Origin of the sequence: Campylobacter sp. BCW_6460 (assembly GCF_001762705.1) — a bacterium.
Lineage (GTDB): Bacteria > Campylobacterota > Campylobacteria > Campylobacterales > Campylobacteraceae > Campylobacter_D > Campylobacter_D jejuni.
This window is the reverse complement of sequence record NZ_MJXI01000039.1, coordinates 1-56,833: the sequence shown is the minus strand read 5'-3', so window position 1 is coordinate 56,833 and position 56,833 is coordinate 1. Positions and strand designations below refer to the sequence as shown.

At 28.7% G+C, this 56,833-nt stretch carries 59 protein-coding genes, 1 tRNA gene and 3 pseudogenes (1 of these 63 cut by a window edge); 25 read left to right on the top strand and 38 right to left on the bottom strand.

The annotated features are described in order from the left end of the window. The 5 genes in view from AJ881_RS08270 to mobB are tightly spaced (at most 9 nt apart) and all read right to left on the bottom strand, a layout consistent with a single transcriptional unit that may run on beyond the window. Window positions 1-523: the 5' portion of a hypothetical protein gene (locus AJ881_RS08270; RefSeq protein WP_070252939.1), read on the bottom strand. Its footprint begins 419 nt before the window's first position; 523 of the gene's 942 nt are visible here — the first part of the coding sequence; it begins with the start codon at window positions 521-523; the stop codon falls past the left edge of the window. 3 nt (window positions 524-526) lie between these two features. Continuing rightward, window positions 527-2,413 carry a methionine--tRNA ligase gene (gene metG / locus AJ881_RS08265; RefSeq protein WP_070252940.1) on the bottom strand — a complete coding sequence of 629 codons (1,887 nt, stop codon included), beginning with the start codon at window positions 2,411-2,413 and terminating at the stop codon, window positions 527-529. A gap of 9 nt (window positions 2,414-2,422) precedes the next feature. Continuing rightward, window positions 2,423-2,620, bottom strand: coding sequence for a hypothetical protein (locus tag AJ881_RS08260; RefSeq protein WP_002861479.1), 198 nt, complete (start codon window positions 2,618-2,620; stop codon window positions 2,423-2,425). Then, window positions 2,613-3,455, bottom strand: a complete 843-nt coding sequence (locus AJ881_RS08255; protein WP_052950026.1) for a class 1 fructose-bisphosphatase — start codon at window positions 3,453-3,455, stop codon at window positions 2,613-2,615. The genes AJ881_RS08260 and AJ881_RS08255 overlap by 8 nt, the downstream gene beginning before the upstream one ends. A 1-nt stretch (window position 3,456) precedes the next feature. Then, window positions 3,457-3,948, bottom strand: coding sequence for a molybdopterin-guanine dinucleotide biosynthesis protein B (gene mobB / locus AJ881_RS08250; protein WP_052950028.1), 492 nt, complete (start codon window positions 3,946-3,948; stop codon window positions 3,457-3,459). A 96-nt stretch (window positions 3,949-4,044) separates the two neighbouring features. Here mobB and AJ881_RS08245 point away from each other — a divergent pair, with 96 nt between their 5' ends. Further along, window positions 4,045-4,530, top strand: a complete 486-nt coding sequence (locus AJ881_RS08245; RefSeq protein WP_002861482.1) for a hypothetical protein — start codon at window positions 4,045-4,047, stop codon at window positions 4,528-4,530. Here AJ881_RS08245 and AJ881_RS08240 read toward each other — a convergent pair. Genes AJ881_RS08240 through gltX form a run of 3 tightly spaced genes read right to left on the bottom strand, consistent with a single transcriptional unit; the run spans window position 4,427 to window position 7,628 of the window. Continuing rightward, window positions 4,427-6,052 (bottom strand): lytic transglycosylase domain-containing protein, encoded by a 1,626-nt coding sequence (locus AJ881_RS08240; RefSeq protein ID WP_079676189.1) that lies wholly within the window; start codon window positions 6,050-6,052, stop codon window positions 4,427-4,429. The genes AJ881_RS08245 and AJ881_RS08240 overlap by 104 nt on opposite strands. After that, window positions 6,049-6,330, bottom strand: coding sequence for a YggT family protein (locus AJ881_RS08235; RefSeq protein ID WP_002852501.1), 282 nt, complete (start codon window positions 6,328-6,330; stop codon window positions 6,049-6,051). The genes AJ881_RS08240 and AJ881_RS08235 overlap by 4 nt, the downstream gene beginning before the upstream one ends. Before the next feature lie 2 nt (window positions 6,331-6,332). Further along, complete coding sequence (gene gltX, locus AJ881_RS08230; protein WP_070283225.1) at window positions 6,333-7,628, bottom strand: glutamate--tRNA ligase; 1,296 nt, start codon at window positions 7,626-7,628, stop codon at window positions 6,333-6,335. An 85-nt stretch (window positions 7,629-7,713) separates the two neighbouring features. On the opposite strand from gltX, the gene AJ881_RS08225 reads away from it, so the two are divergent. After that, complete coding sequence (locus AJ881_RS08225; RefSeq protein WP_070252942.1) at window positions 7,714-8,838, top strand: metallophosphoesterase; 1,125 nt, start codon at window positions 7,714-7,716, stop codon at window positions 8,836-8,838. Further along, window positions 8,835-9,635 carry a phosphatidylserine decarboxylase gene (locus AJ881_RS08220; RefSeq protein WP_070252943.1) on the top strand — a complete coding sequence of 267 codons (801 nt, stop codon included), beginning with the start codon at window positions 8,835-8,837 and terminating at the stop codon, window positions 9,633-9,635. The genes AJ881_RS08225 and AJ881_RS08220 overlap by 4 nt, the downstream gene beginning before the upstream one ends. On the opposite strand, the gene AJ881_RS08215 is transcribed toward AJ881_RS08220, so the two are convergent. Genes AJ881_RS08215 through AJ881_RS08185 form a run of 7 tightly spaced genes read right to left on the bottom strand, consistent with a single transcriptional unit; the run spans window position 9,632 to window position 15,764 of the window. Beyond that, a complete protein-coding gene (locus tag AJ881_RS08215; RefSeq protein WP_002852641.1) occupies window positions 9,632-9,913 on the bottom strand; it encodes a FlhB-like flagellar biosynthesis protein in 282 nt (93 codons plus the stop codon). The genes AJ881_RS08220 and AJ881_RS08215 overlap by 4 nt on opposite strands. Then, window positions 9,910-12,159 (bottom strand): flagellar hook-length control protein FliK, encoded by a 2,250-nt coding sequence (locus AJ881_RS08210; RefSeq protein WP_070242816.1) that lies wholly within the window; start codon window positions 12,157-12,159, stop codon window positions 9,910-9,912. The genes AJ881_RS08215 and AJ881_RS08210 overlap by 4 nt, the downstream gene beginning before the upstream one ends. Further along, complete coding sequence (locus tag AJ881_RS08205; protein WP_070252944.1) at window positions 12,152-13,339, bottom strand: MFS transporter; 1,188 nt, start codon at window positions 13,337-13,339, stop codon at window positions 12,152-12,154. Before AJ881_RS08205 ends, AJ881_RS08210 begins: the two co-directional genes overlap by 8 nt. Beyond that, window positions 13,317-13,820 carry a hypothetical protein gene (locus AJ881_RS08200; RefSeq protein ID WP_070252945.1) on the bottom strand — a complete coding sequence of 168 codons (504 nt, stop codon included), beginning with the start codon at window positions 13,818-13,820 and terminating at the stop codon, window positions 13,317-13,319. The genes AJ881_RS08205 and AJ881_RS08200 overlap by 23 nt, the downstream gene beginning before the upstream one ends. After that, a complete protein-coding gene (locus AJ881_RS08195; protein ID WP_070252946.1) occupies window positions 13,820-14,149 on the bottom strand; it encodes an AtpZ/AtpI family protein in 330 nt (109 codons plus the stop codon). The genes AJ881_RS08200 and AJ881_RS08195 overlap by 1 nt, the downstream gene beginning before the upstream one ends. After that, entirely contained in the window at window positions 14,146-15,420 is a 1,275-nt protein-coding gene (hemL, locus tag AJ881_RS08190; RefSeq protein WP_070252947.1) for a glutamate-1-semialdehyde 2,1-aminomutase, read from the bottom strand. The genes AJ881_RS08195 and hemL overlap by 4 nt, the downstream gene beginning before the upstream one ends. Next, window positions 15,417-15,764 (bottom strand): c-type cytochrome, encoded by a 348-nt coding sequence (locus AJ881_RS08185; protein WP_002852485.1) that lies wholly within the window; start codon window positions 15,762-15,764, stop codon window positions 15,417-15,419. Before AJ881_RS08185 ends, hemL begins: the two co-directional genes overlap by 4 nt. 79 nt (window positions 15,765-15,843) lie before the next feature. Between AJ881_RS08185 and folD the strand changes: the two genes are divergently transcribed. Beyond that, window positions 15,844-16,692 (top strand): bifunctional methylenetetrahydrofolate dehydrogenase/methenyltetrahydrofolate cyclohydrolase FolD, encoded by an 849-nt coding sequence (gene folD / locus AJ881_RS08180; RefSeq protein WP_070252948.1) that lies wholly within the window; start codon window positions 15,844-15,846, stop codon window positions 16,690-16,692. Between the two features lie 9 nt (window positions 16,693-16,701). After that, window positions 16,702-17,550, top strand: a complete 849-nt coding sequence (gene lepB, locus AJ881_RS08175; RefSeq protein ID WP_070252949.1) for a signal peptidase I — start codon at window positions 16,702-16,704, stop codon at window positions 17,548-17,550. Window positions 17,551-17,571: 21 nt separating this feature from the next. Here lepB and AJ881_RS08170 read toward each other — a convergent pair whose 3' ends face one another. The 6 genes from AJ881_RS08170 to AJ881_RS08145 all read right to left on the bottom strand — a co-directional run bounded on the left by AJ881_RS08170 (window position 17,572) and on the right by AJ881_RS08145 (window position 24,007). Further along, on the bottom strand, window positions 17,572-18,732 hold the full coding sequence (locus tag AJ881_RS08170) for a molybdopterin molybdotransferase MoeA (RefSeq protein WP_070252950.1): 1,161 nt from the start codon (window positions 18,730-18,732) through the stop codon (window positions 17,572-17,574). Then, window positions 18,729-19,985, bottom strand: a complete 1,257-nt coding sequence (murA, locus tag AJ881_RS08165) for a UDP-N-acetylglucosamine 1-carboxyvinyltransferase (RefSeq protein WP_070210081.1) — start codon at window positions 19,983-19,985, stop codon at window positions 18,729-18,731. The genes AJ881_RS08170 and murA overlap by 4 nt, the downstream gene beginning before the upstream one ends. A gap of 65 nt (window positions 19,986-20,050) precedes the next feature. Beyond that, the gene (gene fspA2, locus AJ881_RS08160) at window positions 20,051-20,479 is read right to left on the bottom strand and encodes a flagellum-secreted nonflagellar protein FspA2 (protein ID WP_070252951.1); all 429 of its coding nucleotides are present in this window, start codon (window positions 20,477-20,479) and stop codon (window positions 20,051-20,053) included. Between the two features lie 126 nt (window positions 20,480-20,605). Continuing rightward, a complete protein-coding gene (locus AJ881_RS08155) occupies window positions 20,606-21,172 on the bottom strand; it encodes an anthranilate synthase component II (protein ID WP_070252952.1) in 567 nt (188 codons plus the stop codon). Further along, window positions 21,169-22,953, bottom strand: a complete 1,785-nt coding sequence (locus tag AJ881_RS08150; RefSeq protein ID WP_070283226.1) for a bifunctional chorismate-binding protein/class IV aminotransferase — start codon at window positions 22,951-22,953, stop codon at window positions 21,169-21,171. Before AJ881_RS08150 ends, AJ881_RS08155 begins: the two co-directional genes overlap by 4 nt. Beyond that, the gene (locus AJ881_RS08145; RefSeq protein ID WP_070283232.1) at window positions 22,943-24,007 is read right to left on the bottom strand and encodes a tyrosine-type recombinase/integrase; all 1,065 of its coding nucleotides are present in this window, start codon (window positions 24,005-24,007) and stop codon (window positions 22,943-22,945) included. The genes AJ881_RS08150 and AJ881_RS08145 overlap by 11 nt, the downstream gene beginning before the upstream one ends. 559 nt (window positions 24,008-24,566) lie before the next feature. Between AJ881_RS08145 and dsbI the strand changes: the two genes are divergently transcribed. The 3 genes and pseudogenes from dsbI (at window position 24,567) to AJ881_RS08130 (ending at window position 26,809) form a co-directional block, all read left to right on the top strand. After that, complete coding sequence (dsbI, locus tag AJ881_RS08140) at window positions 24,567-25,358, top strand: protein-disulfide oxidoreductase DsbI (RefSeq protein ID WP_044779246.1); 792 nt, start codon at window positions 24,567-24,569, stop codon at window positions 25,356-25,358. Window positions 25,359-25,542: 184 nt separating this feature from the next. Then, window positions 25,543-26,082: pseudogene (locus tag AJ881_RS09295) on the top strand (aryl-sulfate sulfotransferase); the annotation flags it as partial. Window positions 26,083-26,167: 85 nt separating this feature from the next. After that, window positions 26,168-26,809 (top strand): thiol:disulfide interchange protein DsbA/DsbL, encoded by a 642-nt coding sequence (locus tag AJ881_RS08130; protein ID WP_002861504.1) that lies wholly within the window; start codon window positions 26,168-26,170, stop codon window positions 26,807-26,809. A gap of 34 nt (window positions 26,810-26,843) precedes the next feature. On the opposite strand, the gene AJ881_RS08125 is transcribed toward AJ881_RS08130, so the two are convergent. Next, a complete protein-coding gene (locus AJ881_RS08125) occupies window positions 26,844-27,830 on the bottom strand; it encodes a c-type cytochrome (RefSeq protein ID WP_044779283.1) in 987 nt (328 codons plus the stop codon). 202 nt (window positions 27,831-28,032) lie between these two features. Between AJ881_RS08125 and AJ881_RS09485 the strand changes: the two genes are divergently transcribed. Next, window positions 28,033-28,173 (top strand): hypothetical protein, encoded by a 141-nt coding sequence (locus tag AJ881_RS09485; protein WP_002861506.1) that lies wholly within the window; start codon window positions 28,033-28,035, stop codon window positions 28,171-28,173. On the opposite strand, the gene AJ881_RS08115 is transcribed toward AJ881_RS09485, so the two are convergent. Genes AJ881_RS08115 through AJ881_RS08095 form a run of 5 tightly spaced genes read right to left on the bottom strand, consistent with a single transcriptional unit; the run spans window position 28,161 to window position 32,642 of the window. Further along, window positions 28,161-28,793: a hypothetical protein gene (locus AJ881_RS08115; RefSeq protein ID WP_002861507.1), complete on the bottom strand. Its 633-nt coding sequence runs from the start codon at window positions 28,791-28,793 to the stop codon at window positions 28,161-28,163. The two genes, AJ881_RS09485 and AJ881_RS08115, sit on opposite strands and share 13 nt — an antisense overlap. Next, window positions 28,790-29,032 carry a hypothetical protein gene (locus AJ881_RS08110; protein WP_002852415.1) on the bottom strand — a complete coding sequence of 81 codons (243 nt, stop codon included), beginning with the start codon at window positions 29,030-29,032 and terminating at the stop codon, window positions 28,790-28,792. Before AJ881_RS08110 ends, AJ881_RS08115 begins: the two co-directional genes overlap by 4 nt. Continuing rightward, on the bottom strand, window positions 29,016-30,062 hold the full coding sequence (locus AJ881_RS08105) for a DHH family phosphoesterase (RefSeq protein WP_002861508.1): 1,047 nt from the start codon (window positions 30,060-30,062) through the stop codon (window positions 29,016-29,018). The genes AJ881_RS08110 and AJ881_RS08105 overlap by 17 nt, the downstream gene beginning before the upstream one ends. Window positions 30,063-30,070: 8 nt before the next feature. Then, window positions 30,071-32,245, bottom strand: coding sequence for a flagellar biosynthesis protein FlhA (flhA, locus tag AJ881_RS08100; RefSeq protein ID WP_004297905.1), 2,175 nt, complete (start codon window positions 32,243-32,245; stop codon window positions 30,071-30,073). After that, complete coding sequence (locus AJ881_RS08095) at window positions 32,232-32,642, bottom strand: Rrf2 family transcriptional regulator (RefSeq protein WP_002861509.1); 411 nt, start codon at window positions 32,640-32,642, stop codon at window positions 32,232-32,234. The genes flhA and AJ881_RS08095 overlap by 14 nt, the downstream gene beginning before the upstream one ends. A gap of 174 nt (window positions 32,643-32,816) precedes the next feature. On the opposite strand from AJ881_RS08095, the gene rpsO reads away from it, so the two are divergent. Then, window positions 32,817-33,089, top strand: coding sequence for a 30S ribosomal protein S15 (rpsO, locus tag AJ881_RS08090; protein ID WP_002852579.1), 273 nt, complete (start codon window positions 32,817-32,819; stop codon window positions 33,087-33,089). Between the two features lie 85 nt (window positions 33,090-33,174). Here rpsO and AJ881_RS08085 read toward each other — a convergent pair whose 3' ends face one another. Together AJ881_RS08085 and flgL are read right to left on the bottom strand one after the other, a co-directional pair. Beyond that, a complete protein-coding gene (locus AJ881_RS08085) occupies window positions 33,175-36,015 on the bottom strand; it encodes an FtsK/SpoIIIE family DNA translocase (RefSeq protein ID WP_044780499.1) in 2,841 nt (946 codons plus the stop codon). 107 nt (window positions 36,016-36,122) lie between these two features. Next, window positions 36,123-38,372: a flagellar hook-associated protein FlgL gene (gene flgL, locus AJ881_RS08080; protein ID WP_044779240.1), complete on the bottom strand. Its 2,250-nt coding sequence runs from the start codon at window positions 38,370-38,372 to the stop codon at window positions 36,123-36,125. A gap of 180 nt (window positions 38,373-38,552) precedes the next feature. Between flgL and AJ881_RS08075 the strand changes: the two genes are divergently transcribed. From AJ881_RS08075 to AJ881_RS08065, 5 genes and pseudogenes are all read left to right on the top strand, one after another. Continuing rightward, window positions 38,553-38,639 (top strand) — tRNA-Leu (locus tag AJ881_RS08075). A 319-nt stretch (window positions 38,640-38,958) separates the two neighbouring features. After that, a pseudogene (locus tag AJ881_RS09665) lies at window positions 38,959-39,042 on the top strand (hypothetical protein); the annotation flags it as partial. 18 nt (window positions 39,043-39,060) lie between these two features. Further along, window positions 39,061-39,345 (top strand): hypothetical protein, encoded by a 285-nt coding sequence (locus AJ881_RS09640; protein WP_243834123.1) that lies wholly within the window; start codon window positions 39,061-39,063, stop codon window positions 39,343-39,345. Beyond that, complete coding sequence (locus AJ881_RS09635; protein WP_230100056.1) at window positions 39,345-40,025, top strand: tyrosine-type recombinase/integrase; 681 nt, start codon at window positions 39,345-39,347, stop codon at window positions 40,023-40,025. The genes AJ881_RS09640 and AJ881_RS09635 overlap by 1 nt, the downstream gene beginning before the upstream one ends. A gap of 26 nt (window positions 40,026-40,051) precedes the next feature. Next, complete coding sequence (locus AJ881_RS08065) at window positions 40,052-40,405, top strand: hypothetical protein (protein WP_410002331.1); 354 nt, start codon at window positions 40,052-40,054, stop codon at window positions 40,403-40,405. A gap of 29 nt (window positions 40,406-40,434) precedes the next feature. Here the strand turns inward: AJ881_RS08065 and AJ881_RS08060 are convergent, their stop codons facing one another. After that, window positions 40,435-41,373 carry a tyrosine-type recombinase/integrase gene (locus AJ881_RS08060; protein ID WP_070283227.1) on the bottom strand — a complete coding sequence of 313 codons (939 nt, stop codon included), beginning with the start codon at window positions 41,371-41,373 and terminating at the stop codon, window positions 40,435-40,437. A 228-nt stretch (window positions 41,374-41,601) separates the two neighbouring features. Here AJ881_RS08060 and AJ881_RS08055 point away from each other — a divergent pair, with 228 nt between their 5' ends. Together AJ881_RS08055 and AJ881_RS08050 are read left to right on the top strand one after the other, a co-directional pair. Continuing rightward, on the top strand, window positions 41,602-41,832 hold the full coding sequence (locus AJ881_RS08055) for a hypothetical protein (RefSeq protein ID WP_052950071.1): 231 nt from the start codon (window positions 41,602-41,604) through the stop codon (window positions 41,830-41,832). Window positions 41,833-41,844: 12 nt separating this feature from the next. Beyond that, window positions 41,845-42,072: a WGR domain-containing protein gene (locus AJ881_RS08050; RefSeq protein ID WP_002799350.1), complete on the top strand. Its 228-nt coding sequence runs from the start codon at window positions 41,845-41,847 to the stop codon at window positions 42,070-42,072. Between the two features lie 312 nt (window positions 42,073-42,384). Here AJ881_RS08050 and AJ881_RS09480 read toward each other — a convergent pair whose 3' ends face one another. Together AJ881_RS09480 and AJ881_RS08045 are read right to left on the bottom strand one after the other, a co-directional pair. After that, window positions 42,385-42,528: a hypothetical protein gene (locus AJ881_RS09480; RefSeq protein ID WP_002782730.1), complete on the bottom strand. Its 144-nt coding sequence runs from the start codon at window positions 42,526-42,528 to the stop codon at window positions 42,385-42,387. A gap of 11 nt (window positions 42,529-42,539) precedes the next feature. Beyond that, window positions 42,540-42,860 carry a hypothetical protein gene (locus AJ881_RS08045; protein WP_070283228.1) on the bottom strand — a complete coding sequence of 107 codons (321 nt, stop codon included), beginning with the start codon at window positions 42,858-42,860 and terminating at the stop codon, window positions 42,540-42,542. A gap of 544 nt (window positions 42,861-43,404) precedes the next feature. Here AJ881_RS08045 and AJ881_RS08040 point away from each other — a divergent pair. After that, a complete protein-coding gene (locus tag AJ881_RS08040) occupies window positions 43,405-43,785 on the top strand; it encodes a hypothetical protein (protein ID WP_070283229.1) in 381 nt (126 codons plus the stop codon). A gap of 758 nt (window positions 43,786-44,543) precedes the next feature. Here the strand turns inward: AJ881_RS08040 and AJ881_RS08035 are convergent. Genes AJ881_RS08035 through AJ881_RS09475 form a run of 3 tightly spaced genes read right to left on the bottom strand, consistent with a single transcriptional unit; the run spans window position 44,544 to window position 45,338 of the window. Continuing rightward, a complete protein-coding gene (locus tag AJ881_RS08035; RefSeq protein ID WP_251819909.1) occupies window positions 44,544-44,960 on the bottom strand; it encodes a hypothetical protein in 417 nt (138 codons plus the stop codon). 34 nt (window positions 44,961-44,994) lie between these two features. Next, window positions 44,995-45,129: a helix-turn-helix domain-containing protein gene (locus AJ881_RS08030; protein ID WP_070261078.1), complete on the bottom strand. Its 135-nt coding sequence runs from the start codon at window positions 45,127-45,129 to the stop codon at window positions 44,995-44,997. A gap of 47 nt (window positions 45,130-45,176) precedes the next feature. Then, on the bottom strand, window positions 45,177-45,338 hold the full coding sequence (locus AJ881_RS09475) for a hypothetical protein (protein ID WP_002834683.1): 162 nt from the start codon (window positions 45,336-45,338) through the stop codon (window positions 45,177-45,179). A gap of 1,100 nt (window positions 45,339-46,438) precedes the next feature. Between AJ881_RS09475 and AJ881_RS09630 the strand changes: the two genes are divergently transcribed. The 6 genes and pseudogenes from AJ881_RS09630 (at window position 46,439) to AJ881_RS08010 (ending at window position 52,051) form a co-directional block, all read left to right on the top strand. Then, window positions 46,439-47,212: a hypothetical protein gene (locus tag AJ881_RS09630; RefSeq protein WP_261660254.1), complete on the top strand. Its 774-nt coding sequence runs from the start codon at window positions 46,439-46,441 to the stop codon at window positions 47,210-47,212. Then, a complete protein-coding gene (locus AJ881_RS09625; protein WP_261660253.1) occupies window positions 47,212-47,616 on the top strand; it encodes a hypothetical protein in 405 nt (134 codons plus the stop codon). Before AJ881_RS09630 ends, AJ881_RS09625 begins: the two co-directional genes overlap by 1 nt. A gap of 147 nt (window positions 47,617-47,763) precedes the next feature. Then, window positions 47,764-47,955 carry a hypothetical protein gene (locus tag AJ881_RS08020; protein ID WP_002779581.1) on the top strand — a complete coding sequence of 64 codons (192 nt, stop codon included), beginning with the start codon at window positions 47,764-47,766 and terminating at the stop codon, window positions 47,953-47,955. A gap of 877 nt (window positions 47,956-48,832) precedes the next feature. Further along, window positions 48,833-49,231: pseudogene (locus AJ881_RS09660) on the top strand (hypothetical protein). A 973-nt stretch (window positions 49,232-50,204) separates the two neighbouring features. Next, window positions 50,205-51,212, top strand: a complete 1,008-nt coding sequence (locus AJ881_RS08015; RefSeq protein ID WP_070283230.1) for a DUF3825 domain-containing protein — start codon at window positions 50,205-50,207, stop codon at window positions 51,210-51,212. A 176-nt stretch (window positions 51,213-51,388) separates the two neighbouring features. Then, window positions 51,389-52,051: a hypothetical protein gene (locus AJ881_RS08010; protein ID WP_002871457.1), complete on the top strand. Its 663-nt coding sequence runs from the start codon at window positions 51,389-51,391 to the stop codon at window positions 52,049-52,051. A 293-nt stretch (window positions 52,052-52,344) separates the two neighbouring features. On the opposite strand, the gene AJ881_RS08005 is transcribed toward AJ881_RS08010, so the two are convergent. Beyond that, entirely contained in the window at window positions 52,345-52,737 is a 393-nt protein-coding gene (locus tag AJ881_RS08005) for a type II toxin-antitoxin system death-on-curing family toxin (protein ID WP_002861538.1), read from the bottom strand. Continuing rightward, on the bottom strand, window positions 52,734-52,883 hold the full coding sequence (locus tag AJ881_RS09470) for a hypothetical protein (protein WP_002861539.1): 150 nt from the start codon (window positions 52,881-52,883) through the stop codon (window positions 52,734-52,736). The genes AJ881_RS08005 and AJ881_RS09470 overlap by 4 nt, the downstream gene beginning before the upstream one ends. Before the next feature lie 290 nt (window positions 52,884-53,173). Here AJ881_RS09470 and AJ881_RS08000 point away from each other — a divergent pair, with 290 nt between their 5' ends. Further along, window positions 53,174-53,518: a hypothetical protein gene (locus tag AJ881_RS08000; RefSeq protein ID WP_070283231.1), complete on the top strand. Its 345-nt coding sequence runs from the start codon at window positions 53,174-53,176 to the stop codon at window positions 53,516-53,518. Window positions 53,519-53,637: 119 nt separating this feature from the next. On the opposite strand, the gene AJ881_RS07995 is transcribed toward AJ881_RS08000, so the two are convergent. Next, entirely contained in the window at window positions 53,638-56,259 is a 2,622-nt protein-coding gene (locus AJ881_RS07995; protein ID WP_083259470.1) for a conjugal transfer protein TraG N-terminal domain-containing protein, read from the bottom strand. Between the last annotated feature and the right edge of the window lie 574 nt (window positions 56,260-56,833).

The following is a 56,833-nucleotide window of genomic DNA, read 5'->3' as shown; positions in this document are numbered from 1 at the left end:
AAATCAAAGTTGTAAAAAAGAAGCTAGATCGCGATAATAAAGTAAAATTAGCATCTTTTAGACTATGAGAATAGGCACAAAGTTTATTTAAGTAATTTTCTTCACAGTAGCAAAAAATTTCACCCTTTTTTGCTTTGATTAGTTTTTCAAAATCAGCAAAAATATTTCCTTTTAAAATGTTAAAATAAAAAGCCTTGCAAAGACTTAGTTCGTAAGATTTAAAAAGCAAAAATTCACATTCTTTATCTTCGCAAAAAAAGCGTAAAAATCTTACAAGAGCTTGTTCTAGATTTTCTACTTTAAAGTAAAAAATTTCTTTATCTTCAACAGTAATGTCATTTTCTGTAATTATAGCATAAGCGCCTTTTTTTATAGCTTGGGTAATTTCTTTTTTATCGTTATTAAAGAAGGCAAAGCCTGTTTTAAGTTCGTTTAAATTTATGGCAAAACCTTCCACGCTTAAAACGCTACCTTCATGAATGAGCGTTGCGTTTAAAAGTTCGCCTAAATTGCTAATTTGCATATTTTAGCCTACTAAAGAACCGTTTTGTACAAGTTGTTCAGGGGTGATTAAAACAAGTTTATCTCCGCTTTTTGCAGAAAGTATCATACCATCGCTTTCATGTCCAAAAATTTTAGCTTTTTTAAGATTACTTATAACACATACTTGTTTACCGATTAAATCACTGGCTTTATAGTATTTTGCTATGCCTGAGAGTACTTGACGGATTTCTTTATTGTCAAGTTCGAGTTGAAATTTTAAAAGTTTTTCACTCCCTTCTATATTTTGACAATCAAGTACCTTAGCAACTTTGATTTCAATTTTTGCAAAATCATCGATTTTTATTTTAGGACTTTCTTCTTTTTTAGGTTCTTCTTTAATTTCTTGTTTTAAAAGAGCTTTTTCTACTTTTGGAAATAAAGCTTCGCAAGGATTTGCTTTAAAATCTAAAAGTTCATTATCAAGTATCATTTTTGCATAATTTGTAGATGAAATTTCAAAATTTAAAGCTAAGGCCACCTTTTGACAAGACTTTGGTAGAGCGGGGCTTAATAAAAGACTTGTTTTGGCTAAAATATTTGCACAAAGTGCCACTAAAGCATTAGCTTGTTCGTGTTTGTTTTCTTTGATTAAATTCCAAGGTTCGTATTTGCTAATGGCTAAATTTGCCACACTTAAGGCTTTAAAAAGTTCTTCTAAATAACGATTACACTGTAAGTTTTCTAAAAATTCTACCGCTAAATTTAAGTGCTCTTTTGCTTGATTTAGTTCGGCATTGTAAAATTTTAAAACACCTTCTTTTGAAATATTTCCTTGAGCATATTTTGTACTCATACCTATAATGCGATTAAGTAAATTTCCAAATTCATTGCTGAGTTCAGCATTGATACGATTTATCAGCATATTTTCGCTAAAATCCCCATCATTACCAAAAGGCACTTCTCTAAGCAAGAAATATCTAAAAGCTTCGCTTCCATAAGCATCAACTATTTCTTTAGGTTTTACAACATTGCCTTTAGATTTACTCATTTTTTCACCTTCTTTAGTCCACCAGCCATGTGCACCTATAAATTTTGGCAAAGGCAAATCCACGCTCATTAAAAAAGCTGGCCAATAAATGGCATGAAAACGCAAGATATCTTTTCCTACTAAATGCACATGCGCAGGCCAAAATTTAGCATTTTCTCCCTTGCTTTGAAAATCAAGCGAACTTATATAGATAAAAAGTGCATCAAGCCATACATAAATAATATGTTTATCATCATTAATTTTTTGAGGCAGTTTAATCCCCCAATCAAAACTTGTTCTTGTAATGGAAAGATCTTTAAGGCCGCTTTGGACAAAATTTATAAGTTCGTTTTTTTTGTTTTTTGGTAGGATGGGATCTTTTTCTTCATACCATTGTAAAATTTTATCTTGATATTTTGAAAGTTTGAAAAAATAGCTTTCCTCTTTTAAAATTCTAGTTTGTTTGCCACAATCTGGACAAGAACAATCATTGATAAGCTGACTTTGAGTAAAAAAGCTTTCACAAGAAATACAATAGTGTCCTTCGTATTCATCTTTATAAATATCACCTTTTTGCCACATTTTTAAAAACATAGCTTTAACAAATTCAATATGCCTTGTATCAGTTGTTCTTGCGTAAATATCATAGGTGATTTCAAATTCATCCCATAATTTTTTAAATTCAAAACTGATTTTATCAGCATATTCTTGAGGGGTGGAATTTCTTAGTTTGGCAGCTTCTTCGATTTTTTGTCCATGCTCATCTGTTCCTGTTAGAAATCTTGTTTCATGTCCTTGCAAACGATAAAATCTTGCTAAAGTATCGGCTATGATGGTAGTATAAGCATGACCTAAATGAGGTACATCATTTACATAATAAATTGGTGTTGTAATATAACGCATTTTTTTCCTTTAAAAGTCAAATCCGCCTTCGGTTTTACCCTTAGACATACTATTATAGACTGCATCAACATAATTTTTTCTAGTTTGGCAGTTAAAAATTTCATTGCAATTATAACAAGAGTTTAGGTTTTTTGAGTTTTGACATGAAAGTAAAATTTCTTTCTTTTTATCCATATCTTGCTCAAATTCATCTCTAGTTTCATTCATTGTAAGCCTTTAAAAGTTTTGAAATTTCATATTCTGAGCCAAAAAAACAAGGAGTTGTAGCATGGATTTTATCAAATTCAAGTTCAAGTAAGGAGTGATTTTTTCCATTTGTGGTTTTTCCGCCTGCTTTTTCTATAATAAAGGCTAAAGGAAAGACTTCAAAAAAAGCACGAAGTTTGCCATTAGGCGCATCTTGTGTTGCAGGATAACTAAAAATCCCACCCCCTTTTAATAAAATTTGATTGATATCGCTTACCATGGCTCCAGAATATCTTAAGCGATATCCTTCATCAAAGAGACTTTTGATAAAATTAGCGTGTTTTTCTTCCCAAAATTTTTGCGTTCCGCCTGTAGCATTAATCTTGCCTTTTTCATTCATTTTAAGATCTTTTATAAAAATAAATTCATTATTTGCATTTAGGCGATAAAGTTTTGGTTGATCTTTGCAAATTACAAGTTCTAAGCGCGCTCCATACATACTATAAAGTGCAGCTCTTAAATTTTTGGCATTTGCTTTTTCTTCATAGATGGCAAAAATAGAACCTATGGCAAAATTAACATCCATTAAGCTAGAACCATCTAAAGGATCATAAGCTACGATAAAATTTGCCCTCTCGTTAAGCATTAAAATTTCGTCTTTTTCTTCACTTATGATGGCTTTAATGCTTGAACATTGACTTAGGGTTTTTGTGATGATTTCATCGCTTAAAACATCAAATTTAAGTTGGGTATCGCCTGTAAAATTTTGATTTTGACTGTAGCTTGTATCGGGAAATTTTAAAGCGTTAGAAATTTCTAAAACCGCTTTTTGTATATAAGAAATCACTTCTTGCATTTTATAATTCTCCTTGTAAATTTTTAGCATTTTTAAGTATGTATCGACAAATAGCTTGTATATCGTTTAAATCAAGCCAAGTAAGATAAGGGTGAGAAATTTTTTCATAGCTTGCAATGGCGTTTGAAAAAGTAAAATAACTTTCATCAATTTCTTTGCAAAATACGCTAATGCGTGGTAAATCAAGAGTTTTCAATCCTTCAACCAAACAAATGTCAAAATCAGGGCTTAATTTTAAAGCTTTTAAAATATCTCTATTTTTATGAGAAAAAAAAGTTGTTCTTGTAGGGCTTAAAACCATGACTTCAGCTCCACTTTGAAAAAATTTAAAACTATCTTTACCGTTAAAATCAAATTGAGCTTTATCGGCAGGATCGTGTTTAATGATTAAAACTTTTAAATTTTGTTGTAAAAAACTATCAGCTATTTTGGTGATGAGTGTAGTTTTACCTGAATTTGAAGGCCCGCTAAAAGCTATGATAAGTTGTTTCATAAAATATACTCTTAATTTTTTTTGTAAAATTATATCTTTTTAAACCAAAAAATAGGGTTAAAAGGCTACAATAATACTAAAAAATATGGAAAAAGAATGAAAATTTATAGTGTAATTTTAGGTGCTTTTTTGCTTGGAGCTTGTTCTTTAAAAGATCAGGCGATTGTGGATACAAATTTAAAATCTCAAACTTTAATGTTTACTCAAAAATACAAAATCACACAAGATAAGATTAATGCCATTGTAACCATGTCTTATTTAAACCCAATTCTAGACAAGATAAGTAAAGATGATGTATTGGCCTTGTCTTTTACTCCAAATACATTAAAAATTCAAAATTTAGAAGTTTTTATCAATAATAAAAAAGCCAATATTGAAAAACTGGATGATGAATATTTAAAATATATAATACAAAATAACTATACTGATTATTTTAAAGTATCTCTTCCTAGTGTCAAGGAAGAGACTAGGCTTGTAGCTAAGATTTGTTTAGATCATTTGCCTTGTTTTGAATTAAATTTTCAAAAATATCCGAAATCTTTATACTATCGTTCAGAAGATGTCGATACACAATATAATTAGCTAGAACTTTTTTTCCGTAAATTCGGCTTTCTTGATAAGGAACTAGCTCCATAGACAAGAAAGGTTCAAATTTGCCCGTCTTAAACATATCATTTCTTGCAAGCATACGGTTAGTAAATCCTATACCACCATTATAAGCATAAGCGACAAAAAGTGGAGATTTTAAACGTGATTCAAGGTAATTTAGATGATAATTTCCAAAGTAATATGCTATTTCAGGTTTAAACATAAAATCTTGATCGAAATTTGGAATTTTTAATTCTTTTTCCCCTATGTGATTGGCTAAAAATGGCATAAATTGCATCATGCCTAAAGCATAAGAAACTGAAATAGCAGTTGGAATAAAACGACTTTCTTGTCTGGCAATAGCCAAAATTAAAGCTTGTCTTGTTTTATTATAGTCTTTTATATTGTCATAATAAGGCATTATAAAATAATGTTTTTTAAAATTATTTTTGCGTTCTAATATGTAAGCATAAATAGGCAAGGTTTCTTGTGTGTCAAATTCTTTTGCCAAGACATCTAGTTGACTTGCGTTAGCATCGCGAATTTGTTTGTTTATTTTTTGCCAAGCAAAAGGATCTTGCATATTAAAATTATTTTTTTTCTTGCTTGGATTGAGGCTTTCTATCTTTGGAAAAGGTGTGTTAGTAAGTTCTTTTGCGTAAAGGCTATAAATATTTAAAGAAGAACTTTGCGATAAAGTTTTTAAATCTTCTTCATTGTTTTTAATCAACCACATCCAAAATATAGCATTGTCTTTGTTACTTTGCGATTTAAAACTTTGAGCCGCCTTTTTAAAAAAGTCATAAGCAAGTTCTGTTTTATCATAGGTTAAGGCATTGACTCCTAAATAGAAAGCAGAATCTTCACTTACATTTTCAGGATTTATTTCTAGCATAGAATGTCTAAATTTTGGATTTTCTTTTTTAATAATAATATTTTGTGCAAAATCTTTAAAACCAATGTGGTTTGGTAGTTTATTGACTAAACTTGTATTTAAATCTAAGTCGTATTTTTTAGAATAATTATAAAGTTTAAAAAAACCATTAATATCTTCTTTTTGTACCATATAGCTCATAGGATCAGAAGTATTAAAAGCTAGCAATAAATTTGTTAAATCAGGTCTTTGATTTTCAAAGGTTTGAGCTAAAGTAGTTCGGTCTTTGGAATTTAAACTCGCTATAAAAACTAATGAATTTAAGCGCACGCTTTGACAAGTTAAATTTGCATCTAAGATAGTATTTGCTGTATAGGTATAGCATTTAGCATATTTTGGGTTGATATAAGGCTTTAAAGGAATGATTTTTTCAAGTTCGGATTTAATTTTTCCTATGTAGCGAAAAATATGAGAATTTAAATCCTGTGCATCTTTTTTACTGATTTTATTTTTTTCTAAAAGCCTATAAATATAATAATCCTTAGCAAGTGAATTTTCTTCTTTTTTGAGTTTTTCTATGCTATATTGTGTAGCATTTAAACTTGAAAAAATAAATAAAAAAATGAGTATTTTTTTTATCACAATATACTCCTTAAGATATTCCCAAGAAAAATACCAAGAAACTGCAATGCTAAGACTATAATCAAAGGTGCAAGATCAATATTACCAATGCGTGTTGGAATTTTTCTAACTAAGGCGTAAGCAGGATAACTTAATTTATATAAAATTTGCACTATGGGATTATAAGGATCAGGGTTTACCCAGCTTAAAAGTGCTGTGATGATAATAATCCAAGTATAAATGTTAATGACAATTTGTAGTACTTGAAAAATAGAAATAATAAAAGAGTCTATAACCATAGTTAAATCCTTGCTAATTCGTGAATAAAATTTTTAATATAAGGATAAAGATCGCTAAGTTCAGGTCCGTGGATACTTCCTGTTAAAATTATTCTTAAAGGCATGAAAAATTTTTTACCTTTTAAGTTGCTTTTGCTTAAAAGTTCATTTTTAAAATCTTCATAATTTTCAAAAAGTTCAATATCTTTTAAGAGTTCTTTTAAAATTTTACATTCTGTTTCAAACTCGCCAAAGTCTTTTGTGCTAAAAATAGCCTGCATTTTTTCTTTAAGTTCTTTTATGGTGCTTGCTTCTTGAGTGTAAAATTTAGCAAGTTGTGCAAGATCTTTGTTTAAATCTAAAATTTTATTAAGCTCATCATCTTTTATCATTTTGATATGTTCGCGATTGATTTGCAAAAGTTTTTTAAGATCAAATCTTGCTGGAGCTTTTGAAACTTTAGAAATATCAAACCATTTTATAGCCTCTTCTAAGGTAAAAATTTCACAAGGAGTTTTATTGCCTAGCATGATCAGATAATTTGCGATTGCACTAGGTAAAATTCCACTTTCAAGTAGCCATTTTACAGAAGAATGTGCTTCTCTTTTGCTCATTTTAACACCTTCTTCGTTTAAAATGATAGGCAAGTGCGCATAAGTTATGGCTTTATTATAGTCTAAACTTGCGCGGATATGTTCTTGTTTTGGAGTGTTTGAAACATGATCTTCTCCGCGTACAATACAAGTAACATTTTCAAGCATATCATCAACCGCACAAGCAAAATTATAAGTTGGAGTTTTATCCGTTCTCATAATCACAAAAGAGTCTATGTTTTCAGGTTCAAAACTTAATTCACCTTTGATAAAATCTGTAAATTTCATAGTGTGAGTAGGTTTTTTAAGACGGATAACAAAGGGTTTTTCACATTCTAAAACATCGATATCGGCTAGTTTTTCACAAGTGCCATCGTAGCGATAAGCTTTACCTTGTTTTTTAGCCAGCTCTTTTTTTGCTTCAAGTTCTTCTTCAGTACAAAAACAAGCAAAAGCTTTTTTTTCACTTACAAGTTTTAAAGCCATTTGGCGATGGAATTTTAAATTTTCACTTTGTATATAGTAATGCTGCCATGAAATACCAAAAAGATTTAAAATTTCTTTGATTTCTTCTTCTTTTCCTGCTATATTTCTAGTCTTATCGGTATCTTCAATACGTAAGATAAAATCCATATTTTTTTGTCTTGCACAGATATAGTTAAAAATTGCTGCGCGTAAATTTCCTATGTGCATATCACCTGTGGGAGAAGGTGCAAAACGGTACATTTTATAGCCTTTAAAATTATTTAAAAGTTTATTATAACAGAAAAATTTATACGGATATTTAATTTTACTTGGTTATAATACTTTTATGATATTTTTAATTTTTTCTTTCATTGTATTATTGATTTTTGGCTTAGCAAATGTTTATATTTATAAAAGATTAATCAAGAAAATTACTCTTTTTAAGTATTTTTATAAAATTTTTGTCTTTATTTTTATTGTGCTTTTTTTGGCCCAAGCTGTGTTTTTAATATTTCGTAGAGATGAATATTTAAGTGATGCTTGGTATGAAATTTTAGCCATGCTTTATGCGCCGACTTATTGTTTGTTTTTTATGACTTTAGCTTGGGATTTTATTAAATTGATTTTAGCTCTTATAGGTAAAAGAGATAAAAAATATAATCTTATTTTGCGTTTGATTTTCGAGTTTTCTCTTATAGTTTTAAGTGTGTTTTTAATTTATGTAAGTATAAATAATGCTCTAAAAACACCTGAAGTAAAGAGTGTTGATGTTGAAATACCAAACCTTAAACAAGATTTAAAAATTGTCATGCTTACTGATATACATTTAGGTAAAAATTTGCATGAAAATTTTTTAGACAAGCTCATCACTAAAGTGAATTTGCAAAGTCCTGATATGGTTGTAATAGTAGGAGATCTGATTGATACTAATCCTAAAGATTTAAAAAATTATATCTCAAAACTTAATGATTTTAATTCCACTTATGGAACTTTTTATGCCTTGGGAAATCATGAGTATTATCATGGTATCAATGAAGTTTTGGATTTACTTAGAAAACATACTAATATGAAAATTTTAGTCAATCAAAATTTAGATTTGGGTTTTATAAATATTGCTGGACTTGGGGATTTAGCCGGACTTAATAAGGGTTTATATGCTCCTGATTTAGCAAGAATAAAAGTGGATTTAAATACAAGCAAACCTAGTGTTTTACTCACACATCAACCCAAAACAGCTTTGCTTTATGATTTAAGTGATTTTGATCTTGTTTTAAGCGGGCATACACATGGAGGGCAAATTTTTCCTTTTATGTTTTTAGTTAAACTTCAGCAAGGTTTTGTTCATGGGCTTTATGATTTAGGAGAAAAAACCAAGCTTTATGTGAGTAGTGGAGCAGGATTTTGGGGGCCAAGTCTTAGAGTTTTTGCTCCGAGTGAAATAGTTATTTTAAATTTAAAAGGAAAAAAATGAGTTTTTCAAAAGAAAGTTCGAGACTTTTTGGTTTTGTAGCGGGGATTAAATTTCCTAAAATGATACAAAAAGTTATTAATGAAAATTATGTTAAGTATTTTAATATCGATATGAGTGAATTTAAATCTCCTTGTGAATACAAGAGTTTAAATGCTCTTTTTACAAGAACTTTGCAAATTTCAAGAAAACTTGAAGAAGGTTTTATCAGTCCAAGTGATGGCAAAATTTTAGAGTGTGGAAGTACTTTTTTAGCAAATGAAGAACATTTTGCTTTTTCTATAAAAGGGCATACTTATAGCGTTGAGGAGCTTTTAAAAGATAGCTTTGAAAAAGATGAACTTAAAAATGGGCTTGATTATGTCAATATTTATCTTTCTCCAAAAGATTATCATCGTTATCACAGCCCTTGTGATATGCAAATTTTAAGCGCAACTTACACAAGTGGAGTGCTTTATAGTGTAAATGAAAAGCATTTAGAACGCATTAGTAATTTATATGTAAAAAATGAAAGAGTAAGTTTGAAATGTCAAAATGAAAAAGGCATTTTTTGGCTTGTTTTTGTGGGAGCACAAAATGTAGGAAAAATGCGTTTTAATTTTGATACAAGCATACAAACCAATGCTAAAATTTCTCATAATTTTACTAGAAAATATGAAAATTTAAATTTCAAAAAAGGCGAAGAACTAGGAAATTTTGAACTGGGTTCTACTATAGTTTTAATCTCTCAAAAAGGACTTTTAAATTTTAATTTAAAGATAGGGCAGGGTATTAAATTTGGAGAAAAAATAGCGGATTAGTTTTTAGGAGTTTTATTTGCCATTTGATAGATAAAGGCAAAAACTTCAGCTACAGCTTTATACATATTAGGTGGAATTTCATCACCTAAGTCAAGCTTGCTTAAAATTTCTATTAAATCTTCATCTTCTTTAATGGGAACTCCGTGTTCCTTGGCTAAAGAAATAATTTTAGCAGCACTTTCACCTTTGCCACTTGCAAGCACTTTTGGGGCAGAGTTTTTTTCTTTTTGATAGCCTAGAGCTACAGCTTTTTTAATCGATCTTTTGATTTTGCTCATACTTTTTTATCCATACCCATTTCAAGATCTAAATTTTTCATATTTCTAGTATCAAATTTACTTCTTATGATATCACCTACAAAGAAATTTGCACTTAAAAGTCCTGCTTTATTGATATTTCTTTTAAGCTCATGGGCATTTTCATAGATGGTTTTTCTAAATTCAATATTTTCTGCCATAATATTAATATCTATATATTTTTCATTATTTAAAGAAATAAGAATTTCCAAATCCCCAAGTTTTGCAAATTCGAGTTTAATCTGAGCAAAAAATTTATCCTTTTTTCCGCGTCTAAACATAATTTTAGAATCATTTAAATCATCCCAAGAAAAAGGCAGATAAGTATTGATAGAATCATTAGCTAAAGACATAAGCTGATTGATTTCAATTTGCGCTAAAAGACGATTAGCTTGATTATATATAGCTTCATTGCCTTCATTTTTAGCTAAATTTGAAATTTGCAAAAGTGTTGATTTTACATCATGATGTAAAGATTCAGCTATATCTTGTTCTGTTTTTGGTTTAATTTGCGCTAGATCTTTGGTAGAAAGATTGAGTTTGTGTTCGAGATTTTTAAGTTCTGCTTGATTAAGTTTGGCATTTTGAGTATAAGGTTCAAGTTCTTTTAAACTTTCATTAAGTCTACGAGAAAGATTGCTTAAATTTTTACTTAAATCTTGCACTTGTTCTAGATCTAAATTTTCCACATTAAATGCTAAATTTTTTATAATATTTTGTTTTATAAATTCCTGATTTTTAAAAATATTTTGCATAGTTTGGTTATTGTTAGATTGAATATTTTGAGAATTATTTAAATTTTGCGTATTGTTTGTGTTAGGATTTGAAGTGTTGGTATTTGTATTGATTGAAGTTTTATTTTCTGTTTTTGTTTCATAAAATTTTGGATTTTCTTTGATATTTTCTTTTGATTTTTCTTGTTTTTCATCTTTGATTTTTTCTTGGTTTGGAGTAGAATTTTTTATATCATTATCTGGCTTATTTTCTGTTTCATTATTTTGAATATCATTTTTTGTATCTTGAGTATCTTCTTCGTGAGTTTTTATATCAGAATCTAAATTTTCATCTTCTTTTATATCAGTTTCTTTTACATGTGAATTTTCTTCGTTTTTTGAATCTTGTTTAATATCGGTTTTAGTATCATCTGTGAGAGTTTCTTCTTTTGATGCTTTTATATGTTTTTCTTCATCTTGGTTTTTTGTGTTATGATTAAGTTTTTCTTCTTTCATATTTTCTTTGTTACTTAAAAGATTTTCTAAAATATTTTCTTTATCTTGTATTTTAGAAGCTTGATTGCCTAGTATATTTTTTAAAGTATTTTCAAGTTTTTCAAAGGCGGTAGCAGTTTGCTTAAGGATGTTTGGATCTTTTATCATTAAATTTTCTGGCTTATTAAGAGCTTTGAAAAAATCATTTTTGATGGAATTTAATTCTTTTAAAATTTTATTAGCTATAGGGGTGATTTTTTCTTGAGCATGACTGGGATTTTTACTTATATAATTTTTAAAATTTTCCAATTTAGAACTTAAATTTAAAAGTGCTTTAAAAGAACTTTGATTTAAAATTTGCTTATTTTCATTTTTGTTAGAATTGATAATATTTTTTAATTCTTTTAGAGTGTCTTTTGGGCTTAAATTTGCATCTGCAAGTTGGGCTATCTGAATGCTTAGTTTTTCACTACTAAGACCTTTAATTGTACTTAAAAGAGAGTGAAAGCTTTTGGGTAGTAATTCTTCGTTTAGGGCATCTTTTAATTTAGCTTCTAAAAATACGCCCGAATTTTTAAACAAAGGAGCTAAGTTATTGTTTTTTATTTCACTGGCAGGTTTTAAAATTTGATTTAATCTGTCTAAAACTTGTGTAAAAGTATCGCTTTTTGCAAGTTCTGTGCTTAAAGTTTTTAATTCATTAGCAAAATTAGGAGCTAAATTTAAATTTTTTCCTTGTTTAAGTACAGGGGAATCGGGATTTTTTTGAGCATTGATTTGATCTAAAAGTTTATTAACAAGTTCTTTTAATTTGGTGCCTGTTTCATTTTGAACAAATTTTGCTAGTATTTCTTCACTACTAGCGTCCTTGCTTAAACCTAAGTTTTGCTTTAAAGCTTGTGCAAGTGCTTCTTTTGGATTGTCCTTTAAATTTGTTTTATCTTTTGAAGTAGAGTTATCTACTTTTAAATCATTTTTTTGCGTATTGGCAATTTGACTTGCTAGTTGAGTATTAATCATCAAATATCACCATATTTCCAGGCTTTTTCTTAAATTTTTTATTTAAAATATTTGGTTTATTGATAGCAAAAAGAATTAAAAATGCTAAAGAAACTATATAAAACCATATAAAACCTTTGATTTCAAAGTATTGCATTAAAAAACCTAAAATTAAAGGGCCAAACAAAGAGCCCAAAGAATAGCAAAAAAGAACACCACGACCTAACTCTACGCCTTTATTTTTGCTTACTAAAACATCATTTGCTCTAGCAAGTGCTAAAGCATATAAACAAAATATTCCTACACCAAGAGTAATTCCTAAAAAATATTGCATATACAAGTGAAGTTTAAAAAAGATAAATATAAGCATAGTGATAAATCCTATGCTTGCACAAGTGATAATGGCAAATTTGCGACCAAGTTTATCTGAAATAGTTCCTATGATGGTTTGTGCAATAAAACCACCTAAAACCCCACAAAATACAAAATAAGAAACCGCTTTTGCATCAAAACCTTGCAAAAGTATAAATAAAGATGCCATAGAAAAAAAGCCATTTATAAGCATTCCAGCTATAAAGCTTGTGACGATAGCCAAAGGGGCTATATCAAAAATTTTAGGTATAGAAATAGGACTTGGTGCGGGCAAAACAGGTTCTTTGATTTTAATCAAATTTAAAGGCAAAGATGAAAGTAAAATCAAAGTTGCACTGAGAATAAATATACTATGTTTGCTTAAATTTAACGCTATGATTAAAACTCCAATACCAAAAGCAAGATAAAAAACAATTTCATAAAAACCTAAAATTCTAGATCGAATGGCATTTTTGCTTTTTTCATTAAGCCATGATTCTATGACTATTAAAAGACCATAGTAGCAAATCCCTATGAAAAATCTTAAAACAGCCCAAAAAATAAGATTTTCGCTTACTGTATGAAGCATAGCTGAAATTCCAAAAATAGCCCCAAATAGCCCAAAAGAGCGTATATGACCTATACGAGAAATAATTTTATGAGCACTGATGGTTCCAACAAGAGCGCCTATAAAAAAACAAGAACTTACCACTCCAACAGCTAAAGAACTTTCTCCGTTTTCTTTTAATATAACACCTATAGAGCTTACTATCAAGGCATTACCTGCAAATAAAAATGCCATACCAGCAAAAAGTGCTGTCATTGATTTAATAATTTTTTTTGGACTCATACTTTTTTATATATAAAATAAAAATAAACACACAAACTAGCAAGGATGAAATTCCACAAATATAAGCAAAGATATCTAATTTATCTTGGCGATGTAAAAATAAAAATCCAGCAACCAATATTACATAAGCCATCAATTTAAAGAGAGTAAAAAACATAGCAAAAAAATGGATTTTCTCTTTAATATTTGGCTTTAAATCGTCTTTTAGAACTTTAAAATGAATAATTTTTGATAAATTTTGTTTTTTTTTGATAAAAAGTGATGAAATGAAATTAAAATCTTTTTCATAATTTTTTGATTTTTTTATAATGACTTTTTTATAATTTAAATAAGAAACAAAAATAATCAATAAAACACTAAAAAAAGCTATTTCATAGCTTAAAAATGTGTCTAATTTAAAATGATTTAACGATAAAAATATGATCCAAAAAAATAAATGAATAATGGCAAAAATACAAAATAGAGCTTTTTTATGTTCCATTATTTGTTCTTTTCTTTTTGAATTTTTTCTTTGATCAACTCATCTCTTTCTTTAAATTCTTCATAGCTTTTTACTTGAACTTTATAAGCTTTATAAACATTAAGTATAGCAGCACTGATCCCCCAAAAAACTCCAAGCCAAAAAAGCCAAGGATAAGGAGTAAATTTTTTAAGCAAATATCCTATTCCCACACCTATAAATACAGCAATAACCATAGAGATACCAAGACTTAAACCATCCACAGCTTCAAGAGTTTTGCGAATGATTTTTTGTCTTTTGCTGTTGGAATTTTCTAAGTGATTTTTTTCTTCTTTTAAAATATTGCTCATATTCTTTTAAAGCTTTCCCTAACAGCTTCTAATGTTGTATCTACAATTTTATCATCCATTTTTGAACATATAAAGCCTGTTTCAAATTGAGAAGGCGCTAAATAAACTCCATTTTCAAGCATATTTTTGTGAAATTTTGAAAATAATGCTAGATCAGATTTTAATGCATCTTGGTAGTTCGATACAGGATCTTTGGTGAAAAAGTATCCAAACATAGAACCTACATGACAAACTTGTAGCGGAAGTCCTTTTTCATCTGCTAATTTTTTCATTCCTTGGGTAAGTTTTTTTGCTAATTTTCCAAGCTTGTCATAAAGCTTGGTTTTCTTTTTGGCTTTTGTAAGACTTGCTATACCTGCAGCCATTGCCAAAGGATTTCCACTTAAAGTTCCTGCTTGATAGACTCCACCCAAAGGACTTAAAATATCCATAATTTCAGCTCTAGAAGCAAATGCTGCTGCAGGTAGACCGCCTCCTATTACTTTGCCAAAAGTAATTATATCTGCTTGGATATGATTGATTCCATAGGAACCAAGGTAAGATGCTCTATATCCACTCATTACTTCATCAAAAATCAGCAGAGTTTGATTGTTTTTACAGATCTTAGCAAGTTCTTCTAAAAAATCTTGTTTAGCTGGAACTAACCCCATATTTCCAGCAATAGGCTCAATGATAACACATGCAATATCTTTATTTTTTTCAAAAAGCTCTTTAACGCTATTTATATCATTATATTTTGCTACTAAAGTGTGTTTAGCTACATCTTCTAAAACACCCAAGGAGCTAGGAGAGTTAAAAGTAGCAGCACCACTTCCTGCACTCACCAATAATGAATCAGAATGCCCGTGATAACATCCTTCAAATTTTAAAATTTTATCTTTTTTAGTAAAGCCACGGGCAAGACGAATAGCACTCATGGTTGCTTCTGTTCCACTACTTACAAAGCGGATTTTTTCTAAATGAGGAAAATCAGATAAAACAAGTTTGGCAAGTTCAGTTTCTAATAAAGTCGGAGCTCCAAAACTTGAACCTTTATGAAGTGCTTTTTGACAAGCTTTTTGTATATCTTTATCGCAATGTCCAAAAAGTAAAGGCCCCCAGCTTTGAACATAGTCTATATAAGAATTTCCATCTATATCGAAAATATAAGCACCTTTTCCATGGGAAATAAATTTTGGCTCACTTTGAACATTTGCAAAAGCACGAACTGGAGAATTTACACCACCTGCGATGAATTTACACGCTTCTTTAAAAGCTTTTTTGTTTGTCATTTTTCTTCCTTGCTAAATTGCTTGATGTAATTATATAAAGTTACAATTTCATCATTTGTTAAAGAGTAATTTGGCATGATTGATTTTGCGTCTTTACTCTGATTAAGAGAATTTTTAAAATTCTCAAAACTAAGATTTTGTATACTTGGAACCTTATAAGCTGTTTTAATACCATTTTTCATATAATATCCTAAAATTTGTTCGCTTCCATCTGCTCCATGACATTCTTTACAACTAATACCCCTTGGATTTTCATAAAGCATTTTAGAGTATTCTTTAAGAGTGATAAAATCAGCACCAAAAAGACTAATACTAAATAAAAAAAACATTAAAACAATTTTCAAAGTTTCACCTTGTTAATGAAGTTTTAATATGATACAATTTTTACTTTAAAAAAGTGATTAAATTTATAGAAGGAAAATAATGACTTTGCTTGATGGTAAAGCTTTAAGCACAAAAATCAAAGAAGAATTAAAAGAAAAAAATCAATTTTTAAAAAGCAAAGGGATTGAAAGCTGTTTAGCTGTGATCTTGGTTGGAGATAATCCTGCAAGTCAAACTTATGTAAAATCTAAGGCTAAAGCCTGCGAAGAATGTGGAATTAAATCTTTAGTTTATCATCTTAATGAAAATACTACGCAAAATGAACTTTTGGCATTGATTAATACCTTAAATCACGATGATAGTGTTCATGGAATTTTGGTTCAGCTTCCTTTGCCTGATCATATTTGTAAAGATTTAATACTTGAAAGCATTATAAGCAGTAAAGATGTTGATGGTTTTCATCCTATTAATGTAGGATATTTAAATTTAGGCTTAGAAACTGGGTTTTTGCCTTGTACTCCACTTGGAGTTATGAAGCTTTTGAAGGCTTATGAAATTGATTTAGAAGGAAAAGACGCTGTTATTATAGGTGCTTCAAATATAGTAGGTCGTCCTATGGCTACTATGCTTTTAAACGCTGGAGCTACAGTAAGCGTTTGTCATATTAAAACCAAAGATTTGAGCCTTTATACTAGGCAAGCTGATTTGATTATAGTAGCAGCAGGTTGTGTGAATTTACTTCGATCGGATATGGTAAAAGAAGGAGTGATTGTTGTTGATGTTGGAATCAATCGTCTTGAAAGTGGAAAGATAGCAGGAGATGTAGATTTTGAAGAGGTATCTAAAAAATCTAGTTATATAACTCCTGTTCCAGGTGGAGTAGGTCCTATGACTATAGCCATGCTTTTAGAAAACACAGTTAAATCTGCTAAAAATAGACTTAATTAGGGAAAATCTATGGAAATTTTAAAGAAATTATATAAATTTTCACAGTCTTGGACTGGAACTGTAGTTATTGTTCTTTTGGTGATTTTTTTCTTTATACAAGCTTTTGTTATTCCTTCTGGTTCTATGAAAAACACCTTATTGGTAGGGGATTTTTTATTTGTTAAAAAATTTAGCTATGGTATCCCAACTCCTCATATTCCTTGGTTGGAAATTCCTGTTTTGCCAGATTTTAATAAAAATGGACATTTGATAAAAGCACAAGGGCCACAAAGAGGAGATATAGTTGTTTTTAGAAACCCTAGAAATGAAAAAGAACACTTTGTAAAGCGTTGTGTAGGTACAGGAGGAGATAGGATAGTTTATGCAAATAAAACACTTTATGTAAGAATGCATGAGGGTGATGAATTTATGAAAGAACATTATCCGAATGATCTTGTTACTCTTGGAGGGCAAATTTATGTAAAAGAACCTTATAAACAAAAAGGCATTCATTATGATCCAAAAAAAGATATAGAAAGTGATATCTTGCGCTTTCTTAGCATAGGTGATTTTGCTATGTCTCCAACTTATATTAAAGAACTTGGAAATCATATAGGTTTTAGCGGCGGAAATGCTTATGTTTTTGATGTACCTGAAAATGAGTATTTCATGATGGGTGATAATCGCGATTATTCTTATGATAGTCGTTTTTGGGGTTCTGTTCCTTATAGGTTGATAGTAGGTAAACCTTGGTTTGTATATTTCTCTTGGGATAAAGATAAAAATGTTCGCTGGGAAAGGATAGGGCGTTTTGTTGACACCTTGGAAAATGATGAACAATATATCCATGATCATGATGATGAGGATAAATTAAGCTAATGTTTGTGAAAAACACAAACATTATATTTTTAAAAGCGTGATTTCATCACCTTTTTTTAATTCACTTGTATTTTCTTCGCTTATAAGTAAAAACTCACTTTTAATAAGTGGAAGTATCATACCAGATCCAAATTTATTTTCATTAAATGGTGTAAAAATATCTTTTTCTAAATTTCCTAAGATGAGATTATTTCTTCCACTTTTAAGCTTTAAATCCATACCCATTTTGGCGTAAAATGTTAAAGGATTATCTAGGTTTCCACTTAATAAATCAATGATTTTTTTAGCAAAAATAAAACAAGAAAGATAAGCTGCCATAGGATTTCCTGGTAAAATCAATACGAAATTTTTACCCTTTTGATAAAGCTTAGTAGGCCTTGCAGGGCGTGCTTTTAGTCCTTTAAAAAGCGGAGTAAAGCCTAATTCATCTAAAGCTTTTTCCATAAAATCAGCCTCGCCAACGCTTGCACCTCCTGAAGTGATTAAAAGATCAAAATTTGTATTTTCTAAAGCCTCTTTAGTGCTTTTAAAATTATCTTTGATAATACCTAAATAAGAAGCATTTTGAAGCATGGTTAGTAAAGGCAAAGCATTGGCATTATAAATACTTTCTTCATCGCATTCTTGCCAAGGTTCTTTAAGTTCATTTCCACTTGAAAAAATACCTATGCGAATTTTTCTTATGACTTCTATTTTATAAAGCCCTTGAGAAGCAAGCAGGGCGATATGTTTATCATTAAGTTTGGTGCCTTTTTGAAGTAAAATTTCACCTTTTTTTAATTCTTCGCCTTTATAGCGATAGGCATTGTATTGTTTAGGGGCTTTTTTAATGATGAGTTTATTTTCTTCTATATACTCATCTTCTAACATTAAGATAGTATCAGCATTTTTGGGCATTTTAGCCCCTGTCATGATTTTATAGCATTCATTTTTAGCAACTGTATAAAAATTTTTATCTCCTGCAAAAATAGTCCCTTTAATCTCCAAAGCCTCATTGATATCAGCATAATTAAAAGCATAGCCATCAAGAGCAGCATTGTCAAAACTGGGTAGATTTTTTCTAGCGTATAAATCTTTAGCTAAAATTCTATCTTTTGCTTTTTCAAGGCTAATAAGCTCACTTTCATCTAAGCATGAAATTTGATCTTCTAAGTCTTTTAAGGTTTCAAAGATATTTTTCATTCTTCAAGCCTTGTGATTTTTACACCTAAACCTTTAAATTTTTCTTCCAAATTTTCATAACCCCTATCAAGATGGTAAATTCTATGGACTTTGCTTGCGCCTTTGGCTGCAAGAGCCGCTAAGATAAGGGCTGAGGAAGCACGCAAATCTGTAGCCATGACATCAGCAGCGTTAAGTTCTTTTCCGCCTACTATAGTAGCAATATGACCATTGAGTTTAATATCCGCGCCCATTCTTAAAAGTTCACTTACATGCATGAAACGATTTTCAAATAGTCTTTCATCAATAATACTAGTTCCATTAGCTTTTAAGGCTAATGCCATAAACTGCGCTTGCATATCGGTTGGAAAGCCTGGATATTCACTTGTCATGATTTCTACAGGTTTAATTTCTTTAGCAGGAAGTAGGGTGATACTATCTTCTGCAATCAAAGTTTCAAAACCCATTTGATGAAGTTTTGCTAAAACTGCACTAAGATGAGTGGCGTTAACTTTATCTAAAGTAATTTTAGAATTTGTAATAGCCCCTGCACAAAGATAAGTTCCTGCTTCAATTCTATCAGGTATAACGCTAAATTCTTTAAATTCTAAAAGTTCCCCATCGCTACCATAAATTTCAAGCTCATCTGTACCTATGCCTTTGATTTCAAGTCCTGCGTCTTTTAAAACTTCGCAAAGTTGAACTACTTCGGGTTCTTTTGCAACATTTAAGAGCTTGGTTTTACCTTTAGCTAAAGCTGCTGCCATGATGATGTTTTCACTACCTGTAACCGTGATTTTATCAAAAAGAATTTCATTACCTTTTAAATTTCCACTAGCTACAACATAGCCTTGTTTGATTTGTATATTTGCCCCCATTTTTTCCAAGGCTAAAAGATGCAAGTCAATAGGTCTTTGTCCTATAGCACATCCTCCAGGTAAAGATACTTCACAATGTCCAAAACGAGCAAGTAAAGGTCCTAGAGTAAGTATGGAAGCACGCATTTTGCGCACAATGTCATATTTGGCTATAGTTTGATTAAGAGTGTTTGTGTTTAATAAAGCACTATTATTTTGAAAATTGACCTTAGCTCCTAAATTTTCTAGCAAAGATATAAGAGTTTTTATATCAGCAACATTAGGAACATTGTTGATTTTTACTTCATTTTTGGCAAGTATGCTTGAAACAATCAAGGGTAGGGCGGCATTTTTTGCTCCGCTTATTGTAACATTTCCGCTTAGATGATTTGTGCCTTCGATTTCTAGATAAGTCATATTTTTCCTTGAAAAAGTTTAAAAATGCATCATTATAGCATTCTTAAACTTTTGAAAAAATATAATCAAGCTTGTTGACTTTGGAGTTCTTGAATTTGAGCTTGAATTACATCTGCTTGAGATTTTAGCACATCAATTTGTTTTTGAAATGTCGTTTTCATTTGTTCGTTAGCGTTTGTCATTTTTTGAGTAAGTTCTGCAATTTTAGCTAAAATTTCAGCTAATTTTGCTATTAAAGCCTCTAATGCGGGATTTACGCCACCTTTGCTACTTTGAATGGAATTTTGGTCTTTGTGGTTTTCTATTTTTTCTTGACTTACTTTGATTTCATATTCTTTTTCATTTTTTGAATTTGTTTGACTTAAACTTCTTGCTTCATCTGAAATTTGAATTTTAACCACATTGTCACTATGAACATTACTTACCAAATTATTGTTTTTGTTTGTTTGTGTTTGATAATTGCTAAAATTTTTTGTCAAAGTATCTATTTTCATCTTAAATCTTTTTAAATTAATTTATATTGTTATCGGTTTTTTTATTTATAAATTTATATTAATGATAATTATTTTAAGGATATTTTATTTTAGATTTTCATATTTATATTTTAAATGCAAAAAAGTTTAAAGTTTCATAAAATTTTTAAGTATTTTTTTGCCTTTTTGCGTTAAAACTGCTTCAGGGTGAAATTGCAATCCATAAATAGGATATTTTTTATGTTTAATTGCCATAATGATATTTTCTGAATTATGAGCTAAAATTTTGCATTTTTTAGGCATAGAACTGATATGTAAAGAATGATATAAGCAAATTTCAATTTCTTTTTTAATACCCTTAAAAATAGGATCTTTTTTAAAATAAAGTTTAGAAATTTTACCATGCGTAGGATTTTCCATTTTAGAAACACTACCGCCAAAAATTTCAGCTATACACTGATGTCCTAAACATATACCTAAAATTTTTTTATTTTTTTTAAAATATTTGATTGCTTTTAGGCTTAATTTAGATTCCTTAGGAGAATGAGGGCCAGGAGAGATAATAAGATGAGTAAAATCAAATTTTTCTAATTCTTTAGCTTTTTTAAAGGCGTCATTTTTTATCACTTTACATTCAAAACCAAGCTCTTTAAGATAATAAATGATGGTGTAACTAAAAGAATCATAATTATCTATAAATAAAATTTTCTTCATTGTAATTTTACCTTTTTTAAACCGCGCACGGAATTAATACAATAAATATTTTCTGCTTCAAATAAATCTTGCTTAAATAGTGTTTTTTCTTTTATCAAACCAAGATTGATTAAGAAATTTCTATATACTCCATTTAACATACCGCTTTGAATTTGTGGAGTATAAAACTGAGCGTTTTTTTCTAAGATGAGATTGGTTCTTGAGCCTTCGCAAAGTTCATCTTTTTCGTTAAAAAAAGCTATGTCATAGCACAGGTTTTGCTGCCATTTGTATGAGTGTTGATTATAAAAAGTACGTAAAGAGCTTTTGTGATAGAGATTGTCACTTTTTGAGTTGATTTTATCATCACTTAAAAGCAAAATATCGTTTGAATTTTGTTTTAAGGCGCTTTGTTGGAATTCGTATCTTCCGTCTTTATATAAAATCAGTTTTAAAATTCCTTCTTTGTGTGGATTTTTAAAGGGTAGGGGAAAATGATAAAATAAAGAGTGTTTTTTGTGAAAAATTTTTTCATCGAGTTTAAAAAGTGTAAAATTTTGATATTCTTTATAAGAACTTTTTTGATTTAAAATATTATAAAAATCTTTAAAGATGTTGTGAGTATTAAAATTAAATTTAAGAGCTGAATTTATAAGCCTTAATAAATGCTCTTTTAAAAATAAAATTTGAGAATTTTTAAAATACATGGTTTCAAAAAGATGAAAATCACAAGGATTTAAGATCGCGCTTTTAAGTTTTAATTCTTCAAATTCATCTTTGAAATTTGAGTCCCAAACCAAGCCACTACCCGTACTATAAGTATAAATTTCATTTTGTTTTTCTAAGGTGCGTATGGCTACGCTAAATTTATTTTTATTTTTGTGTATTAAACCTATGGTTCCGCAGTAAATACCACGATCTCTTTGTTCTAATTCTTTAATAAATTTAATACTTTCAATCTTTGGAGCACCTGTAATAGAACCGCAAGGAAAGAGAGCTTTAAAAATTTGATATAAAGAAATATTTTTTTTAAGTTTTCCTTGCACGCTTGAAGTCATTTGATGTAAAGTAGGGTGACTTTGAATTTCAAAAAGTTTAGTTTTTAAGCTTTTTTTTGTGATGATTTTTGAAAGATCATTGCGTAAAAGATCGCAAATCATAACATTTTCACTTAGATTTTTTGTATCATTTTGTAAGAAGGTTTTATTTTCTTCATCTTTTATAGGATCTTTATCACGCTTAATTGTGCCTTTCATAGGTTTTGTAAATATTTTTCTTTTTTTGGTTTTGAAGAAAAGTTCAGGAGAGAAGGACAAAATTTCTCTTGCTCCATCTTTTATAAAAGCTTTAAATTCGGTGTCTTGTCTAGAAAGCAAAAGTTTAAAAAGTTCAAAAGAATCCATTTTGCTATGAAATTTAAAATTTTGAGTGAGGTTGATTTGATAAACTCTTCCTTTGGAGATCGCCTCTTTAACCTTGATGAAATTTTCTTTGTAATTATCTTGATCTAAAAAATTTATAAATTCAGGAATAAATTTTTCTTCATCAATATATTCTTTTTGAAATTTTTTTCTTTTTTTAAAAGCAAATACCGACAAATAAGCTTTTTTGCTTGTGAAATTTTTATCTTGAAAATATCTATATAGCTCATAATCAGCAAGCATTAAAATATAAAAATCATTTTTATATTTTTCTATAAATTTAAAGCATTTTTTACTTTCTTTGTGGTTAAAGGCTTTTAAAGTGTGTTTTAAATCATGGTAAAAATATTTACCAAAAACAGCGTAGTCTTCAAGAGTCACTTAATTCCTTTGCAACCTGTGCGGCAAGTTTTAATTTATCATTATCAAAATGAGTATAAATTCTTGAGGTATTTAAACTCGCATGTCCTAAAGCTTCTTGGACTAAAACTAAATCTTTTTGCTTTTTATAAAGCAGGGTGGCAAAAGTATGACGCAACATATGAGCACCATTTTTTTGCTTGCGAATTCCTGCACGAAATAAAAGCTGTTCTACTATGCGACTGACATAAGATTGAGTCAGTGGAGTGCCTTTTTTATTGACAAAAAGTAGGGCGTCTTTACTCATATAATTAATACTTACATTTTTAAGCAAATCGTAAATAAGTTCTTTTTTTATCATTACAATGCGATATTTATTGCCTTTAGCTCTTATTCTTATGATATAAAGATCGTTTTCTTCACTAATATCACCCATTTTGATATTGATAGCTTCGCTTACCCGTATGCCTGTAAAAATGATGATTTTAATAATAAGTTTATTGCGTATGGTATTGTTTTTAAAATCTGCATTTTCAATAGCATCAAGAAATTTTTTAAGCTCTTTTTCACTCATAAATTCAGGTAATTTTACGCCTTTAGAACCTGCTATACCTGCCCAGTTTTTAAGATTGATATCGAAAATATGTGCTTTTTCATCTTCTTCGTTTTGCTTGTCTAAAAAATCAAAAAAATTAATCACAGCAATACGGTAATTTTTTTTACTTGCATCTGATAAAGCACCTGTTATACTTGCTAAAACTTCCACAATAAGTTCTTCATCAATCTGTTTTAAAGAATAAAGCTTGTAAAAATTTAAATATTCAAATACTTTTTTTAAGGGGTTAAAATAAGTATTAACTCCACTTAAACCGGCATTTCTTGCTTTTTTTGCTAGAGCATCAAGTTCATCAATATTTTTTACACCTTTTGTAAGAGCAAAGTTAACTTCTGCTAAAGCTTGTGGATTTTTTAATTCTTTGTTAGATAGCGAGTTGAGTTTAAATTTTACATATTTTGCTAGCCAAAATAAGAATGATTTTTCAAAATTTTCTTCACAATCTAAAGGGTATTTCATAAAAACTTTTCCTAAATCCAAAATTTTAGCTTTTTAACTAGAAAAGGTATTTTAGTATTAACTTAGTAAAAAAAAGCTTTTTTAGGAAAAAGTTTGTTTTTATATGCAAGCCAAAAAGATTGAAATATTTTTATTAAATAAATCTTATATCAATCATAAAAAGATATGATAAAAGGTAAAAATATGTAAAATTTATAATTTTGTATTGAAAACTGTAATTTTCAAACTTTTTTATATACACCTAGATTATTCTACTTTGATATAGATTAAGCTACTATTTTACATACTTTTATAATTTTACCTTTTGAGTGAAATAAACTTATCCACAAAATATAATGTAAAAAATTGATAATTTTATTTTGTAAATTAAAATTATATTTTACTTTTCTTGAAAACTATAAAGAATATTTAAAAATTAAATTATTTTATATTATTATCAAAATATATATAAAAATGATAACTTGTGCATTCAATTTTTTAATCCCCTATTCTTGATTAATATTTTTTTGGTTAAAATTTGCTTTAGAAATTTAATACTAATGAAATAGGCAAAAGACTAATGAGAAATAATTTTGTAATTAATATTTCCAAATGGCAAGATACACGTAAACCTTGGTTGATTTTGATCATAGTTACTATAGGACTTACCTGTATAGCACATTTTTTATTTCAAGAATATCTTTTTATGGAACCTTGCGAACAATGTGTGTATATAAGATTCGATATGCTTGTTATGGCTATAGGTGGTATGGTTGCACTAATCAATCCTACAAATAATATTATAAAAATTTTTTCTTATAGCTTAGCTTTTTATGGAATTTGGCTTGGCTTGGAGCATTGTCTAACTTTAAATCATATCCATGAAGTGGTTCATTCTGAAAATCCTTTTGCAGGTGTAGATGGATGTCGTGAAATTCCTATTTATCCATTTAATTTACCTTTACATGAATGGGCTCCTAGTTGGTTTTTGCCAGCAGGAGAATGTGGGATGGATACCCCCGTAGTTCCAGAGAATGCTTATAATCATCTTAATACTTTTCAAAAATTTTTTATAGGAACTCCACCTGATTTTGAAAATGGGCTTTATAGTAATGGTTGGTATTTGATACCTAGTTTAAAGTTTATGAATATGGCAATTTCCTGTCTTATAGCATTTTTATGTTGCTTTATTGTGCTTTTTACAATGTTTATAGCCTATGTTTTAGATAAAAATAAACCTAATGCTAAAATTTTTGCATTGGCGATTGTTATTTTGGTTTTGGTACTTAAATTTATAGGCGAACCAAAAAATTCAAATCAAAATATAGCTAGTTTAAATCATTTAAATCAAGTCGTTTTAAGATGCTCTTAAAATACGCAACAAATTATTTTTGTTGCGTATTATTAAAAATTTTATTAAGCTATTTTAGGATAGCTTAAATAATTTTAAAGGATTTATCATGAGACTTAGCAAAACTCTTTGCATGGCACTTTTAATGGATTGCTCCTTTGACTGTTATTATCATGGATAATGGTTATTTGTAGCCTGTAGATAAAAAAATGGCAAAAAAATTGTTTGCGATGATGATTATAGCAAATGCCCAGGTTATGAAAATGACAATGGTGGATTTGATTTCACTTGGACGCAACATACAGGCTGGAGAATTGATAGTAAATCAAACAAGCGTTATATTTATATAAGTGTTTTTGATAATGGTGATGCAAGAGGAGCTGAACAACCTGCGTTTGCAAGTCAAAAATATTCTCGTGCTGTAATTTATAAAATCGATCAGCAAAATAAAACTGTGGAACAAATTTGGGAATATGGTAAAAATCGTGGAAATGAATGGTTTTCTCCTGTAACTTCTCTAACTCAATATGAACCAGATAAAGATTCTATTATGGTTTATAGCGCAACAGCTGGAATGGCTTTTGATCTTAGCAAAGGTGTAAGTCTTGGGGAACCAAAACCTGAAATTGATGAATTTAACTGGGGTGCTAAGGAGCCTTCGGTTCAAATTCAATTTAGCGGTTCAGGCACGGGTTATCAAGCAATGCCTTTTAGTGTTGATCAAGCATTCAATCCTAAAAAATAACAATAAGCCCAAAAATAAATTTGGGCTTATTTATTTTTTTTAAATAAAATTATCTTTGAAAATTTTATTTAATCAAGGATATAGTATGCGTAATTTTTTTTGCAAATTTGTTTTAGCGCTTGTATTTTGCTCAAGTTTTGCGTTAGCAAATAATAGTTTTATTACTCTTAATCCAAATTTACCCAACTCCGAAAATAGTGTAATAGAAGCATTTTCTTATAAATGTATACATTGTTATAATCATCATAAATTTGGAACCCTTGAAAAACTAAGAGAAGCTTTTCCAAATTTACATTTTAAACTCTATCCTGTAAGTTTAATGAATGGAGATTTTTCCAAAGAAATGAATGAGCTTTTTGCCTTTGCTCAATACAAAGATGAGCAAAATGGTAAAGACGCGAGTTATTCTGATAGTTTATCTCATAAACTTGCTGATGTTTATTTTGTTTCTTATTTTTTAAACAAGCAAAGAAATTTTTCGAATTTAGATGAATTTTACGACATAGGTTTAAAGGCTATGAATGTAAATAAAAATGAAGTATTAAATTTTTTAAATACCCCAAAAGCTAAAGAAATTTTAAGCGAGTTTCAAAGAGCTAATGATATAGCTAAAACCTATGGCACCCCTGCTTTTGTTGTTAATGGAAAATATCAAATTAACCCAAGTGCAATCAATTCGATGCAAGATTTAGAAGATCTAGTTAAAAAATTAAGCAATATGAAATAATAAATTTTTTAAGGCAATAAAAATTGCCTTAAAATTATTTTTTGATCATATTTGTATAAGGTCCATAGCGATGTTGGGTTGTAGAAAAGCTATCATCATAAGGTCCTACATCCATATCTAAAGGCTTAACCTTTCTATCTGGAAAGTCTTTATCTCTATTTGCTTTAATAGGACGAGCTTGTGAATTCATGTAAGCTGCTACATCATAAGCATCTTCAAGACTTAAGTCAGGCGCACCTTGAGGCATATTTTCTTTAATATAAGAAGCAGCTTTGATAAGACGATACATTCCAGCTCCTGTATTATAGCTATCATTGCCCCAAAGTGGTGGATAAAGATAATACGCCCCTGCACTATCCTCATTTTTAAGCCCTAATCCATTTTCTTGATGACAAACGGCACATTTATCCATATAAATTGCCTTACCTTTTTTAGGATCAGCTGCTCTCGAGATGAAATCTATCTTCTTAAGCCCCTGCCCTTCTATCTTAGCTCCTACTGGAACTCCTTGAGATAACCATTGCATATAAGTTAGCATGGCTTTCATTTCAGGCGCATCACTAGGCATTCTTTTGCCATTCATAGAGCGTTCAAAACAGCCATTGATCCTATCTGCTAAGGTAATTACTTTATCTCCTCTGGCATTATATTGTGGAAATCTTGCCCAAATTCCTACAAAACCTGATTGATTTTGTACACTTCCACCATTAGCATGGCAACTTGAACAAGAAAGATTATTTCCCGCAAATCTTTTTTTAGGATCTTTGGCCTGTGGACCTACATATTTACTTGTTTCATTAAGAATTTTATTTCCCAAAATAACCATTTTGCTATATTCTGAATTTTTTGGCATTTTAGTTTCATCTATAGTACCATCTTCATTTAAAGCCTTAGGTAAATTCCATTTGGCAGTAGGTAGATCAATACCTGTTGCACTCTTAGTTTTTTCCAAATTTGGATCTAAGGCTAAAGCACAACTTCCACATAACAACAAAGTTAAAACTATAGAAAATTTATTCATCATTTTTCCTCCTTAAATTTGTCTAATTCGAATTCAGTATATAACTTTGCTTCAAAAAAGTCAATAAAAGTTAATAATATTTCAATAAAAAACTTCAAATTCTTAAAACAATATTTATTTGCCTTATAATTAAAACTTTAAAATAAAAATAAAGTTTTTTTTGATAAAATTGAAACTTGCAATATTTTTAAAGGTTGGTTTAATGAAAAATTTAAGCATTCAAGAAAAAAAAGACTTAGATAACTGCGTTTTTCAAAATCTTGGAAGGCAAGATACTTTTACTTTAAGTGCGATTTTTAAAAATTTTTATTTAAAAATTAAAGCATTTATTTATTCTAAATAATACCACTTAAAATCTTTTTTTGTGTAAGAAAGATCTTTAAAAGAAGGCGATTGGATAAATAGTTTGCACTCTTTATCCAAATTTTCTATTCCGTATATTTTCATAGCCATTCTTGAGTCATGTCTTGTAAGTTCTATTCCAACGCAAGCTTGATTGTTGATTTTATAAAGCAAAGTACCGCCATCTTTTTCATCTATATTTAAAACATCCAAATTCTTATCTTTACTCATATCTTTTACATCTTTACTAAAAGAATATCGGAGTTTATAATATATCATAATATCCTGCATGGTATTTTTCAAATTTTGTAAATTTTCATTAATCAAGTATCCATTATTTTTATAAAGTTTTAAAAAATCTTCATTAAGAAATTTTTGAAAACTTTTATCTTTAGATAATTTTTGACAAGAGTTATAGCTATTTAAAATTCTAACTTGACCAGCTTCTATTAAAAGCTCAAGGCAATCTTTATTTTCTTGTGAAAATTGTACTAATTTAACTTCTTGAATCTTAAAATCTTTGTTCGGTTTTTTTTCATAAGCAAAATCATTTAATTTTTCGTAAATATTAGCAAAACTTAAAGAATATAAACTAAAAAAAAATAAAATACACTTTTTCATTGAAAAAAATCTTTGTATTTATTTTTTAGAAATTCCACGACTTCTAAAATTTCATCAACCCCTTCTTTGTTCGAATTTTCGAGCACATTATCTATATTATCGATATAAGCTTCTATTGCATTTTCTAATTTTTCTCTTTTAACTCCAGCGTATAAAAGCATAGCTTCTAAAACTATGCTAAGCTCATATTGTAAATCTTCTAGTTCATTTTTTAAGGTTTTATTATTGTTTTGATTCATTGTTTTCCTTTTTAAGTTCTTTGCTTTTAATTAAATCAATAATTTGAGCCTTAATATGATTATAATTTGCTCCATCTTTAAATGTCGCAAAAAGTCCACCACTAGCATTTTTATGTCCACCACCACCTACTAAATTTTTAGCCATTAAACTTACATCTATTTTCCCATTTGCACGAAAACTTAAGGTTTTTCTAGAACTAACATCAATAAAAAAGTCATAATCAGGATTTTTTACTAAAAAATCATTTCCAATAACAGAAGTATTGCCTATATTTGAAGTTAAGATGCCTTTATGGCCTTCATATTCTATACTGAAATTTTCTTTTAGCTCACTTAGTTTTTCAACTACAAAATAAGAAATTAAATTAGAAAGAGTATCATCATTTTTTCTGGCAAAATAATCCTTTTTTATAAAATGAGTAGCATTATCGAGTAAAATATTCGCATTTTCTTTTCCTATAAATTTCCAAGCCTTATCAAGCAAGAAAAACATATAATCAATTTGCGATTCTTTAAACATCACGCGATTTATTTCTTTTGCATTGGCAATCAAGCCTAAAAAAACCTTTCCAAGTTCAAAATTTTCATCCTCGCTTAGCCAAATATCAACAGCATTAACTACATCAACAAATTTTGAAAGTTTTAAAACTGGGGTGCAGATTTTAGAGAAAAAATCATAAACGATTTTAGTTGCACATCTTTTAGAATCAAGTAAATACCAAGAATATTTTTGAGCGCATTCTTCACCACTCTGATGATGATCAAGAAGAAAAATTTTAATATTTTTCTCTTTACAAATTTTTTCAAATTCTTCGCATTGATTTAAATTTAAATTTAAATCTGTTATTAGAATAATAGCTTTTCCGAAATTTTCATCTTTTTCTATATCGCCTATAATAGAGTTAAAATTTTCATTAATTTCTTTACCATAATTAGAATTATAAAATTTCACATTTTTAAAATAAAAATTTACTACAAATTGACAAGCATAACCATCAAGATCTGTGTGCGAAAGATGATAAATTTTCATTATATTCCTTAAAGTTCTATCCTAATAATACCCTCGGTATTAAAATTTGTATTTTCTGCAATTTCTGCAAAACTTAACACTACTATATTAATGCTAAAATTATAACAAATATCAGCAATGAATTTTCTAAGTTGCGGTTCAACGCAAAGTATAAAAGGCTTGATACGACCATTTGCTACCGCGGCAACTTCAGCCCTTAGAGTATCTACTAAAGTGCCTGTTTGAGCTACACTTAAAGGCAAGTGATAACTTCCATCTCTAAATTGTACATTTTCCATTAAAACTGCAGAGCTAGCAGAGTCTAAGATAAAAATATCCAAATTTCCTTTATCATCTAAATACATATTTGTAATCATCCTAGCTAAAGACGCCCTTACATGTTCAATAATCATATCAAAACTCTTGCTTACTTCTGCTATATCGCTTACAGATTCTAAAATAGTAAGCATATCTTTAATTGGTATGTGATGCTTAAGCAAGTCTTTGAGAATTTTTTGAATAAGACTTACAGGTGCAACACCTAAAGCACCTTCTACAATGATTGGATAATCATTTTTAACCTTATCAAGAAGATTTTGCACCTCTTGGCGTGTAAGAAGTTCGCTTGCGTGTGCTTTGATAAGTTCGCTCATATGTGTTGAAATAACACTTGCAGGATCTATTACTATATAGCCATTTAATGTTGCTTCATCTTTTAAATTCGCATCAATCCAAAGTGCATCAGAGTTAAAAGCAGGTTCTTTTGTAGCAATCCCTTCTATCTCTTCTGTGATAAAACCACTATCCATGGCTAAATATTTATCCGGATAAATTTCAGCACTTGCTATAGACACGCCCTTGAGTTTAAAACTATACTCATTTGGTTTAAGTCTTAAATTATCTCTTATTCTTATTTTTGGCATTAAAAATCCTAAACTTTCAGCAATACTTCTTCTCATTGAGCGAATTCTTTCTGTAAGTTCGTTTTCAGCAAGCTTAATAAGTCCGTATCCAAGTTCAAGTTCTAAAATTTCAACTTTGAGTATGTCGTTAATCTTATGCTCTTCTTCTTTGAGAATTTCTTCTTCGCTTTTCTTAGCAGGTGCTGCCGTTGTCCCACCTGCCCCACTTTGAGATGCAGCTGCAGCACTTGGTTTGCTTTTTTTAACTGTAGTTATATCAATTTTACCTTCCTTAACCTGTTTGGTAAGATAGCCAAGACTTAAAAATATTAAAGCCATAAAACCTAAAGATAAGGTTGGTAAGCCAGGTACTAACGCAAAGATAAAAAGTACAAAACCTACTATTAAAAGCGTGCGATATTCGCTTAAAAGTTGAGTTAAAGTTCCTTCTGCAAAATTTTCCTCATCTTTGCTTGCACGAGTGATAATTATAGCGGTTGCGGTAGAAGTAATAAGCCCTGGAATTTGCGATACAAGTCCATCACCTATGGTTAAAATAGTATAAGTAGATGCAGCATCGCTTAAAGCCATATCGTGCTGAAAAGATCCTATTAAAAAACCACCTATGATATTTATAATAGTTATGATAATTCCTGCAACAGCATCTCCTTTGATAAATTTAGAAGAACCATCCATTGCACCATAGAAGTTTGCTTCAGCAATAACTTCTTGACGTCTTGCTCTAGCGGTTTGTTCATCGATAAGTCCTGCATTTAAATCCGCGTCAATAGCCATTTGTTTACCCGGCATTGCATCAAGTGTAAATCTTGCTTGTACTTCAGAAACCCTTGTACTACCTTTTGTTACAACCATGAAATTAATCAATACTAAGATACAAAATACAATCACACCAATGACCATATTTCCACCAACAACAAATTCTCCAAATGCTGCTATAATCTCACTCACAGCTTCAGGGCCGTTTTGCCCTTCGCTTAAAATCATCCTTGTAGTAGCTATATTTAAAGAAAGTCTAAATAAAGTAATAATCAAGATTAAAGTTGGAAAAGTTGTTAAATCTGTCGGTTTAGGTATATAAATAGAAATTAAAATAATTAATACTGATAAAGCTATACTTAAAGCTAAGAAAAAGTCCAAAATAGGACTTGGTAAAGGAACTATGATAATAGCTAAAATGCAAACTAAAAAACCAACAATAGTTAAGCTTTTAGCTTTTAAAACAGGAGCAATTAAAGGCCCCAAAAAAGGAAAAACTAAATCGACTATTTTATTTTTTGCCATTATTTTTCATAATATCTTCTAAAGTAATAGAATCTAAAAATTCATCTACTTTATTTTGTAAATTTACTAACATAGGCATTAAGGTGCAATTTTTTTCTTTATTATTTGGACAAGTACCACCACTGCATTCAAATACACTGATATCCTTTTTTTCAGCACTATTAACAATTTCTTTTATAGTATATTGATTTGGTTCTTTGATTAATGCAAAACCACCTTTTGCCCCTTTAAAGGATTTTAACAAACCATCTTTAGCTAAAGTTTGTAAAATTTTAGCTAAAAAACTTTTGGGAATATCAAGCTCTAAAGCTAAAGAATCTACATCTTGAGGTGTTTCTTTTTGAGAAATATAAATTAAAGAAAGTAAAGCGTATTCGCTAGCTTTGGTAAATAGCACAGATTCTCCTTATTATAACTATAGAAATAGCTGTAATTATAATAAATAATTCTTAGAAAAAGACTTAAATTTTGACAAAACCTTCTAAAAAGGATAAATTCAGTTTATTTTTTGCTTTTTAAGATAAAATTACAGTTCTTTAATTTTATTATTTTACCAATCAGGAGGTCTATCATGGCTTTGGATTCGGCCAAAAAAGCAGAAATAGTTGCGAAATTCGCTAAAAAACCAGGTGATACTGGTTCAACAGAAGTTCAAGTAGCTCTTTTAACTGCAAGAATTGCAGAACTTACAGAACATTTAAAAATCTACAAAAAAGACTTTTCATCAAGACTAGGACTTCTAAAACTTGTAGGTCAAAGAAAAAGACTTTTATCTTATCTTAAAAGAAAAGATTATAATTCTTATAGTAAGTTAATTACTGAATTAAATCTTAGAGATAAATAATTTTTAAGCCCTTTTTACGGGGCTTTTTCTTTTTAAATTTCTTCTTTTGTAATCAGTTTTATATATCAAAAATACAAGAAAAATCTTACAAGATTTCCCTTTGTCCTTTGGCATCAGGTTCGCTTAAAATCCCGTTTTGCGTAAGTTGTTCAATAATATTTGCAGAGCGGTTATAGCCGATTTTTAAACGGCGTTGCAAATAAGAAATGCTTGTTTTTCCATCTTCTAAGATCACTCTTTTGGCTTCTTCATAAAGCTCATCTACTTCCCCATCAAAGCTTTCATTTGTTGTAACACCCACGCTTTGCTGATCTTTTAAAAAGCTTTCATCATATTCTACGCTTTGTTGATCCTTTAGAAAATCCACGATTTTTTCTATTTCAAATTCGCTTGCAAAAGGCGCATGCAAACGCACTATAGAGCTTGTTCCAGGAGGAGTAAATAAACAATCCCCTCTTCCAAGTAAACTCTCAGCACCCATAGCATCTAAAATAACTTTAGAGTCAACTTTTTGCCCTACTTTATAAGAAATTCTACTTGGCAAATTCGCTTTGATCAGCCCTGTTACAACATCAACAGAAGGTCGTTGTGTAGCTACAATCAAGTGAATTCCACTTGCTCTTGCCATTTGTGCAAGTCTTCCTATATAAAATTCTACATCTTTACCCGCAGTCATCATTAAATCAGCAAGTTCATCAATAATTACTACAATAAAAGGGAGCTCTTCGCTACCTAATTCTTTCATTTTTTCATTGTAATTTTCTATATTTTTGGTTTTTGCATCTGCCATTAAACGATAGCGTCTTTCCATTTCAGCCACCATATTTGAAAGCGCATTGACCGCTTTTTTTGGATCTGTGATAACAGGAGTTAAAAGATGAGGAATATCATTATAAATGCTAAATTCAAGCATCTTAGGATCTATCATCATCAAACGCAAGGTTTTAGGAGAGTTACGATATAAAAGACTTAAAAGCATAGAATTTATCCCCACACTTTTACCGCTACCTGTAGTTCCTGCGATGAGTAAATGCGGAAGTTTTTTAAGATCGGTTACAAAAGCATTACCTACTATATCTTTGCCCAAAGCTATAGTTAAAGGACTTTTAGCATTTTTAAAAACTTCGCTTTGTAAAATTTCTCTTAGGTAAATAGTTTGAATTTCATCATTTGGGACTTCTATGCCTACAACATCTTTTCCTGGTATTGGAGCTTGAATACGGATTGATTTTGCCATTAAAGCCATAGTTAAATCATCTTGTAAATTTAAAATACGACTTACTTTTACATCTGCGCTAGGACGAAATTCAAAAGTAGTTACAACAGGACCAACATAAGTGCTTATAACATCGCCACCTATTTTAAAACGACGCAACTTTTCAAGAAGATTATAAATTTTTTTATCTATTTCACTTTCATTGATTTCTTGTCTATGCTCTTTTGGATTAGCTAAAAAATCTAATGGTGGCAAGGTGAAATCTTTTGGTTTTTCTATCTCACCCTGCTCTATTTCACGCAATAAAGCTTGGTTAATAGCAATTTCTTTGGCTAAAACTGCTTTTTGAAGTTTAATTTCTTGATCATTTGTTTTTTCATTATCGATTTTAATTTCTGTATTTTGGATAAAATCGAGTGTATTTTTTTCTTCTATAACTATTTCATTTATATTTTTTATAGGAGTAGGTTCTATATAAGGATGATTTAACTCTTCTACAATAGGAGTAAATTCGAAGATATTGTCTGCTTTATCTGGATTTTTATTTTCATTTATTTTGTTTGATTCTTCTGTTTCTGTTTTGATTGTCTTTGAGTTATTAAAACTGTATTTATTCCCTTCTATAATATCGCTTGAATTTATCGCATCATATTCTTCTAATTTTTTAATTTCTTGTTTTACTTTATTTTCTAAAATTTCATTTTGATAGGCTTTGTATTCTTGTTCTAGTTTTTCTTTTTTTATCAAATTCTCTCTAAGTTCAAGCTCTTTTGTGAAAATTTTTGGTTTAACTTCCTGTTTAGAAACTGGAATTTCAATATTTTTACGCTTATAACTTGGCTCATCTAAATTTTTATTTGTATCTATTTGCTTTATATCTTCAAGTTTTTTAGGTTTTAAAAAACGTTCAGGAATCATATCTACCCCTTCTTCTGAAATAAAATTAAAATCTTCATCAAGGCTAATGCTCATTTTGCTAGCCTTTTGTGCGAAATTTCGCACTTGTTGAGAATGCTCATAAACAAAACTTCTTGATTCTTTTAAGCTTTGTGTATCAATCTCTATGGTTTCATCTAAAATTTGATTTTTTAGTTTTTCAAAGTTTTCCTTAGCTGTGGTAATTGAATTTTTACTTGCATTGATATTGCAATCTTTGATTATCTGTTCTAAGTTATTGGTTTTTTCTTTTTTATTTATTTGCAAATTCTCATAAATACTATCTTGCAAAATATTTAATTTTGGAGCCATAGGTTCTGATTTACCTACATCTTCTTTCTCATTTTCTCCGCCAAATACACGCATAAGTAAAGATTTAAAAGCTTGCTCTACTTTTAATAAAAAAGTAAAATCTAATTCTATTTTTAAAATTTCTTTTGCAAATTTCGGAAACAATAAGATCAAAGAAAATAGCAAAAGTAAAAGAGCAAAAATTCCACTCCCTGTATGTCCTAAGATTATAGAAAAAAATCCATATACAATTTCTAAAATATACCCAAACTCTCTATAAAAGACAGAAAATAAAAGCAAAGTAGAAAAAAAGGCCAAAGAAAAACCAAAAAGCTCTCTACGCTTAAAATTTTCTATTTTATAATTTTTTCTATAGTAAAGATAATTTAACACAAGTAAAAAAAATGGATAATAATACCCAAATTCTCCAAATAAAAATAAATTAGCCTTGTAAACCCATTCTCCCATGCTAGGTGCTAGCATACAAAGACAAATATAAAAAATAACAAGTGTAGAGCTGGTAAAAATGGCTTCTTTTTTAATATTCTTTCCTTAAAAATAAAATCAAAGCCAAATTATACCATAAATTTTTACATATAATTTAATAAGCTAAGTTGAGAAATTGTTGTACTAGCCTTAAGAGAAGCTTGATATGCAAGTTGAACTTGCATTAAATTCATCATAGCTTCACCATAATCTACATCAATAACATTTGACTTAATGCTTTGCACATTTACGCTTAAGAAATTTACTCGAGTATTGACACCATCTATAGTATTATGATAAGCTCCCATGGTTGTATTAAGCTTGCTGATATGATCTGCTAAATGATCGAGTCTTTCTAAAGCTCCTTGCATTCCGGTATTTCTTGGATCGGCCGAATTTCCATCGGCTCTCATATTACCACTTAAAACCGCATCTATCATAGTATCTAAATCTTTTATAAGATCAACATTTGGTTCATCTATAACTAAAGCATTATTGGCACTAAAACTAAAATTTGGACCATTCTCTACTTGCGCAGTTGTAGTATAAGGTGGTTGCGGAAAATGTCCACTTTGAGAATCACTTAAAGAAATTCCTATGTTGGTTCCTGAGGATAGCTTATCGGTAACGCTAATGCGACCTTTATAATCCATGCTTACATCAACAGTAGCTTGAGAATCTTTCATGAGTTGTTGTAAACTATTATAACCATTTGCATCAACTTTTCCATTTGTAGCTGTTATGCTTTGGGTTGGAATTTTATCTGCGGCAAACATACCTATAATATCATTGATTTGACCATAAGTAATATCATTTGATCCTGTAACAACTCCACTATTTCCAGTTGCAGGATCAGTATGGGTTATAGGAAAACTTATGGTTTGACCTGGATTATTAGGATCAGGATAGCTTACAGTTGAAGTTTGTAAATTTATAGTAACATCGTAAGAATTTCCACCTTTGGAATTGACTTTTAAATTTAAAGTAGTACCATTTAGACTATTTCCTGCCATTACCTCGCTAAGTTTGGTTGAATCAGTTGCATAAGCATTACTTCCTTTAATAACTTGAGAAACATTACCATAAACAGTATTTCCATCTTTTTCAAAATAAACATTATCATAATCTGCACCATTGGCTTTGTTGCCAGCTGAATCAGTCATATTGCTTTTAATAAAATCAGTTTGAGCTAAACTAAAGGTAAACTCTTGCTCTTTTCCATCTTTTCCTGTTAATTTAATAGTAACTGGACTAGTTGGATTGGTAATATCACCATTTTTCATAGCCTCTTGCATAACAGCATTGGTAACATTATCCATGTTAAGATCATTATCCTTAACAAATTTTTCCATTGCTTTGAAACTTTCTGTTTTGTCCATTTGTGGAGTATAGGCTACGGCATGAAAGTCTAATTTATTATTGCCTTGTTTTAAATCTGTGATTTGAATTTGACCACTATTATTGATGCTTACTTCTACAACTTTATTATTAGCAGTGTTGCCATAAAGTGCACCAATTTGCTCTAATACATCTTCTATTTTATCATCTGGTTTTACTAAAACTGCACTTTTAAAGCTTGTTCCATCTGGTTTTGTTCCTTGAACATAGAGTGTTGAAGGTGGAAAATTAAGTTTTCGGTCTTTATCTTCAAAATCTATATCCGGATCTAATTTTCCATCTTTTACATAATTTTGCCCGATAAGCTGCTTCCAAGCAGAATCCCCGTTTAAATATTCTTGTTTATCTTTATCTGTATAACGATTATCTGTAAAACTGATATTAGTAGTAATTTGTTTTTTATAGTCTCCATCTGCTTTGAAAAATAAATCCCATCCAGGTATATTATAAGGACTTTCAGTTCCAGCTCCAGTTACTACATTGATATTATTTTTATCTCCATAATAATTACCATTGGAATCAAAAGGTTTATTTGCAACTTGTGAACCTGCAAAAAGATACTGACCATTAACGCTAGTATTTGCAAGCTGAACTATACTCTCTTTTATTCGTTCTAATTCTTTTGCTATAGCCTCCCTTGAAGTTTGAGAGTTCCCATCACTTGCAGCTTGAGTTACTTTAACTTTAAAATCTTCAAGAAGTTTTACCATATCTTGCAAAGCTTTCATGCTGTTTTGAGTCATTTCTTTTGCACTGTTTGTTGCTTGTTTTACTTGTTCTAATGTTTTAATTTCATATTCAAGACGCGTATTATCTATATAAATGCTTGCATCTTCATATGAATTTTGTATTTTTAAACCTGAAGCAAGTTGTTGAGATATCTGATATAAAGCACTTTGACCGCCCATAGAATTATTCACACTATTTGTGAAGTTAAGTTTATTTGTAATTCTCATTTTTTTCCTCTAAAGTATTAAAGTTAAAATCTTTTCAAATATTGCTAATAAACAAAAGCAACAACTGTTCCAAAAATTTAAATTACATAATTTTATATCGTCTTTTTGAAAATACTTTTTATTTTTAAAGTATTTTTTAGTCTAAAAAAGTATAATTTTAGCTTTAAATCTTAAAAATGAGCCCGAGTGGTGAAACTGGTAGACGCGCCAGACTCAAAATCTGGTAAGGGCAACCTTGTGTCGGTTCGAGTCCGACCTCGGGCACCATTATTTCTTTTCTGAAATTATCCCAAGCAATCTTAAGTAATCTAAAATTATCAATTAAGATATGATAAAATCATACTTTAAATAATCTCAAATTATCTTAAATAATCTTAAATTATCAGGATTGACAATTTTTAAAGTATATGTTATAGTGTATGTTAAATTTTAAAATTCAAAAATAACATATACTTTTTAACATAGGAATATTATAAAATGGTTATTGTCAACGATAAACAGCTTAAAAATTTAATCGTAGAAAAAAGAACATACATTAAAGATGTGTACACCAAAAATCTCTATATCGAAGCAAAAGGTTCTTTAAATTAGATATAGGTTAAATAAAAAAATACAAAGCATTAAAATAGGAAAATATCCAACAACTACATTGTCAAGTGCAAGAGAAAAAGCAAATATTTTTAATAATATGTTAGCTGAAAAAATTGATCCCAAAGAACAAATTCAAAAAGAAGATATACAAAAATCAAAAACCCTAAAAGAAGTTTTTAATGAATGGAGTCAAGTTTTTTATAAAAATAATACTTCTTATAATTTATCGAAGAGATTAAAAACTCATATTATTTCTAAATACGAAGACAAACATATTAATGAACTTGCCAAAAATGATATACTTCTTATTCTTGATAAACTTTATGTAGAAGGTAAACTCGAAACTATAAAAAGAGTCTTCTTGGGTTTAAAAAAATGTTAATGTATGCCATAAATAAAGAATATATAGAAAATAGCAATATTTTAATTTTAGACATGAAAGCTCTTTACGGCTCGCCTAAAAAACAAAATCTTAGAGCTATCACAAAAGAAGAAAGATTTAAAGAGTTGCTATTAGCAATAGAAAATTATAATGGAAGTATATTCACAAAAGTAGCCTTGCAAATCAGCCCATATTTGTTTTTGCGAAGCGCTAATATCAGAAATTTAGAATGGAGTGAAATAGATTTTAAAAATTTAAAGATAATTATACCTGCAAATAAAATGAAAGGGGGTGAAGATTTTATTGTACCACTAAGTGAAAGCGTGATCAAGTTGTTTGAATTTATCAAACCTTTTTCATTCCACAATTCAAAATATGTTTTTTCAAGTGATATAAGCAAATCCAAAACTATGAGTGAAAACACATTAAATCAAGCCATCAAAAGATTAGGCTTTGGGGATGAAATGGTTTTTCATGGTTTTAGAACAACAGCTTCAACCTTGCTCTATGAATTTAAAAATTTGCATGGGCAAGATAGTGAAGTTATAGAGTTATGCTTAGATCATCGTGAAAGAAATAATGTTAAAGCTGCTTATAATAGAAGTTTAAGGCTAAACGATAGGAAGCTCTTAATGCAATGGTGGAGTGATTATGTTGACAATTTGAAAGGAATAATATGAAAAACGAAAATACAAAAGAAGTGCTTATGGCGGTGGGGGGGGGTGGGGTTGAGTTTTTTGAAAATAAAGAAAATAGAGAAAAACTCATAAAAACCCTAATAATACACTTAAATTCTTATTTAGAGGCTGAAAATAATCTACAAAAAATCAAGATTTTAGTCAAAATATATCAAAATTTACAAAAATGTAGCCGAACTCCTGATCTTATTGATATAGAAGAACTTGAATTTAACAAAGAAGACATTTTCGAAGAATTATTTTATGCTTTAGGCGGTTTAGGAAGTATGTATTCCGTAGAAATGATACAATCAAGAATTGCAAATTTCATCAAAATACTTGGCGGAGAACCTAAACTTTTATTAGAAAGATTCACAGCATAGACTTCAAAAAGAAGTCTATTTTAGAAAAATTAATTATTCAATAACGCAGCTTTTATTGTATCATTTGTTGCTTTGGCATATATAGTAGTAGTATTTAGATTTGCATGTCTTAGAATTTTTTGTATGACCACAAGGTTTGTTCCTTTGGCTGTTAATCTCATGGCTAAAGTGTGTCTAAGCAAATGAAGTCCTTTTTTGCTGATCAAAGCTTTAGCATAAATATTATTTACAATCAAAAAAGCATTACTTCTATTTAAATGTTTTCCTGTGCTAGTTTGCATTATGTAATCACTATCTTGGATATTTTCTTTAAAATATTCAAGCTCATCATCTACTTCTTCTTTTTTAATAAATGCAAATTGTTCTTTACCGCCCTTGCCTATTATGGATATTTTTAATATTTCATCATCAACTTCTTCAAAATCACAAAGTTTTACATTTAAAGCTTCAGAAATTCTAAGTCCTCCATAAAGCATAAGTTTTATCAGTAAAGAGTTTCTAAAACTATTATAAACTTCTTTTTTTGCTTTTTCTTTCTCTAAAACATTATTTAGCCTTATAATTTCATTTTCATTAAGATAATTTAATTTTTCTTCTGATTTTTCTGTTCTAAATCTAATTTTCTTCATATCAAAGGAAAAAACAAACAAATCATCATTATTATCGCTTATAAAAGAAAAAAAGCTAATTAATGCTCTCAAATAAGTTATTTTTGTTTTTTTTGATAGTTTATTGCCATTTTTTGAATTATTTTCTAAATAATTAAGAAAATTGACTAAAAAAGTCGTTTTTATATTGTTTATTTGCATTTCATCTTGATAATCTAAAGAATATTCTACAAATTCTAGTAAAATACGCCTATAAAGTAAAAAAGTATTATTTGAATAGGATAATGCTTGAATATGTTTCAAATAAGCTTCTATCCAACGCTCTAAATCTTCGCTTATTGTAGTATTTTTAAGTTTCATTTTATTTATATCCTTTTTTTATAACATAATTATCTATTATGTTATATTTATTTGCTTGTGTTAATATCAAAATATATATTTTAATAGGCTTATTTTGAAATAAGATTATGTTATATATTTTAAATTACACCATAAAAATATTTATATTTTTGCATTATTTGTCTATTTATACAATTTTTTATTAAAATTATGGTATAATTTATATATTTTAACAAATAAAGGATAAAAATGGAAAAAAATGCAATAAATAATGAAAATATTCAAAAAAATGAAATATTAATTCCAAAAAGAGTATTATTTGATGAAAAAACATTAAAAATGATAGAAATGATGATTCCTACTTACAAAGATGAAATTTCTAATACAAATAAAGAAAATGAGAAAATTAATCAAATGATTAAGCTTGCTATAGAAAAAATGTTTAAAAATGATTTTTTGAATAAAATAAATAATTTTTAATTAGGTTTTTTTATGAATAATGTTTTGTTGCACAGAATAACTGAGAAAGGAAACATTCGCTATTATAGCATAGAAATTATTGCCACTCTATTTGAGGAATATATGGTTGAGAGAGTTTACGGAAATGTGCGTTTTAAAAGTTGTACAGGAAGAAAAAATAATGTATTTCCAAGTTTTAATGAGGCACAAATTTTTTTTGAGAGGTTAAAGAAACAAAAAATGAAAAAAGGGTATGCGTAAGTTTTTGCTCAAAAAATAAGAAAAAACATTGATAAAATAGGCTTTTGAGATAAGCTTTTAGCTAAACTCTCAAAAACAGGTAAAAAATCCTTATCAAATCCGCTAATTTCAATTTTTATAGCCATTTGTATCCTTTCTTATATAATTTTTATTTTTATTATACCATAAAGGGTTTTGTTGTAAAATTGGAAAAAACTTTTTTTATATATAAAATTACATAAATAAGACAATCAAAATACAATATAAAAGATTAAAGAATAGTAAAAACGGTTTTTTAAAAAAACTAATATAAATATATGGTTAATTATATAATTAATCCTCCTCTAAGCCATCATTAATTCCTGCTTCTGCAAGTTCAAGCTGTTCTTTTTGATACACTTTATCATCTTTGGCATCTTTAAAACCTTTTAATAATAAAGTTTTCATTTGCTCTATATATTCTTGATCTTTACACATATTAATCCTTTTTATTTATCAGGTTTAAAACCACTATCTAAAATTATTTTTGTCATTGCACCTTTAAGTTTATCAAAACGATTTAAAGCTTGCATATTGCTAACTCTAAGCAATCTTATTTTATCATCTTTTTTATAAAACACTTTAAAAACTTCATCACTTTGTTTGTGTTTTACCATATCATCTAAAGTAGGACTATCTATGAATTCATATTCTTTGGTAAAATCTTCATTTAAAACATCGAATAAATCTTGTTTATAAGCATTTGATGAATGGGGATCGCAAGAATGAACATCAATAATATAATCTTGTATATTTTTTTTGCATAGCAAATCCTTTAAAAAATAGTATAAATTTTTATTTTTAGAATGACTTAAAATCTTTTTTTAATTTTTATAAATATTAAGGATATTATTTTTTTATATTATATTGATGATCTTTTTTATCAAAGTCATAAAATGTAACAAATATGGCTACGGCTATTACAAAAGCTAAAATAATATATTGTCCTAATGAATGAGATAAATCCATATTGTTTACTTTGTAATATGTTATTTTAACATATAAATTATAACAAACAAGAAAAAAATAAAATGAAAATAATAAGAAATTGATTTTTTATTATTTATTATGATAATCTTATTTGAGTACTTTTAAAAAGCTTAGAGTATAAAGTGTTGTGATGTAGCTTTTAAAAAGAAGAATAAAAACAAAGAAGCAGAAAACACCCTTATAAAAATTATTAATTATATTCACTAACCATAGATGTAATAAAAAATATTGAGTAAAATATAATCAAAACAAATTTCTATTTATTTTTATAAAAACTGCATTTTTAAATTTGCTATGTTATAATTAAAAAAAGGTTGTATAAATATGAAAAATTATTATATTTCAGAAGGTGTAAAAGCTTTATTTTCTATCTATTTTAAAGATCAAACTGAAGAAAATTTCATTAAAGCTCTTAACGAATTTGCTAAAGAAAGCCAAATAAATTCTCAAGAAATAAAAGACAAATCTTTTAGAGAATTCAAAGAAGCCATTTCTAAATTACCAACTATAGATCTTTTGAATACTAGATTTGATAAGCTTGAATATTCAATAGGTGATAAACTTGATAAGCTTGAAAACAAACTAGATAGTTTTAAAAGAGAAGTTAGAACATATGTAATTATTCTTGCTGTTTTAATGTTTATTTTACAGCCTACAATTTTTGATTTAATTTTGTCTATCTTTAAATCATTTCTAAGACAATAAGGTTTTTAACTTTTACTTTCGTTAGTGTGTTTATCATTGAGATAATGAGCTACTAAAACCAATATGCCAAAAACGAGAGTGATAGCACCAATTAAAATAGCTATATTATAACCATCCATTTTTTCTCCTTTTTTTCAAAAAAGTTCAATCTTTAAGAAAGATTGATGATAATGCAACTACCGTTAAAATTAGCAAACTTTCGATGAGGATAATAAAAGCTCTACTATCGCCTGTATTTACAAACAATCCTATGCCAATAGATTCCATGAATCTTAAGATTGCTTTTGTAGGTATTTTTGCAAATATTACTATTTTTTTGAAAAAATCTTTCTTTTTTCTCCTTATCTTATAACAAAAAAATACTAAAAGTCAAGGGTTGAAATATCCCACCTTAGGATTAAGTTACACTAGATTGTTTCTAGTGTGAGAGTATTATTTTAAATGTTTTACCATAAAGTCCATTATTGCCCAAACACTTGAAATTATAGTGGCAATGCTAACAACACAAGCTCCTATAAGCCAATAGATTCCTTGTTGTTTAATGAACTTATTGATAGTTTGATTTCACTTTGTAAGGAACTTTCCATTCGTTTGATTTCGGCTTCAAGTCCTTTAATCTCAGATTGGAATAAATCCTTGCTAACCAACTCATTTCTTATTTGCTCAATGGCTTCTTGCTTTAAATTCCCAAAATTAAGCCTTTGCGTTGTTGCTCTATCATTAGCAAATTCTTCAAAAGCTTGAATGAGCTTTTTAGCTTAATCAGTATCTGAAAAAATACTTTCCAATAATGCTTTAAAGCTCTCATTGAGTGTAATTTCTTTTTTCATGTCATATCCTTGCATACTAACTCCTAAATTATAACATATTTTCATGTGCGCTCTTAGGCTACATTTCCAATTTGCTTCCACCATGTTTTTTTTCTCAGAGTGAAATCTATAACCTAATTGCTTGATTTTTTCATTTAAACCATAGGTATTTCCTACAATCCAATAATAACCATCTTCATTTTTCACTTTGAGTCCCAAAGATAACAAAACTTGTCTTTCATCTTTGCTAAAAGTTGTAGCGTTTGATTGTGAAAAGTTTTGTGAGAAATCAACTTTCTTTTTGTTTTCCTGAGTATTGTTTTGGTAAGCTTCAATATCGATAACAATATTGCTAGTTTCAGTCATTCCAACACCCATTTCTTCAGAAGAATATAATCCACTAAGTTGGAATTTTACCACTAGCCCAAGTATTTATTGTAGAAGCAAAGACATCTAATTGTCTTCCTAATTCAGTTTGAGTAATGTTTAACTCTTTACACACTTCTTTAATAATATTTTCTTTCTCTTCTGTCATGCTAATCCTTTATTTTAGATTAATATTTTTTAGTAATAATTTTTTCATTACTTTTCAGAAATGAAAGGATTTGGCTCATTTTTTGAATTTCCCTGTCTTAGTGCAGGGCTTATTATATTTTCTACTATTTTATTTTTAATCATTTCAAAATCTTTGTCATTGATTTTTCCTATGTAAGTTTTTATCCTTTTAGTATCAAAAACTCTCATTTGTCCTAAAAGTGCAACTTGTAAAGTGTCTTTATTGTCCTTAAATTTGTGAAATAAAAAGCCTTTTTTTGTTTTTAGTCTTAGAACTTAAAGGTGCGCCTAAAAATGTGCCATTATAAAAACTATTTATTACCAAAACAGGACGCGTAAAAAACTCATTTTTACCTTAAACTTCAGCACCGATATTTAAACCAATGCTAAGCCAATAAATCTTTTTTTACACTAACTTTTCTGATTAATTTTACTTTGTTTAAGCTCTTTTTTCGTTCGTTCCAGCTGTCAAATTGCACTTCGTTCGTTTTATTCCTTTATATCTTTTGGCATAATGCTATGTAATGCTGTAAGCAGAAGTTTTATCTTTAAATATTTCTTTTCTATATTTTTCTAAGTTTTTTCATTGTTTCTCCTGTCTTTTTAAAAGATTTGTTTTTCAACTAATTTTCTCTTTCTTTTTTTAATTTATTGGTATTTTGGTTTATGATTTATATAAAAAGCAAGATCCTTATTATAACAGTTCCATTTTTTCTTAAATAGCGAAAAATGAAAGGAGTGATAAAGATTTTGAGATTTTTCCATGTATAAAATAAGGCAGATTTTTATTTTATCAATAGCAATTATTATTAAAAAAAATAGCAGAAAATTTCATTTGCCTATATTAATGTAACTTTTTATTACAATCAGCATTTTCAAAAAACTTTATCATTATTTCAGCCTAAATTTTATCATTTAAAATTAAACTTGATATAAATCTTTTCGTATACTTTGCTCGCTCGATTTAAATATATAAAAGCATAATATTGAATAACCTCTTTTAATACTATGTAATTTTAAACAAGGCATGGTTTTTGATAAAATTTTTAGATGAAAAAATCTACAAGCTTGATTGTTTTATTGATTAATTCCAAAACAAGAACTAAAAATTAACAATCCTAGTCTATTAAAATTCTTTTTATACAATTAAAAAATAATTATTATATACAAATGTGAAAATATGGATAATACGCAAAAATATGCAGCTATAGATCTTAAGTCATTTTATGCTTCTGTTGAATGCATTTTAAGAAAATTAGATCCTCTAAATACTAATCTTGTAGTTGCAGATGAAAGTAGAACTGAAAAAAACAATATGTCTTGCGGTATCTCCCGCATTAAGATCTTATAATATATCAGGCAGATTAAGACTATTTGAACTAATACAAAAAGTAAAAACAATCAATTATGAGCGCTTAAAAATTGCTAAATATTTCAGTGCAAAATCATACAATCATCTTGAACTAATAAATAATCCCAATTTAGAGCTTGATTACATTGTCGCAAAACCTAGGATGTCAACATATATAGACTATAGTTCTAAAATTTACAGTATTTATTTAAAGTATTTTGATCCAAAAGACATTCATATTTACTCCATTGATGAAGTATTTATTGATTTAACTCCTTATATCAAACATTATAAGCTATCTGCTGACAAACTCATTGAAAACACATTATTTGAAATTTTAAAAACAACTCAAATAACAGCAACTGCGGGAATAGGAACAAATCTTTACTTAGCAAAAATTGCAATGGATATATTAGCCAAAAAACAAAATATTAATAAAGATGGACTTTGCATAGGGTATTTGGATGAAATGCTTTATAGAAGAAAATTATGGCAACACACGCCCATAAATGATTTTTGGCGTATAGGCAAAGGATATGCAACAAAACTAAAAAGCATAGGCATTAACAATATGGGAGATTTAGCAAGATACTCTCTTAATAACGAGGATAAACTTTATCAAATTTTTGGAGTAAATGCTGAGTTATTAATCGATCACGCTTGGGGGTTCAAGCTATTAAAGAATATAAAAGCAAACATATCTCTAAGGTAATGGCTAAGGTTTTGCCTAAACCTTATAGTTTTAAAAAAGCTAGAGATATGCTTAAAGAAATCGTCGATCATATGGTTCTTGAGCTAATTGAGAAAAATTTAACATGCAATCAAATCGTTTTAGATGTACAATATGATAAAGAAAGCTTAGAAAAGGCACAAAGCTACAATGGTCCAATGAGCAAAGATTCCTATGGAAGATCTATTCCAAAAAATGCACATTCAGCAATCAATTTGGATTACCACAGCTCTTCCTTGGAAACTATTTGCAATAAAGGTTTAGAATTGTTTGATTTAATAGTTAATGCTGATTTTTTAATTAGAAAAATAAGTCTTACTCTTAATAATGTTGTAAAAAATGACACGATAAAAAAATTAAAGAACCCAGTCTTTTTACTGACTTAGAACAGAAGGAAAATAAAAATTTTATAAAAGAAGAGAAATTACAAAAAGCTAGACTCGCGATTGTTCACAAATATGGAAAAAAATCTATTTTTAAAGCCTCGAGTCTTGAAAATGGCTTAAAAATTAATTCGCAAATAGGAGGACACAATGCCTAATAACCACGATGATATTATTAATATTAAATACAAAAAATCTACAAAATATCCTCTTATGCCATTAGAAAAAAGAGCGGCACAGTTTGCTCCATTTTCAGTGCTTAAAGGATTTGATGAAGCAATTGAAAAAAAGAAAAAAGAAATGGAAAGAAAGCTTGAAAAGTCTATCTATATAAACGAGTAATCATGTTTTTATGAGAAAAATATTTTAGATATAAAAATCAATTAAAAACAAGTAAAAAAATAAGTATTTTTTTAATAGTGTATTTTTTATACCACTTTTATCTCTATATATTTTAGACTTAAAATAAAATTAATTAAAATTAGTATTAAAATTTTATCTTTTTTTCTGTGAATTTTCATATAAAAATATTGTTTTTTAAATGATTAAAAAAATAAAAAAATTATCTTGTACTTTTCACGAGCAAAAATTCAAAGAGAAAATTACAGCAAAACTATATTTATTTTGATTTATTTTTTTGTTTTTTTATCTATCATTTTTTATTTTTATTTTTATTTTTTTTACCTATCTTTACTCTAAAATTTTTGTAAATTTTTCAATTAAAAAATACTCCAAATCCAAACCCATGAAAAGACAAAAAATAGTTTTAATTAAGTATTAAAAAGTCTAGGTTTAAGCAAGGGCATTTTTATACCTAACCTAAAGTAAAGAATGCCTATAAATTGGAGATTTATAGTATTTTTAGAATGAAATTTATTTTTCTCAAAAAAAAGGGTGTTAAAAAATTTTATACCTACCATACATTAACTTCGTTAATATATTGCCATTTTTGTACCTAACCTAAAGTATTTTTAGTCCCTGAAATAGAAAAGTATTCTTCTCACCCTTTATCACCTCATTTATTGCCTTATTCTTTCTCTCATTCTCTCCCTATCTTTGCCATTTTTTAAACATATTTCTAGCATAAACTTTCCCTAATATATAAAAATACTCATTTCATACCCAAGTTAAATAAAAATACGGTATAATTCCACAAAACTACCAAATACATAGGAGCATTTATGCCTAAACAGATACAAAACCAAACGCAAAAAACCGAATATACAAAGCTATAGAAACTTGGTTTACCAAAATATACCTAAACAAAATAATCCACAAAGAGAAAAACGATAAATTATTTGTCAATATAACTAGCTGTCTAGCATTCATACTCTCAATCTATGGCAAAACAGATGAAAACAAAAGCAAAATGACATCTGCTGTTATGTCTTATATCAAAAAAAACAAAAAACACTTTTATTGCCAAACTAAAAAGAGTTAAAACCATGAGAGCATTATCGATTTACAAGCCAAATACCCAAAGCTTGATATAGTTTCAGCCTATCAGTTTCTAACACTCAAAGATAAATTCAAAATCACCAAATCAGAAATCCAAGATTTTGAAACACTAATCGATATTCTTTCAAAAAACACCCAAAAATCAAAAAAACAACCCTAAAACGATAAAAACCATTAAAAAAATCATTTTGCCTTTTAAAGGCTAATTCTGTCATTTTAAACCCTATATCCATTCAAGATACCCACTTGCAATCAAAAAAAACACAAAAAAACCTACAAAAATCGCAACACAAAACAAAAACCACAGTCCATTTCAAAACTGCAAAGCATTTTTGAAAATTCGCAAGAACTTCTAAAATAAGCCCTAGCTCTCATATTATCGCTATAAATCAAGCACAATCAAAAATACACGCCATGAAGAAAATTTTGCAGTTTTTAGCTCTAAAGTCTATTTTTGCCAAAAATCTTACACAATAACTCGATTATCAACAATGCTTAAAAACCTACAAAATAGATATTTTAAAAGCTTTTTACAAATCGCAAAATGTCGGTAAAACATTAGCATAATTTGCCTACAACAATAAGATTTAAACGCCTATATTTAGGCTATATTATTGCATTATGCCCATTGGCTCAACTTTTTACATTTTTTTTAAAAAAGCAAAAAAGCCTAAAAATAAGGATTTTAGCATAATAAGCCCTAAATATTGATATTTTATTTTTTATTACACTTTTTAGTATATTTTTTTCAACAATAAAAATTAAATTAATATTAAAAACCCTATAAAATAGTATTTTAAACAAACTCTTTTTTGTAGTTAAGTTGTAATAAAGTTGCACTCAAGTTGTAGTAAAAGTGTAGTGAAGTTGAAATAAAAATTACATAAACATAAACTATACTTGAAGTAAAGTTGTATTAATGTGTATCACATATTGAAATAAAATTACATATTGCTTGAAAACAACTTGTATTTTATTTAGTTGATTTGTAATTAACTCACAATAACTTATATTTTAACTCTAACAGGAAAAGTAATAGGCACTCCTATTGAAGGAGCGGTTGATTCTGACATACTTTTTGGACTATTGAAAGGTTTAGAAGATTATTAAGAAAGGACAATTAGGTTTTTAGCGTGGAAAAAAACATAGAAAAATTAATTTTAGAAGCCTATGAAGATAGTAAAACTAAATTTGACCATGTTACTACAGGACATATCAGTCAATATTTGAAAAGAAAATATGATTTAAAAATCAATTGTAGTAAGGCATTAATAGAAGCAGGCTTTGATCTTGAAAAAGATGAAAACGAACCTTCTTTAGTTTATGTTAAAAAAGCTACCACAAGAAACAAGACTTCAAATCGTGATCAAATTCAAAACAAAGTTGAAGAGAAACCTTTGTTGTTTCAATTTGCCTATTTTCCAAATTTTCTAAATACACTACAAGAGCTTTCTAATATAGCTCAAAAAGAATTTTGGGGAAACGGAAATAATATTTTATTTTCTTATCTATTTAAATATTTTGAGTTCATTTACGAAAATAAAAGCTATCCTGATATTATTACTTATAATAAAGACAAAACAAAGGCATGTTTCAATACAGGTTTGTATAGTACAGGTGTTTTTCCAATATTTGCATACTTTGAAATTCAAGAAAACGGAGGATATATTTTTAGAAAATTTTGTTCTAATGGAGATAGAGTTTTAGATGATTTAGAAATACCTAAATCTTTAAGCGATTATGATACATTCAAAAATGAAATCATTTTTGACAGTAAATTGGATTTTAGGGTAAATCATTTGCATCTTTTTGAGAGAAAAGAGCGATTACCTGAAATTGTGAAAAAACTAAATGATAGGTTCATAGGACACATTATTAATGGTGAATTGAAAATCATCAAAGATAATTATAATCTTCAAAAGATGATTATTCCTGCAGCTTATAAGCAAAGGGTAGTTTTGTACATTCCTTTGAAACTTCAAGAAGAATCAGTTGATACGATAGTTGTAGTTGAAAAAGAGGAAGTTAAAAACGAACAGTATTACGCCGTGAGAACTATACTAAATCCGCATGATAATATTTACAAAACTGCAAGAGTTCTTTCGATAGTTGAATCTGAATGGGTTAAAAACACTATTTGAAAGTGAAAACATTGATAAAATAGGCTTTTGAGATAAGTCATTTTACCATGTAATTTTATTTCCAAAAAAAGAAATGGAAAGAAAGCTTGAAAAAAGTACTTACAAGTGTGAATAATAATATTTTTTGTAAAAATTTGATATGATTTAAGAATATTAATCCAATATTAGAGAAATTCATGCCAACAGAACAAACCGATCTTGAATATTTGTTTTCTAAAGAAAGATTAGAATCTTATAATAATATTTACGAACATTTTGATAATTTAAAAATGATTGCAAGCATAACAACAAAAATAGCAATACTTGAACTAGTATTAAGAAATTTACTAGATAAACATATGAAAGAAAAAGATTTAGAATGGTTAAGAAATTATAACGAAGAAAACATCAAACAAAAAATAATTAAATTGCAAAACAAAGAAATATTAGATAACAATCAACTCATTTCAAGAATTTCTTTAGGAGATGTAATATTTATAATTAAGCTAGAACACTTAGAGGCAAAAATAATTAATTCTTCTAATATAAATTTTAAAAAATATTATGCACACAACAAAGAATATTACTTTCACTATGTAAATAATAAAAAATATAAAAATAGTTTTAGCAATATAGAAAAAGCAAATATTGTTCTTAACCTTTTACTCACAATCAGAAATAGAAGTTTTCACTGGGAAAATTTATATAAAACAAAAATAACAAATCAAAAGGCTTTAGCTCCTAGAATCACCACAAAATCACATAATACCTTTATAGGCGTTATGCCAAATAAAATCAATGCTTTTTTAAGTGATTTAATAGAGAGTTTTGAAAAAGATTTGAATAGCTACTTAAAATAGTATTTAAGATGGGCGATCTCGATCCGCCCTTATAATGATTTTAAATTATATCATACAATAAAAAAATTGTCAATTTAGTTTATATTTAGTATTGCTCTAAAATGTTGATTGTATAATAACATAATATTTAGATTTTCGTTTTAAAGAAGTGCAAATGAGTGATACTATATTTTAGATATTTTATTAGAGAAGTACAATAATGCTAAATATAAAAAAGTCGGAAACTGTATTAAACTTCGTTATCAATATCACGATATAAATGTGAATTTATATTTTGATGATTATGATAAAAATTATCCTTCAACTTCTATATTTTTATCAATAAAATTTTGTAAAATTTGATTTAAATCATCTTTTGCAATAGAATCATCTGCAACACCGACAACAATATCTTCCATAACTTCAGCAAATTTATCATTATATTTACCATCTAAATCTAAAAAGTGCATACCTAGAAATATCGAAGTCCGTTTATTTCCATCAGCAAATGGATGAAATTTTACACAGGAAAATATTAAATGTGTAATTTTATCAGTTATTGTAGGATAATAATCATCGTTTTTTATATGCTCTAATGCACTAGCCAAATATCCTATTTGTGTTTCATTATAACCACTTAATCCGCCTGTTTTTTCAATAATCTTTTCGTGTATAGCAATAGCTTCGCTTAGTTCTATATATTTCATTTATTTTTAAGTCTTTGAAACACCGCATTTATAGCAGGTTTTTCTAACTCTTTTTCCATTTTTGCCATAGTTTTTTTAACTGCTTTTCTCTCAGCTAAATATTCTTTATTATTTTTTTGTTGCGTATTATATTCTGTGGTTTTCATTTTACTACCCTCTTTATTCTTTCAATTAATATCCTAAATACTGTATAGACTATTTTAACATTTATATTTGATTAGCAAATCAATATGAAGCTAAAAAAATTAATTTGCTAATTATACCCAAATTAATTTTCATTAAGCAATAAATAAAACAATCAAGTCAAAAAAAAGAAAGAAATCCGTTTCAAACCCCTAAAAATAGGCATTTTATAGCAAAAATACTTGCAAAATTTATTAAAATATGGTATAATTTTATTAAAAATATGAATAAGTTATAATTGAAAGGAATAAAGATGGATAAAGCAGTAAATATGAAATCACCAAAAATGAAATTAATAAATAAAATAGCAATAGGATTAGGAGTAGCAGTAATGTTTGCTTTGATATTATTAAGCTGTTTATTAATAAATATTTATAATATAGGCATTAAACATATAATTTTAAGTTTTATAATTAGTTTAGTGTGTTTATTTTTAGTATTGCTTTTAATAAACGCCACAAATAAACCGTTCAAAAAAACTTATCCTAAAAGAGACAACTGTTATGATACACATTTCAAACAAAGCGGAATATCAAAATATTCAACCCTTTCGCTGTCTAATCCTTTTTATAACAATTTATATTTCAATGAAGATTAATTGAGAAATTAATCTCAATTAATCTTAGTGTATAGCAGGATCTCCTGTTTTTCCATCTATTAGATGATTTGCTTTTTTAATTTTTTCTCCAACTTCATTGTTTAAATTAGATTTGACTGCTACACCCTTACTTCTTGACTATCTGGCATTGTTGTAGTATTGCTTGTTCTTTTACTACTTTGATTTACTTGATCTTGATTTAAATTAGATTGAGTTAAAACACTTCTTTCTGATCCATCAATGGTTTTAAAATTCATACCTGCAGCGTGTGGCATAGTAGTGTTATTTGGACTAACAATGCTTTGAGCGCCGTATTGACTATTATACTGTGCAAGTTGCGCAGGATCATTTTTAATCATATCGGATACATAATTACCTGCTTTTGCAAAGTATTCATTTTGTTGAGCTGTATTAAGGCTGCTAAAGTCTTTATTATCTCCTGCAGCAAGATCTCTTGCAACCACATTAAGTGTATTGTCAATATTATTAGTACTGACAGATTGAATACCTTGTTCTGTTTGGGTATAGCTTTGAGCATATCCAACCATTTTTGAATAAGCTGTAGAATCGCCACCTGAAAGCGTATTGCTCCAAGAAGAATCCATACCTTTTGTGGTAGATAGAGTTTTAAGAGAAGCTCTTTCCATTGTTTCATTATAAGCAACTTTTTCTTTATCAGAAAGCGTTCTATTTCTAGCATGATCATTGCTTACGCTACCTTCTACACCTCCAACAGCTTCTGTACCAAATAGACTTCCACCTGCTTGAACTCTTGCATAAGCCTTGATATTAGCTTTTTCTGTTTCACTTAAATCAGTTCTCTTTTCTACTTCTTGTCCAAAATTATTACCAAAAGCCTTCTTAAATGCTTCATCTCCTTTCTCCATAAATCCTTTAGCTTCATTTAATGCACTAGCTCTACCGCTTTGACTTATATGTGAATACTGATCATTAAAGTTTTTATTCCAAGCATCAGAATTTGCTTGAGATACGCTATTAACAGTTGTCATAGTTCCTGCGCTAAGTTTGGCGCCTGACATCATACCATCAACATTTGTTCCTGTCATATTTGCATTAGAGATTTCAGAATTCTTTGTATTATCACTCATAACTGATTGAGTATTAAATTTAGTAACCACACCATCTATATTTCTTGCATATTGAAGCGATGCTACCCCTGCATTCATCGCCCAAACTTCATCTCCTCTAGGAGCAGCAATGCTTGTTTGCGTAGATAGAGCTTGCTGATTTGCAAAGCTTCCCGCAGCTCTTGAAGCACCTGTTAGAGCTTGAGATAATCCAGAAGCAAAAGTTATAAATCCTTGCTCACTTGCTTTAGCAATTGCATAAGCTAAAACAGGAGTACTCATTACAAGATAATTCATGAAATTTGATCTATTTGCTACCTCTTTGAATATAAGCATGTTATCTCCTAAGCTTAAAGCTGCTTTTCCACCTGTTATTACTTGTGCAACTTTCATAAGATTATAATCATTTAGATAATTAATGATACAAAGTATAGGAGTCCAAAGCACTATCCAAATACACAGAGTAAAAAACATCTTAATATGTGCGTAAGAGCCAAACACAATAGAAAGCAAAGCAACAAGCCAAGACAAACCTATGATAATAGCTGTTAAATAAGCTTTAGCTAAAGGCAAATAAGTTTGTGCCATGTGTCCTTGTGCTTGCATACTTGCGTAAAATTGCTGATCCGCATAAGCAGTATTTGCAGCCACAGAAGCAGGATTTAATCCTACTGATTTAGCGGTATTAATGATTGCATCTTGAGAAGCAAGCATTATCATAGATTGTTGTAAATAAGATCTAGCACTTACAGCTTGTTCGTTATAGATTTGTGCAGCGCCTAAGAACTTTTGCTCATAATTTGTCATATCATCTACCATACCAAGCAAAGCAGCATGAATCTTCATAGCTTCATCTGTATCGTTTTGAATCATTTCAACGATTTGAGGACCTGCATCAGAACAAGGCACAACACTTTGTTCTTCAACATTATTATTATTTTTAAACAAAGGAGTAAGCTGAGAGCCATTGCCTATATTTGTGAAAAGATCTTGCATTAAATTATCAGAATTTTGAAAAAGATTTCTACCTTGTTGATTAAGTAAGATACCTACTGAAACGCAGTTTCTAAAGTAAAAATCAATATTTTTTTGCAAAGTTGCATCAATAGCCGAAAGCTTTACGCTTGGTAAAGTACTCATCACTTGAAGTGAAAAACCTAAACCTGCGTTAGAAAAATTTGTAGATTGTGGAGTTGAAAAATGTTTTTCCATAGCTTCTAGGATAACCTTCTCAAATTGTGTCATTAATGCAAAGCTTTTTCCTATACCTATAGGAATTTGAGAAATGACATAATCTTTACTTGTTACTTCATCGTGAATCATGAAGCGATGATTATTGTCATTTGGTGCTTTTAAAAACATGTACCACACTACAGCAAAAAGTACAAACATTTTTCCAAGTTCAAACACAGGACTTGTTTGTCCATCCATTGCTTTTTTGATACTAAAAAGTAATAATGAAATAGCTAAGGCTGCATTAACGATATAATCTGTTTCAGTGGTTATTTCTTTAACAGCTTGCATGATTTCATTCATTACATCGCCGTATCCCCAAGTATAAATTAGATTTCCATTAGCTATTTCAGTTGCACCAAATAAAAATGAAGGTGCAAAAAACAAAGTGCTAAAGAATAACAAGTAAAATCTTTTCATGGACTGTTTTAAGAAGTTAAAGAGTTTGTTTGGTATAATTATAAAAGGTAGATGCCAAAGGCGGCTACCTTTGGCATTAATCATAACCTAGAAAGGCGGTGATTAAATTGCTAAACATTGTTCTAATAATTATACTCTTAATGCTTTGCTATGTCAAGGCTTATTGAGTATCCCCTGCTTTTGCAGGGTTTAGAACAATCCCTTTGGCTTACCAAACAAACTTTTAACTAAGCCTATCTTCCTTTCTATTGATTTATTTTATTTTTTAGTTTATATTTTTCTTGCTTATGCTAAAAGATAAGATTCAATCATAAATAAAATGTATTAAGAAGCTAAAGAATTTGTTTGGTATAATTGCATTAAGGGTTTTGCCACAAGGCTGCAACCCTGTGGCATAATCACACCCTAGAAAGGGGGTGAACTATATGACACGACTCATACTTATAATTATACTAATTTGTATAATTACTGTCAAGGCTTATTAGCCTTGCCCCTTTGGGGGTGAATTTCTCCTTGTGGCTTACCCAACAAACTTTTAACTAAACTTCTCTTCTTCTATTGAATTTCTATATTT

Excerpts from the sequence above, each read along its gene's own strand:
- metG (WP_070252940.1), bottom strand. The coding sequence starts at position 2,413 with ATGCGTTATATTACAACACCAATTTATTATGTAAATGATGTACCTCAT.
- AJ881_RS08260 (WP_002861479.1), bottom strand. The coding sequence starts at position 2,620 with ATGAATGAAACTAGAGATGAATTTGAGCAAGATATGGATAAAAAGAAA.
- AJ881_RS08255 (WP_052950026.1), bottom strand. The coding sequence starts at position 3,455 with ATGCAAGAAGTGATTTCTTATATACAAAAAGCGGTTTTAGAAATTTCT.
- mobB (WP_052950028.1), bottom strand. The coding sequence starts at position 3,948 with ATGAAACAACTTATCATAGCTTTTAGCGGGCCTTCAAATTCAGGTAAA.
- AJ881_RS08245 (WP_002861482.1), top strand. The coding sequence starts at position 4,045 with ATGAAAATTTATAGTGTAATTTTAGGTGCTTTTTTGCTTGGAGCTTGT.
- AJ881_RS08235 (WP_002852501.1), bottom strand. The coding sequence starts at position 6,330 with ATGGTTATAGACTCTTTTATTATTTCTATTTTTCAAGTACTACAAATT.
- gltX (WP_070283225.1), bottom strand. The coding sequence starts at position 7,628 with ATGTACCGTTTTGCACCTTCTCCCACAGGTGATATGCACATAGGAAAT.
- AJ881_RS08225 (WP_070252942.1), top strand. The coding sequence starts at position 7,714 with ATGATATTTTTAATTTTTTCTTTCATTGTATTATTGATTTTTGGCTTA.
- AJ881_RS08220 (WP_070252943.1), top strand. The coding sequence starts at position 8,835 with ATGAGTTTTTCAAAAGAAAGTTCGAGACTTTTTGGTTTTGTAGCGGGG.
- AJ881_RS08215 (WP_002852641.1), bottom strand. The coding sequence starts at position 9,913 with ATGAGCAAAATCAAAAGATCGATTAAAAAAGCTGTAGCTCTAGGCTAT.
- AJ881_RS08210 (WP_070242816.1), bottom strand. The coding sequence starts at position 12,159 with ATGATTAATACTCAACTAGCAAGTCAAATTGCCAATACGCAAAAAAAT.
- AJ881_RS08205 (WP_070252944.1), bottom strand. The coding sequence starts at position 13,339 with ATGAGTCCAAAAAAAATTATTAAATCAATGACAGCACTTTTTGCTGGT.
- AJ881_RS08200 (WP_070252945.1), bottom strand. The coding sequence starts at position 13,820 with ATGGAACATAAAAAAGCTCTATTTTGTATTTTTGCCATTATTCATTTA.
- AJ881_RS08195 (WP_070252946.1), bottom strand. The coding sequence starts at position 14,149 with ATGAGCAATATTTTAAAAGAAGAAAAAAATCACTTAGAAAATTCCAAC.
- hemL (WP_070252947.1), bottom strand. The coding sequence starts at position 15,420 with ATGACAAACAAAAAAGCTTTTAAAGAAGCGTGTAAATTCATCGCAGGT.
- folD (WP_070252948.1), top strand. The coding sequence starts at position 15,844 with ATGACTTTGCTTGATGGTAAAGCTTTAAGCACAAAAATCAAAGAAGAA.
- lepB (WP_070252949.1), top strand. The coding sequence starts at position 16,702 with ATGGAAATTTTAAAGAAATTATATAAATTTTCACAGTCTTGGACTGGA.
- AJ881_RS08170 (WP_070252950.1), bottom strand. The coding sequence starts at position 18,732 with ATGAAAAATATCTTTGAAACCTTAAAAGACTTAGAAGATCAAATTTCA.
- murA (WP_070210081.1), bottom strand. The coding sequence starts at position 19,985 with ATGACTTATCTAGAAATCGAAGGCACAAATCATCTAAGCGGAAATGTT.
- fspA2 (WP_070252951.1), bottom strand. The coding sequence starts at position 20,479 with ATGAAAATAGATACTTTGACAAAAAATTTTAGCAATTATCAAACACAA.
- AJ881_RS08155 (WP_070252952.1), bottom strand. The coding sequence starts at position 21,172 with ATGAAGAAAATTTTATTTATAGATAATTATGATTCTTTTAGTTACACC.
- AJ881_RS08145 (WP_070283232.1), bottom strand. The coding sequence starts at position 24,007 with ATGAAATACCCTTTAGATTGTGAAGAAAATTTTGAAAAATCATTCTTA.
- dsbI (WP_044779246.1), top strand. The coding sequence starts at position 24,567 with ATGAGAAATAATTTTGTAATTAATATTTCCAAATGGCAAGATACACGT.
- AJ881_RS08130 (WP_002861504.1), top strand. The coding sequence starts at position 26,168 with ATGCGTAATTTTTTTTGCAAATTTGTTTTAGCGCTTGTATTTTGCTCA.
- AJ881_RS08125 (WP_044779283.1), bottom strand. The coding sequence starts at position 27,830 with ATGAATAAATTTTCTATAGTTTTAACTTTGTTGTTATGTGGAAGTTGT.
- AJ881_RS09485 (WP_002861506.1), top strand. The coding sequence starts at position 28,033 with ATGAAAAATTTAAGCATTCAAGAAAAAAAAGACTTAGATAACTGCGTT.
- AJ881_RS08115 (WP_002861507.1), bottom strand. The coding sequence starts at position 28,793 with ATGAAAAAGTGTATTTTATTTTTTTTTAGTTTATATTCTTTAAGTTTT.
- AJ881_RS08110 (WP_002852415.1), bottom strand. The coding sequence starts at position 29,032 with ATGAATCAAAACAATAATAAAACCTTAAAAAATGAACTAGAAGATTTA.
- AJ881_RS08105 (WP_002861508.1), bottom strand. The coding sequence starts at position 30,062 with ATGAAAATTTATCATCTTTCGCACACAGATCTTGATGGTTATGCTTGT.
- flhA (WP_004297905.1), bottom strand. The coding sequence starts at position 32,245 with ATGGCAAAAAATAAAATAGTCGATTTAGTTTTTCCTTTTTTGGGGCCT.
- rpsO (WP_002852579.1), top strand. The coding sequence starts at position 32,817 with ATGGCTTTGGATTCGGCCAAAAAAGCAGAAATAGTTGCGAAATTCGCT.
- AJ881_RS08085 (WP_044780499.1), bottom strand. The coding sequence starts at position 36,015 with ATGCTAGCACCTAGCATGGGAGAATGGGTTTACAAGGCTAATTTATTT.
- flgL (WP_044779240.1), bottom strand. The coding sequence starts at position 38,372 with ATGAGAATTACAAATAAACTTAACTTCACAAATAGTGTGAATAATTCT.
- AJ881_RS09640 (WP_243834123.1), top strand. The coding sequence starts at position 39,061 with ATGTTAGCTGAAAAAATTGATCCCAAAGAACAAATTCAAAAAGAAGAT.
- AJ881_RS09635 (WP_230100056.1), top strand. The coding sequence starts at position 39,345 with ATGTATGCCATAAATAAAGAATATATAGAAAATAGCAATATTTTAATT.
- AJ881_RS08065 (WP_410002331.1), top strand. The coding sequence starts at position 40,052 with ATGGCGGTGGGGGGGGGTGGGGTTGAGTTTTTTGAAAATAAAGAAAAT.
- AJ881_RS08060 (WP_070283227.1), bottom strand. The coding sequence starts at position 41,373 with ATGAAACTTAAAAATACTACAATAAGCGAAGATTTAGAGCGTTGGATA.
- AJ881_RS08055 (WP_052950071.1), top strand. The coding sequence starts at position 41,602 with ATGGAAAAAAATGCAATAAATAATGAAAATATTCAAAAAAATGAAATA.
- AJ881_RS08050 (WP_002799350.1), top strand. The coding sequence starts at position 41,845 with ATGAATAATGTTTTGTTGCACAGAATAACTGAGAAAGGAAACATTCGC.
- AJ881_RS09480 (WP_002782730.1), bottom strand. The coding sequence starts at position 42,528 with ATGTGTAAAGATCAAGAATATATAGAGCAAATGAAAACTTTATTATTA.
- AJ881_RS08040 (WP_070283229.1), top strand. The coding sequence starts at position 43,405 with ATGAAAAATTATTATATTTCAGAAGGTGTAAAAGCTTTATTTTCTATC.
- AJ881_RS08035 (WP_251819909.1), bottom strand. The coding sequence starts at position 44,960 with ATGACTGAAACTAGCAATATTGTTATCGATATTGAAGCTTACCAAAAC.
- AJ881_RS08030 (WP_070261078.1), bottom strand. The coding sequence starts at position 45,129 with ATGACAGAAGAGAAAGAAAATATTATTAAAGAAGTGTGTAAAGAGTTA.
- AJ881_RS09475 (WP_002834683.1), bottom strand. The coding sequence starts at position 45,338 with ATGAGAGTTTTTGATACTAAAAGGATAAAAACTTACATAGGAAAAATC.
- AJ881_RS09630 (WP_261660254.1), top strand. The coding sequence starts at position 46,439 with ATGAAAGTAGAACTGAAAAAAACAATATGTCTTGCGGTATCTCCCGCA.
- AJ881_RS09625 (WP_261660253.1), top strand. The coding sequence starts at position 47,212 with ATGGCTAAGGTTTTGCCTAAACCTTATAGTTTTAAAAAAGCTAGAGAT.
- AJ881_RS08020 (WP_002779581.1), top strand. The coding sequence starts at position 47,764 with ATGCCTAATAACCACGATGATATTATTAATATTAAATACAAAAAATCT.
- AJ881_RS08010 (WP_002871457.1), top strand. The coding sequence starts at position 51,389 with ATGCCAACAGAACAAACCGATCTTGAATATTTGTTTTCTAAAGAAAGA.
- AJ881_RS08005 (WP_002861538.1), bottom strand. The coding sequence starts at position 52,737 with ATGAAATATATAGAACTAAGCGAAGCTATTGCTATACACGAAAAGATT.
- AJ881_RS09470 (WP_002861539.1), bottom strand. The coding sequence starts at position 52,883 with ATGAAAACCACAGAATATAATACGCAACAAAAAAATAATAAAGAATAT.
- AJ881_RS08000 (WP_070283231.1), top strand. The coding sequence starts at position 53,174 with ATGGATAAAGCAGTAAATATGAAATCACCAAAAATGAAATTAATAAAT.
- AJ881_RS07995 (WP_083259470.1), bottom strand. The coding sequence starts at position 56,259 with ATGAAAAGATTTTACTTGTTATTCTTTAGCACTTTGTTTTTTGCACCT.